Source organism: Pseudomonas sp. BF-R-01, assembly GCF_019946615.1.
Lineage (GTDB): Bacteria > Pseudomonadota > Gammaproteobacteria > Pseudomonadales > Pseudomonadaceae > Aquipseudomonas > Aquipseudomonas migulae.
In genome coordinates, this window is the sequence record NZ_JAGYFX010000028.1 from 1 (window position 1) to 57,671 (window position 57,671).

General features: G+C 59.2%; 49 protein-coding genes (1 of these 49 running past the window's edge). 29 read left to right on the forward strand and 20 right to left on the reverse strand.

What is annotated here, in order from left to right; all coding sequences use genetic code 11:
- The coding region (locus KGB27_RS12870; RefSeq protein ID WP_223554745.1) for a hypothetical protein at nt 1-305 on the forward strand (305 nt) is incomplete at its 5' end.
- 117 nt (nt 306-422) lie between these two features.
- On the opposite strand, the gene KGB27_RS12875 is transcribed toward KGB27_RS12870, so the two are convergent.
- Nucleotides 423-1,391: a LysR family transcriptional regulator gene (locus KGB27_RS12875; protein ID WP_008025343.1), complete on the reverse strand. Its 969-nt coding sequence runs from the start codon at nt 1,389-1,391 to the stop codon at nt 423-425.
- A 274-nt stretch (nt 1,392-1,665) separates the two neighbouring features.
- Here KGB27_RS12875 and KGB27_RS12880 point away from each other — a divergent pair, with 274 nt between their 5' ends.
- The 4 genes from KGB27_RS12880 (at nt 1,666) to KGB27_RS12895 (ending at nt 6,558) form a co-directional block, all read left to right on the forward strand.
- Nucleotides 1,666-3,165, forward strand: a complete 1,500-nt coding sequence (locus KGB27_RS12880) for an efflux transporter outer membrane subunit (RefSeq protein WP_223554747.1) — start codon at nt 1,666-1,668, stop codon at nt 3,163-3,165.
- Nucleotides 3,166-3,298: 133 nt separating this feature from the next.
- Nucleotides 3,299-5,491: an FUSC family protein gene (locus tag KGB27_RS12885; protein WP_223554749.1), complete on the forward strand. Its 2,193-nt coding sequence runs from the start codon at nt 3,299-3,301 to the stop codon at nt 5,489-5,491.
- On the forward strand, nt 5,481-5,681 hold the full coding sequence (locus KGB27_RS12890; protein ID WP_008025348.1) for a DUF1656 domain-containing protein: 201 nt from the start codon (nt 5,481-5,483) through the stop codon (nt 5,679-5,681). The genes KGB27_RS12885 and KGB27_RS12890 overlap by 11 nt, the downstream gene beginning before the upstream one ends.
- Before the next feature lie 25 nt (nt 5,682-5,706).
- Nucleotides 5,707-6,558, forward strand: a complete 852-nt coding sequence (locus KGB27_RS12895; protein WP_223554752.1) for an HlyD family secretion protein — start codon at nt 5,707-5,709, stop codon at nt 6,556-6,558.
- 135 nt (nt 6,559-6,693) lie between these two features.
- On the opposite strand, the gene KGB27_RS12900 is transcribed toward KGB27_RS12895, so the two are convergent.
- The 3 genes from KGB27_RS12900 to KGB27_RS12910 all read right to left on the reverse strand — a co-directional run bounded on the left by KGB27_RS12900 (nt 6,694) and on the right by KGB27_RS12910 (nt 8,536).
- On the reverse strand, nt 6,694-7,092 hold the full coding sequence (locus KGB27_RS12900; RefSeq protein WP_223554754.1) for a DUF4440 domain-containing protein: 399 nt from the start codon (nt 7,090-7,092) through the stop codon (nt 6,694-6,696).
- Between the two features lie 121 nt (nt 7,093-7,213).
- Complete coding sequence (locus KGB27_RS12905) at nt 7,214-8,038, reverse strand: SDR family oxidoreductase (RefSeq protein WP_008044485.1); 825 nt, start codon at nt 8,036-8,038, stop codon at nt 7,214-7,216.
- Between the two features lie 33 nt (nt 8,039-8,071).
- The gene (locus KGB27_RS12910; protein WP_008044486.1) at nt 8,072-8,536 is read right to left on the reverse strand and encodes a hypothetical protein; all 465 of its coding nucleotides are present in this window, start codon (nt 8,534-8,536) and stop codon (nt 8,072-8,074) included.
- A 160-nt stretch (nt 8,537-8,696) separates the two neighbouring features.
- On the opposite strand from KGB27_RS12910, the gene KGB27_RS12915 reads away from it, so the two are divergent.
- A complete protein-coding gene (locus tag KGB27_RS12915) occupies nt 8,697-11,498 on the forward strand; it encodes an RHS repeat domain-containing protein (RefSeq protein ID WP_223554756.1) in 2,802 nt (933 codons plus the stop codon).
- 156 nt (nt 11,499-11,654) lie between these two features.
- A complete protein-coding gene (locus KGB27_RS12920; RefSeq protein WP_223554758.1) occupies nt 11,655-14,333 on the forward strand; it encodes an RHS repeat domain-containing protein in 2,679 nt (892 codons plus the stop codon).
- 81 nt (nt 14,334-14,414) lie between these two features.
- Here the strand turns inward: KGB27_RS12920 and KGB27_RS12925 are convergent, their stop codons facing one another.
- The 13 genes from KGB27_RS12925 to yaaA form a co-directional block, all read right to left on the reverse strand.
- A complete protein-coding gene (locus tag KGB27_RS12925) occupies nt 14,415-15,866 on the reverse strand; it encodes a mannose-1-phosphate guanylyltransferase/mannose-6-phosphate isomerase (RefSeq protein WP_223554760.1) in 1,452 nt (483 codons plus the stop codon).
- A 190-nt stretch (nt 15,867-16,056) separates the two neighbouring features.
- On the reverse strand, nt 16,057-16,713 hold the full coding sequence (locus KGB27_RS12930; RefSeq protein ID WP_008025358.1) for an alginate O-acetyltransferase AlgF: 657 nt from the start codon (nt 16,711-16,713) through the stop codon (nt 16,057-16,059).
- Between the two features lie 14 nt (nt 16,714-16,727).
- Complete coding sequence (locus KGB27_RS12935) at nt 16,728-17,903, reverse strand: alginate O-acetyltransferase (RefSeq protein WP_223436089.1); 1,176 nt, start codon at nt 17,901-17,903, stop codon at nt 16,728-16,730.
- Between the two features lie 11 nt (nt 17,904-17,914).
- Nucleotides 17,915-19,480, reverse strand: a complete 1,566-nt coding sequence (locus KGB27_RS12940) for an MBOAT family O-acyltransferase (RefSeq protein ID WP_008025362.1) — start codon at nt 19,478-19,480, stop codon at nt 17,915-17,917.
- A 204-nt stretch (nt 19,481-19,684) separates the two neighbouring features.
- Nucleotides 19,685-20,806 (reverse strand): mannuronate-specific alginate lyase, encoded by a 1,122-nt coding sequence (locus KGB27_RS12945; protein WP_008025363.1) that lies wholly within the window; start codon nt 20,804-20,806, stop codon nt 19,685-19,687.
- A gap of 7 nt (nt 20,807-20,813) precedes the next feature.
- The gene (locus KGB27_RS12950; RefSeq protein ID WP_192227782.1) at nt 20,814-22,262 is read right to left on the reverse strand and encodes an alginate O-acetyltransferase; all 1,449 of its coding nucleotides are present in this window, start codon (nt 22,260-22,262) and stop codon (nt 20,814-20,816) included.
- 10 nt (nt 22,263-22,272) lie between these two features.
- A complete protein-coding gene (algG, locus tag KGB27_RS12955; protein ID WP_223554763.1) occupies nt 22,273-23,859 on the reverse strand; it encodes a mannuronan 5-epimerase AlgG in 1,587 nt (528 codons plus the stop codon).
- A 26-nt stretch (nt 23,860-23,885) separates the two neighbouring features.
- The gene (locus KGB27_RS12960) at nt 23,886-25,370 is read right to left on the reverse strand and encodes an alginate export family protein (protein ID WP_008044507.1); all 1,485 of its coding nucleotides are present in this window, start codon (nt 25,368-25,370) and stop codon (nt 23,886-23,888) included.
- Nucleotides 25,367-26,866, reverse strand: coding sequence for an alginate biosynthesis TPR repeat lipoprotein AlgK (gene algK, locus KGB27_RS12965; RefSeq protein ID WP_411736701.1), 1,500 nt, complete (start codon nt 26,864-26,866; stop codon nt 25,367-25,369). Before algK ends, KGB27_RS12960 begins: the two co-directional genes overlap by 4 nt.
- Nucleotides 26,867-26,881: 15 nt before the next feature.
- Nucleotides 26,882-28,051 (reverse strand): alginate biosynthesis protein Alg44, encoded by a 1,170-nt coding sequence (locus KGB27_RS12970; RefSeq protein ID WP_223554768.1) that lies wholly within the window; start codon nt 28,049-28,051, stop codon nt 26,882-26,884.
- A gap of 36 nt (nt 28,052-28,087) precedes the next feature.
- Nucleotides 28,088-29,569 carry a mannuronan synthase gene (gene alg8, locus KGB27_RS12975; protein ID WP_392885477.1) on the reverse strand — a complete coding sequence of 494 codons (1,482 nt, stop codon included), beginning with the start codon at nt 29,567-29,569 and terminating at the stop codon, nt 28,088-28,090.
- A gap of 152 nt (nt 29,570-29,721) precedes the next feature.
- Nucleotides 29,722-31,038, reverse strand: coding sequence for a nucleotide sugar dehydrogenase (locus KGB27_RS12980; protein WP_008044520.1), 1,317 nt, complete (start codon nt 31,036-31,038; stop codon nt 29,722-29,724).
- A gap of 823 nt (nt 31,039-31,861) precedes the next feature.
- Nucleotides 31,862-32,641 (reverse strand): peroxide stress protein YaaA, encoded by a 780-nt coding sequence (gene yaaA, locus KGB27_RS12985; protein WP_008025377.1) that lies wholly within the window; start codon nt 32,639-32,641, stop codon nt 31,862-31,864.
- A gap of 256 nt (nt 32,642-32,897) precedes the next feature.
- Between yaaA and KGB27_RS12990 the strand changes: the two genes are divergently transcribed.
- The 12 genes from KGB27_RS12990 to cyoE all read left to right on the forward strand — a co-directional run bounded on the left by KGB27_RS12990 (nt 32,898) and on the right by cyoE (nt 44,662).
- On the forward strand, nt 32,898-34,022 hold the full coding sequence (locus tag KGB27_RS12990; protein WP_223554770.1) for a polysaccharide deacetylase family protein: 1,125 nt from the start codon (nt 32,898-32,900) through the stop codon (nt 34,020-34,022).
- 336 nt (nt 34,023-34,358) lie between these two features.
- On the forward strand, nt 34,359-35,753 hold the full coding sequence (locus tag KGB27_RS12995) for a PhoH family protein (RefSeq protein WP_008025381.1): 1,395 nt from the start codon (nt 34,359-34,361) through the stop codon (nt 35,751-35,753).
- 236 nt (nt 35,754-35,989) lie between these two features.
- Complete coding sequence (gene moaC, locus KGB27_RS13000) at nt 35,990-36,463, forward strand: cyclic pyranopterin monophosphate synthase MoaC (RefSeq protein WP_008044525.1); 474 nt, start codon at nt 35,990-35,992, stop codon at nt 36,461-36,463.
- Nucleotides 36,460-36,702, forward strand: coding sequence for a molybdopterin converting factor subunit 1 (moaD, locus tag KGB27_RS13005; RefSeq protein WP_008025385.1), 243 nt, complete (start codon nt 36,460-36,462; stop codon nt 36,700-36,702). Before moaC ends, moaD begins: the two co-directional genes overlap by 4 nt.
- Nucleotides 36,703-36,705: 3 nt before the next feature.
- Nucleotides 36,706-37,158 carry a molybdopterin synthase catalytic subunit MoaE gene (gene moaE / locus KGB27_RS13010; RefSeq protein WP_008044526.1) on the forward strand — a complete coding sequence of 151 codons (453 nt, stop codon included), beginning with the start codon at nt 36,706-36,708 and terminating at the stop codon, nt 37,156-37,158.
- Nucleotides 37,159-37,468: 310 nt separating this feature from the next.
- On the forward strand, nt 37,469-38,245 hold the full coding sequence (locus KGB27_RS13015) for an ABC transporter substrate-binding protein (protein ID WP_008044528.1): 777 nt from the start codon (nt 37,469-37,471) through the stop codon (nt 38,243-38,245).
- Between the two features lie 235 nt (nt 38,246-38,480).
- Complete coding sequence (locus KGB27_RS13020; protein WP_032828589.1) at nt 38,481-38,990, forward strand: disulfide bond formation protein B; 510 nt, start codon at nt 38,481-38,483, stop codon at nt 38,988-38,990.
- An 828-nt stretch (nt 38,991-39,818) separates the two neighbouring features.
- Nucleotides 39,819-40,763 carry a ubiquinol oxidase subunit II gene (gene cyoA / locus KGB27_RS13025; protein WP_008025394.1) on the forward strand — a complete coding sequence of 315 codons (945 nt, stop codon included), beginning with the start codon at nt 39,819-39,821 and terminating at the stop codon, nt 40,761-40,763.
- A gap of 3 nt (nt 40,764-40,766) precedes the next feature.
- A complete protein-coding gene (gene cyoB, locus KGB27_RS13030; RefSeq protein WP_008025397.1) occupies nt 40,767-42,797 on the forward strand; it encodes a cytochrome o ubiquinol oxidase subunit I in 2,031 nt (676 codons plus the stop codon).
- Nucleotides 42,798-42,800: 3 nt separating this feature from the next.
- A complete protein-coding gene (locus KGB27_RS13035) occupies nt 42,801-43,427 on the forward strand; it encodes a cytochrome o ubiquinol oxidase subunit III (RefSeq protein ID WP_008044529.1) in 627 nt (208 codons plus the stop codon).
- A complete protein-coding gene (gene cyoD / locus KGB27_RS13040; protein ID WP_008025399.1) occupies nt 43,428-43,763 on the forward strand; it encodes a cytochrome o ubiquinol oxidase subunit IV in 336 nt (111 codons plus the stop codon).
- An 11-nt stretch (nt 43,764-43,774) separates the two neighbouring features.
- A complete protein-coding gene (gene cyoE, locus KGB27_RS13045) occupies nt 43,775-44,662 on the forward strand; it encodes a heme o synthase (RefSeq protein ID WP_008025400.1) in 888 nt (295 codons plus the stop codon).
- Nucleotides 44,663-44,940: 278 nt separating this feature from the next.
- Here the strand turns inward: cyoE and KGB27_RS13050 are convergent, their stop codons facing one another.
- Entirely contained in the window at nt 44,941-46,359 is a 1,419-nt protein-coding gene (locus tag KGB27_RS13050; RefSeq protein ID WP_223554773.1) for a PLP-dependent aminotransferase family protein, read from the reverse strand.
- Nucleotides 46,360-46,507: 148 nt separating this feature from the next.
- Here KGB27_RS13050 and KGB27_RS13055 point away from each other — a divergent pair, with 148 nt between their 5' ends.
- The 10 genes from KGB27_RS13055 to KGB27_RS13100 all read left to right on the forward strand — a co-directional run bounded on the left by KGB27_RS13055 (nt 46,508) and on the right by KGB27_RS13100 (nt 55,770).
- On the forward strand, nt 46,508-47,608 hold the full coding sequence (locus KGB27_RS13055; RefSeq protein ID WP_223481403.1) for a hypothetical protein: 1,101 nt from the start codon (nt 46,508-46,510) through the stop codon (nt 47,606-47,608).
- Between the two features lie 42 nt (nt 47,609-47,650).
- Nucleotides 47,651-48,931, forward strand: coding sequence for a biotin carboxylase (locus KGB27_RS13060; RefSeq protein ID WP_207285721.1), 1,281 nt, complete (start codon nt 47,651-47,653; stop codon nt 48,929-48,931).
- Nucleotides 48,932-48,980: 49 nt separating this feature from the next.
- Nucleotides 48,981-49,478: a RidA family protein gene (locus KGB27_RS13065; protein WP_008025407.1), complete on the forward strand. Its 498-nt coding sequence runs from the start codon at nt 48,981-48,983 to the stop codon at nt 49,476-49,478.
- A gap of 82 nt (nt 49,479-49,560) precedes the next feature.
- Nucleotides 49,561-50,028, forward strand: a complete 468-nt coding sequence (locus KGB27_RS13070) for a cupin domain-containing protein (RefSeq protein WP_008045169.1) — start codon at nt 49,561-49,563, stop codon at nt 50,026-50,028.
- A gap of 207 nt (nt 50,029-50,235) precedes the next feature.
- Nucleotides 50,236-50,880: a glutathione transferase gene (gene yfcF / locus KGB27_RS13075; protein ID WP_223554796.1), complete on the forward strand. Its 645-nt coding sequence runs from the start codon at nt 50,236-50,238 to the stop codon at nt 50,878-50,880.
- A gap of 31 nt (nt 50,881-50,911) precedes the next feature.
- Nucleotides 50,912-52,252, forward strand: coding sequence for a KamA family radical SAM protein (locus KGB27_RS13080; RefSeq protein WP_223554774.1), 1,341 nt, complete (start codon nt 50,912-50,914; stop codon nt 52,250-52,252).
- Nucleotides 52,253-52,276: 24 nt separating this feature from the next.
- Nucleotides 52,277-53,149, forward strand: coding sequence for a branched-chain amino acid aminotransferase (locus KGB27_RS13085; protein ID WP_008045173.1), 873 nt, complete (start codon nt 52,277-52,279; stop codon nt 53,147-53,149).
- Between the two features lie 21 nt (nt 53,150-53,170).
- Entirely contained in the window at nt 53,171-53,929 is a 759-nt protein-coding gene (locus tag KGB27_RS13090) for a TauD/TfdA family dioxygenase (protein ID WP_008025417.1), read from the forward strand.
- 67 nt (nt 53,930-53,996) lie between these two features.
- The gene (locus KGB27_RS13095) at nt 53,997-54,956 is read left to right on the forward strand and encodes a diiron oxygenase (protein ID WP_192227794.1); all 960 of its coding nucleotides are present in this window, start codon (nt 53,997-53,999) and stop codon (nt 54,954-54,956) included.
- A gap of 13 nt (nt 54,957-54,969) precedes the next feature.
- Nucleotides 54,970-55,770: an N-acyl homoserine lactonase family protein gene (locus tag KGB27_RS13100; RefSeq protein WP_223554775.1), complete on the forward strand. Its 801-nt coding sequence runs from the start codon at nt 54,970-54,972 to the stop codon at nt 55,768-55,770.
- 110 nt (nt 55,771-55,880) lie between these two features.
- Here KGB27_RS13100 and KGB27_RS13105 read toward each other — a convergent pair whose 3' ends face one another.
- Entirely contained in the window at nt 55,881-57,311 is a 1,431-nt protein-coding gene (locus KGB27_RS13105; protein WP_223554777.1) for a PLP-dependent aminotransferase family protein, read from the reverse strand.
- A gap of 221 nt (nt 57,312-57,532) precedes the next feature.
- Nucleotides 57,533-57,671 carry the end of a hypothetical protein gene (locus KGB27_RS13110; RefSeq protein ID WP_008025424.1) on the reverse strand. The gene runs 566 nt beyond the window's last position, so only the last 139 of its 705 coding nucleotides appear in the window; its start codon lies off the right edge, out of view — the gene reads right to left on this strand; its stop codon occupies nt 57,533-57,535.

A 57,671-nucleotide genomic window follows, 5' to 3' on the forward strand; every position in this document is an offset into this window, starting at 1 on the left:
GGATCAAGGCTTTCAGGGTGAATGAGTTTTGGGGGGAGGTGACTTCCGCATCTGGCGGATTGGGTGAGGGCTTTTTCATGGCAAAGATCCTTAGAGACTGGGAGCTGCCACTTTTCGTTTTCCAGACAAAGGGTGGCAGCTGTACGCAAGCTGGAAAAACCGAGGAGGATCAAACCCGGCAGACCCGAAGGTCTCCCACGTACAGCCGCCATAACTCAACGTACAGCGCTGAAAAAGCGCCGCATTATGTCATGTGCGGTGATCCTCTACTTCGGGTTTTCCAGACCCGGTCGCTGAAATGCTAGCGACACCCAAAGCCTACCCATCTCGCTTCCCACCCGACAACCGACAGAACGCGTCGGAAACATCCTAGGACACCACGCCCTTTGTGGGAGCGAGCAAGCCCGCTCCCACAAGGGGGATCAATTCGCCAATCGCGCGCCACCCAGGCTCCCGCTCAACTCATACGCCGCCAGTTCCGCCTGATGCGCTGCCAATATCTCTGGCAACGACCCGCGCAGATACTCGACCCAGGTTTTGATCTTCGCATCCAGATACTGCCGCGACGGATAGATCGCATACAGATTCAGTTCCTGCGAGCGGTAGTTCGGCATCACCCGCACCAGCGTGCCGTTGCGCAAGCCTTCGATCGCTGCATACACCGGCAATACGCCGACGCCCATGCCGCTGATGATCGCGGTTTTCATCGCATCGGCGGAGTTCACCAGAAACGGCGAGCTGTTGATGGTGACCATTTCCTGGCCTTCCGGGCCGTCGAAATTCCATTTCTCCAGCGGAATCACCGGGCTCACCAGGCGCAGGCACGCGTGGTTCAGCAAGTCGCTGGGCTTGTGTGCGCAGCCGTTGGCTTTCACGTAGGCCGGGGAGGCGCAAACGATGCTGTAGGTGATGCCCAGACGCTGGGAGACGAAGCCCGAGTCCGGCAGTTCGCTGGCTAGGACGATGGACACGTCGTAGCCCTCGTCGAGCAAGTCCGGCACGCGGTTGGCCATGGTCAGGTCGAAGGTCACGTCGGGGTGCGTCTTGCGGTAGCGGGCGATGGCGTCGATCACGAAGTGCTGACCGATGCCGGTCATGGTGTGCACCTTGAGTTGCCCGGCCGGGCGCGCGTGGGCATCGCTGGCCTCGGCTTCGGCCTCTTCGACGTACGCCAGGATCTGCTCGCAGCGCAACAGGTAGCGCTTGCCGGCCTCGGTCAGGGCGATGCGACGAGTGGTGCGGTTGAGCAGGCGGGTTTGCAGGTGGGCTTCCAGGTTGGAGACCGCGCGCGAGACGTTGGCCGTGGTGGTGTCGAGTTGCACGGCGGCGGCGGTGAAGCTGCCGGCCTCGGCCACGTAGCTGAAGGCGCGCATGTTTTGCAAAGTGTCCATGGGGTGCTCTCGGGTGCGATGGCAAATTGTGACACGAAGTTTCAGAGTCTGAGACCCCGACCAAGGGATTATCGCGTTAACGGTAACAAAGATTCACAGGAATCCCAGCTTATCGCCATCAAACCCGCCCCCTAGAATTGCGCCGTTCCTTGTAGGAGCGAAGCTTGCTCGCGAAGAACGATAACGCGGTTTAACAGATGGACCGCGTTATCGTTCTTCGCGAGCAAGCTTCGCTCCTACGGGATCCAGTCCACTTTCTCGGGAAATCGCAGCAGTGCCGCGTCGCATCAGCAGAGCGCTTCAGACGCTCAGTGTTTTGACTTTAACCCTGGCAATCAGCGGCTGCATCGGAACCGCAGGTATTGCCCCGCAGGGCAAGGCACTGGAGGCCAATTCACTGGCCACCGACGACGCCATCCAGAGCGCCGCGCAGGACGCTCACTGGCCCACCGCGCAATGGTGGCAAGCCTACAGCGACCCGCAACTGAACCGCTGGATCGACATCGCCCTGCAAGGCAGCCCGACCATGGCCATGGCGGCGGCGCGGGTGCGTCAGGCCAAATCCATGGCGGGCATCGCCGAGTCTGCCGAGTCGCTGCAGATCAATGGCGGGTCCACCCTCAAGCGCCACAACTGGCCCACCGATCAGTTCTACGGGCCGGGCGAGCTGGCCAATGCGACGACGTGGGACAACAACGCCGCGCTGGGCTTCAGCTACGCCCTCGACCTCTGGGGCCGTGAAAGCAACGCCACCGAGCGCGCCGTCGACATGGCGCACATGAGCGCCGCCGAAGCGCGTCTGGCCCAGCTCGAACTGCAGAACAACATCGTTCGCGCCTACATCGAACTGTCGCTGCATTACGCGCAACGGGACATCGTCGCCGCGACCCTGCAACAGCAGCAGCAAATTCTCGACCTCGCACAGAAGCGCTTGAACGGCGGCATCGGCACCCACTTCGAAGTCAGCCAGGCCGAAACGCCGCTGCCGGAAACCCATCGCCAGCTCGATGCGCTGGACGAAGAAATCGCCCTCAGCCGCAACCAGCTTGCCGCACTCGCAGGCAAAGGCCCGGGCGACGGTGCGCAGTTGCAGCGACCCACGCTGGCATTGGGCACTGCGCTGAAACTGCCATCGTCGCTGCCGGCGCAATTGCTCGGCCAGCGTCCGGACGTGGTCGCCAGCCGCTGGCAAGTGGCGGCTCAGGCGCGGGGCATCGATGTGGCCCACGCGGGTTTCTACCCCAACGTCGATCTGGTCGGCAGCCTCGGCTACATGGCCACCGGCGGCGGTGCGCTGGAGTTTTTGACCGGCAAGAAACTCAACTACAGCGTCGGCCCGGCGATCTCGTTGCCGATCTTCGACGGTGGCCGGTTGCGCGCCGAGTTGGGGGAAGCCTCGGCCGGTTATGACATCGCCGTGGCCAAGTACAACCAGACGCTGGTCAATGCGCTGAAAAACATCTCCGACCAGTTGATCCGCCGCGAGTCCATGGACAAGCAGCAAACCTTCGCCGCCGAATCCGTGGCCACCGCGCAGAAGACTTACGACATCGCGATGATCGCTTATCAACGCGGGCTTACCGATTACCTCAACGTGCTCAATGCCCAGACCTTGTTGTTCAAACAGCAGCAGGTTCAGCAACAGGTTCAGGCTGCGCGGCTGAGTGCTCATGCCGAACTGGTGACGGCGCTCGGTGGCGGGCTCGGTGCGGGTAACGATGTGCCCAAAGACAGCCAGACCGCTGCACCGAAAACCCCGGTTCTTTTGCGTTGAACACAAAACCTGTGGGAGCGAGCCTGCTCGCGATGAGGGAGTGTCAGTCGACATCGATGTTGAATGTCAGACCGCTATCGCGAGCAGGCTCACTCCTACAGGTCTCCGGTCAGACTGAATTAAGCAGGATTTCATGACTCCCTTGCCCGCACCGCTGCGCTGGCTGTATTCCCTTGAATGGCGCCGGGGTTTCTTTGACTGGGCACGCAGCGACGGCGTGACCTGGGTCTACATTTTCAAGGTGCTGTTCGCCGCGTTCCTGACCCTGTGGCTGGCCATGCGTCTGGAATTGCCGCAACCGCGCACGGCGATGATCACCGTGTTCATCGTCATGCAGCCGCAAAGCGGCCAGGTGTTCGCCAAGAGTTTTTATCGCTTCCTTGGCACGCTGACCGGGTCAGCGGTGATGGTCGCGCTGATTGCCTTGTTCGCACAGAACACCGAGTTGTTCCTCGGTTCGCTGGCGATCTGGGTCGGCATCTGCTCGGCCGGTGCGGCGCGTTCTCGCAACTTCCGCGCCTACGGATTTGTGCTGGCCGGGTACACCGCCGCGATGGTCGGCTTGCCGGCCCTGGCGCACCCGGAAGGCGCGTTCATGGCGGCGGTCTGGCGCGTGCTGGAAATCTCGTTGGGGATTCTCTGCGCCACACTGGTCAGCGCTGCGATCCTGCCGCAAACCGCCAGCGCGGCGATGCGCAACGCCTTGTATCAGCGCTTCGGTGTGTTCGCTTTGTTCGTCACCGATGGCTTGCGCGGTCGCAGCAAACGGGACGCTTTTGAAGCCAGTAACGTGCGCTTCATCGCCGAGGCCGTCGGCCTGGAAGGGCTGCGCAGCGTCACCGTGTTCGAAGACCCGCACATGCGTCGGCGCAACGGTCGGCTCAGTCGCTTGAACAGCGAGTTCATGGGCGTCACCACGCGGTTCAATGCCCTGCACCAACTGCTCGAACGCTTGCGCAGCAGTGGCGCCGATCATGTGGTCGCGGCAATCAAACCGGGCTTGCAGGACCTCGCGGAAGTGCTCGACGGTTTCAGTGGTCGCGCGTTGACCAGCCCTGACGCCGCACGTTTGGTGATTGCGCTGAGCGCCTACAAGGAAGCGCTGCCGGCGCGAGTCCGCAGCCTGCGCGCGACGTTTCAGGAGAGCGAGCCAAGCGACGCCGAGCAACTCGATTTTCATACCGCGTATGAGTTGCTTTATCGCTTCGTCGACGACCTGCACGGTTATGCACAGACCCACGCGTCCCTGGCTGACCACAGCCATGAACGGGAGCAGTGGGACGAGCCTTTCACCCCGCAAACCAACTGGATGGCGTCCGCCGCTTCGGGGATTCGCGCGGCGTTTATTCTGGTGGTGCTGGGCAGTTACTGGGTGGCCACCGCGTGGCCGAGCGGGGCGATGATGACCCTGATTGCCGCCGCCACCGTGGGCCTTTCGGCGGCGACGCCGAACCCGAAACGCATGGCGTTCCAGATGGCCTGCGGCACATTCCTGGGGGCGCTGATCGGCTTCGTCGAGATGTTTTTCATCTTCCCGTGGATCGATGGTTTTCCGTTGCTGTGCGTGATGCTCGCGCCGGTGATCGTGCTCGGTTCGTTCCTGACCTCGCGCCCGCAATACGCCGGTGTCGGCCTCGGTTTGCTGATCTTTTTCAGCACCGGTTCGGTGCCGGACAACCTCACCATCTACAACCCTTACACCTTCATCAACGACTACATCGCCATGGTGCTCGGCATGCTGGTGTGCGCCGCCGCCGGCGCAATCATCCTGCCGCCGAACAGTCGCTGGTTATGGCGCCGGTTGGAGCAGGATCTGCGCGGGCAAGTGGTGTATGCGATCAGCGGCAAACTGAAGGGCCTGGCGTCGAGTTTCGAAAGCCGCACGCGGGACTTGCTGCATCAGGCTTATGGCCTCGCCGCCGGTCAGCCGCAGGTGCAACGGGACTTGCTGCGCTGGATGTTTGTGGTGCTGGAAGTCGGTCACGCGATCATCGAGTTGCGTAAGGAACAGGCGATTCTGCCGGTGCACCCGGCGTACGCCGAATCGCAGCCGTGGCGCCAGGCCATCCGCGTGATGGGCCGTTCGCTGGTGCGGCTGTTTCTGCAACCGGGCCAGAGCAATCTGCAGCGCTGCCTGATCGCGGTCGATCATGCGATCAGCCGCGTGCAAGCCACCGACGAGCCCTTCGCGCCGCACTTCGACACCTCGGCGTTGCGCCGGGTGAAGAGCTACCTGCATTTCATCCGCACCTCATTACTCGACCCGCAATCACCGCTTGCCGCCTACGCAATGACCTCGCCCCAAGGACTTGAACATGCCTCGTGAAATCGCCTTCCACGGCGTGTACATGCCAACCATGACGCTGATGTTTTTCATCGCCGCGGTGCTGGCCTGGGCGCTGGACAGGTTCCTGTCCGGGTTCGATCTGTACCGTTTTTTCTGGCACCCGGCGTTGCTGCGCCTGAGTTTGTTTACCTGTCTGTTTGGTGCTTTGGCGCTGACTGTCTACCACTGACTCTCTATCTCTGAAGAAGGCTCTGATGAAAAAGCTTTTCAGCCTGCTCGCCACTCTGCTGGTGCTGGCCCTCGCGCTGTGGATCGGCCGGACCCTGTGGGTGCATTACATGAACACGCCGTGGACCCGCGACGGCCGGGTGCGCGCCGACATCATCAACGTCGCCGCCGACGTCACCGGTGAAGTGGTGGAAGTGCCGGTGCGCGACAACCAACAGGTGAAGAAGGGCGATCTGCTGATGCGCATCGACCCCGAGCACTACCGCATCGCGGTCAAACAGGCGCAGGCACTGGTGGCTTCACGCAAGTCGACGTGGGAGATGCGCAAGGTCAACGCCCATCGCCGCGCCGACATGGATGCCCTGGTGATCTCCAAAGAAAACCGCGACGACGCCAGCAACATCGCAGACTCGGCCCTTGCTGATTACCAACACGCGCAAGCGCAACTGGAAGCCGCCGAACTGAACCTCAAACGCACCGAAGTGCGCGCGGCGGTGGACGGTTACGTGACCAACCTCAACGTGCATCCCGGCGACTACGCACGCATCGGCGAAGCGAAAATGGCCGTGGTCGATATGAACTCGTTCTGGGTCTACGGCTTCTTCGAAGAAACCAAACTGCCGCACGTGCGGGTGGGCGATAAGGCCGACATGCAACTGATGAGCGGCGAAGTGCTCAAGGGGCATGTGGAGAGTATTTCTCGCGGGATCTACGACCGCGATAACCCGCAAAGCCGCGAGCTGATTGCGGACGTGAACCCGACGTTCAACTGGGTGCGCCTGGCACAGCGGGTGCCGGTGCGGATTCACATTGATGAAGTGCCGGATGGGGTGTTGTTGGCGGCGGGGATTACGTGCACGGTGGTGGTTAACCAATAGTTAGACCGAGTCGCGCCCATCGCCGGCAAGCCGGTCTCGCTCCCACAGTAGATTGGCGGTGTTGCACGAATCAGCGTTCGGACGCGGTCAATGTGGGAGCGAGACCGGCTTGCCGGCGATGGGGGCGACTAGGTCTCAGGCTTTGCAAAACGTCTCATGCAAATGCCGCCAAACCACCTTTCCACCGGCCTGCTTCTCAAACACCACCGTCGAACGCCGGTCCGTCTGCTGGCCGGTCGCATCGGTCTGCTGCTCGCGATAACTCACGGTCGCGCCGTTGTCGGACAGCGCAATGCCACGCAACTCGCTGAGCTCAATCCTGAACCCGAGCTTCTTCCCGCCCGCCATCCGGAACAACTCGCCAAGCGCGTCGAAATCCAGCACTCGGCCCAACGGCGAGACCATGGAAAACTGCGGTGAAAAACGGGCGAGCAATTGTTCAAGTTCGGTGACGTTTCGTTCTTCGGCCAGCCATTGCTCGATGGCGACATGGGCCTGGATCACTTCGTCAAAGTATTCGGTGTAGTCGGTCATGTTACTTCCTGAAGATTTTGCAGAGTCTGATCTGACGCTTTCGCGGGCAAGCCTCGCTCCTACAGGGCTCGCGCAAAACCTGTAGGAGCGAGGCTTGCCCGCGAAGAACGATAACTCGGTCTCAAAGCTGCCCACTCAACCCGAACCGCTTCATCAACCCCGACTCCAGCAACCCTTTGGGCAGCAACCCCGCCAACAGCGGCAACGCCCGGCTGCCATTGCCCAAACGAATCAGGCGCGGCGGTTTGTCCTGCTGCACTGCCTTGAGCAAACCGGCGGCAAACTCACTGGCCGGCGTCGGGTTGTCCTGGGACGCCTTGGCCCGCGCACGAATGCCCTCACGCAGCGGAAACCACGGTGACTGTTCGCTGATCAACTGCTCCGCCTCTGCCCCGGCATTCTTGGCAAAACTGGACGCGATGGCGCCCGGTTGCACCTCCATCACCCGCACACCAAACGGCGCCAGTTCCATGCGCAACGCATCGCTTAAGGCATGCACTGCGGCTTTCGAGGCGCAGTAAGCACCGGCAAATGGCGTGACCAGAACCCCGGAAACGCTGCCGATATTCACCACTATCCCTTTGGCCCGGCGCAGCACCGGGAAGAGTGCGCGCGTCACACCGACAATCGCAAACACATTGGTTTCGAACTGCCGCTGCATGGCCGGCACACCGCCGTCCAGCAGCGGCCCCATGGCGCCATAACCGGCGTTGTTGATCAGCACATCGAGGCCGCCATGTTGCTGGTTGATCTGCCCGGCCAACGCTTCAAGTGCCACGCCATCGTTGACGTCCAGTTGCACGGCGGTGAAACCGGCCGCCGTCAACGCGGCAACGTCTTCAGCCTTGCGGGCGCTGGCCCAGACTTTATAACCGGCACCTTTAAAGGCATCCGCCAGAGCGCGGCCAATGCCGCTGGAACAACCGGTAATCAACGCAACGGGCATGGCGCGGTCCTTGTGCAAAGGGAAGAGTGGGGGTCAGTCGGAGAAACTACCCTGCAAACGCTCGGCGCGAAACTCCAGGGTTTGCGGGCGATAACCGGGACGCAGCGGCGGCATGGGCAGGCAATCTTCCCAGTTCGCCCCGGCTTGCAGTTCGCCTGGGCCGCGATAACGCGGTGCAGCGTATTGATTGTCGGCGAGGTTGACCGTATCGCCCGGCGCGTAGGCTGCGACGCGCCAGCGCAGTTCGGTCAGCGGCACGTCGTTGCCGTTGTTCATCTTCAATAGCAAAGGGCGATCCGCCGGGCAGTGCTCCGGCGCGTAAGTGATGCGCAACTCAAGGCGCGCCAATTGCTTGACCTCGCGATTGTCCAGCCAGACCACCCAGGTGGCCACCAGCCCCAGTCCGATGGCGGCCGCCACCGAAACGGGCAGGGCCTTGGACGGGTAGCGCAGCAACAGGATCAGCCAGGTGATGACCAACAGGACGCCGATGAACATGTCGCACAACCTCGCAGGAGAGAGGCTCATCCTACCTAAGGGCGGGTGTGCTTGGCGATGGGCGTGGTGAGGGCGACCGTTTGTCGAGCCTGTAATTTGTGACAGTAGCCATGCATGGGTTTTCAGCATTAGCTGGTGCAAATCGACATGAAGACGCCTGATGCAGCCTCAGCTGGCTTTCCTGCACCGCGACACCCCAAGCATGACGGTCGTTGAACCGCGGGGGCTGGCCGTGCGTTCGGTGGATTATTACCGCGCCGCGCAGGGGGAAGTCGCCGAAGCTCGGGTCAATCGTACGGTTCATGACCCGGCGGGGCGGGCGATTGCGCAGCGGGATCCGCGGTTGTTCCTGGAGGCTTCGGCACCGGCGAACCTCAGCAGCATCCTGTCACTGTCCGACACTGCGTTGAGTACCGTCAGTGTCGACGCCGGCTTGAGCGTGAATCTTTTCGGCGAGGCAGATCAACCGGTTCAGTCCTGGGATGGTCGGGGGTCGCAACGCTGGATGCACTATGACAATCAACTGCGCCTGACCGCGCTGTTCGAGCAAACCGCGAGGGGCGAAGCGGTTTGCGCAGAGCGTCTGACTTATGCAGCCAATGATCCGGCGTCTGCCGATCACAACCAGTGCGGCCGACTGATCCGTCATGACGACCGGGCAGGCACGCTGCTGTTCCCGACGTTCGGATTGACCGGTGGACTGCTTGAGCAGACCCGGCACTTTCTGCGTACGTTGGAAATCCCCGATTGGCCCGAACACGTGGACGAGCGCGATACCTGGCTGGAACCGGGATCTGGCGCGACCACTCGCTCACGCTTCAACCCACTGGGCGAGGCTGTTGAACAGACCGACGCCCAAGGCAACCGTCAGCTTTTCAGCCACACCGTCGCCGGCCAGTTGCGCGAGGTGCAACTGCAACTGCGCAGCGACACCACGCCAAAAACGCTGGTCAGCGCCATCCAGTACAACGCCCATGGCCAGACCGAACGGGAAGTGGCGGGCAACGGCGTGATCACCACGCTCGAATACGCCCCGGAAGACGCTCGCCTGATTCGCTTGCACGCCAGGCGCGGCAACGAAGTCCTGCAAGATTCCCATTATGAGTACGACCCGACGGGCAACGTGCTGCGCATCGAAGACGACGCCGTACCGACTAGCTACTTCGCCAACCAGCGTATCGACCCGGTCAACGGATATGCCTACGACAGCCTCAATCAGTTGATTCGTGCGACGGGCTGGGAGGCCGGCGGCGCGAACAGAGGCCCACAGTTTTCGGCCTTCGACGATCCCGCGCCACGGGGCAATTACTGTCAGAGCTATCACTACGATCGGGGCGGCAACCTGTTGGAACTTATCCACGAGGGGCCGCAAAAGCATGGGCATCGTCTGGTCGCCGCGCCCTTTAGCAACCGTTGCCTGCCAGTGGTCGAGGGCGTGGAACCCGGCGAAGAGGATTTTCGCAGGGGCTTCGACGCCAACGGCAACCTGCTGACGTTGCAACCGGGACAAACCTTGAGTTGGGACCTGCATAACCAGTTGTGCGAAGTGCGGCCGGTAGAACGAAACGGTGCCCCAGACGACAGTGAGGGTTACAGCTACGGATCCGACGGCATGCGCGTGCGCAAAGTCCGCTCGACGCAAACCAATGCTCGAACGGTTTTGGCTGAAGTGCGTTATTTACCAGGCCTGGAAATCCGCACCCACAGCGGCACCGGCGAAGTGCTGCATGTGATCAACGTCCAGGCCGGGCGCAGCAGCGTGCGGGTGTTGCACTGGGAAACAGTGCCGCCGAAGGACAGCGCCAATGATCAATACCGGTTCTGCCTGAATGATCATTTGGGGTCTTGCACCCTGGAACTCGACAGCGACGGCGAAGTGATCAGCCAGGAGCGTTATCACCCGTTCGGGACTACCGCCTGGTTTGCCGGGAGGGGGGAGGTAGAGGCGAGTCGTAAAACGGTTCGGTATTCGGGGAAAGAGAGGGATGCGACGGGGCTTTATTACTATGGGTTGCGGTATTACGTGGCTTGGTTGCAGCGGTGGTTGAGTCCGGATCCGGCGGGAATTATCGATGGGCTTAATCAATTTTGTTTTGTCGGAAACAATCCGTTGAACTTCATTGATCATTCCGGACTAACCCGACGTCGCGCGGACCAGGCTTATTTGGCAATGCAGCAAGGCGAGTTTTGGGGGGCGTGGCTGGACAAGGTGGAGGGACGAGGCCGTGAGTTGGGGGGATTGGAAATGATGCAGAAAATCAGTGCGGATAATTTGATAGAAGCTAGAAACATTCCCTTGGAGCCTAGCGAGAGGGCATTCCTTAATAATTTTGTGGAAGCAGGTAAGGATAGCTACATAGTTCACTTTACGGGAAACGAAATCCCTCAGGATAAGAAAGGGGATGTTGTATTAAGGTCGCGTAAAAGCTTGCAGAAAAAAGGAATTAAATTTAATCAGGGCAACAGCAAGCCGAGTGATATTGATGATGTGGGTGGTGTCGATTTTGTATATTTTTCACTTGATGTTGCTCCTGATGCAAAGGTTAAAAGTAGATTTGGAGGGCATCGATATCAAATGAAGCTGGTTGACGCAAATAAATCACACTACGTTCAGTATGCTCATGTGCAGTTGAACGACATTCATGATTATGAATCACGTCAGACAAATCATTATCCGGACTATTTTTCTGAAACTGACGTTGAAATACTTAAAAAACAAGAGGTGGCCAAAGATCCTACCGAATTGATGTCTAGTCCGGAACATGCCATCGAGTTGCTGGGGCGTAGAATCATTCGCGACGTGAGACTGCTAAGTCCTGCGGCTCAGGAGAAAATCATGTCTTTAAGGGAGGGGCGTGAATTGGGTGAAGTTCTTAATGTATTTTATAGGCCGCAATTTGCTGTTCCCAAAAAAATGGTAATGAATAAAACAGATTTCGATCACAAATATATTGGTGAGTAAGCTGGGGTTTAGGTGAAATTACGCAAGTGGGGAGGCGAATCTGTCGTAATGCAAATCGACTTTTTATCGCGCCGACAGTCGCGGCTGTAACTTTTGACAGTAGCCAAGTATGGGTTTTAGGCATTAGCTGATCGTCATTCTTCGAGATGAATTGTCATGGATGCTCAAGTAACGGCCATGCACCGCCATACCCCAAAGCTGATTGCCATCGATCCGCGTGGTCTGGCCTTACGTTCGGTGGATTATTACCGTGCCGCGGAGGAGGCGGTCGCCGAAGCTCAGGTCAATCGCACGGTTCATGACCCCGCTGGGCGGGCGATTGCGCAGTGGGATTCGCGGTTGTTCCAGATGGCTTCGGCACCGGCCAATCTGGTTACGATTCATGGCCTCTCCGGCACGGCCTTGTGCACCCTGAGTGTCGATGCCGGGCTGCGCGTGAGTTTGTTCGGCGAGGCGGGCCAACCGGTTCAATCCTGGGACAGCCGGGGTTCGCAACGTTGGATGCACTACGACAATCAACTGCGATTGACGGCGCTGTTCGAGCAGGCGTTGGAGGGCGAAGCGATTTGCGCAGAGCGTCTGACTTATGCCGCGAACGATCCCGTTTCCGCCGACCACAACCAGTGCAGCCAACTGATCAGCCACACAGACCTTGCCGGTGTTCTGCTGTTCAACGACTACGGATTGACCGCTGCGCTTCTCGAGCAAGAGCGACGTCTCGCCGACATCGCACAGTCGTTTTCAACGCACTCACGCTTCAACCCAGCGGGTGACCTGCTATCCCGAACCGATGCCCAAGGCAATGAACAACGCTTCAGCCAGACTGTGGACGGACAGTTGCGCGCCGTGGATTTGCGCCTGAGCAACACGACTCAACACCTGCCAATGGTCAGCGCCATCACCTACAACGCTCACGGCCAGGTCGAAAGGGAAGTCGCCGGCAATGGCGTGATCACCACCCTTGAATACGCCGCCGAGGACGGGCGTCTACAACGGCTGTTATCCCGGCTCGGCCAGAACGAGCCGTTGCAGGATCTGCGTTACAGCTACGACCCGGTCGGCAATGTGCGAAGCATCGAAGACGCCGCGCTGCCGATCCGCTACTTCGCCAATCAGCGTATCGAACCGGTCAGCCATTTTTGGTACGACACGCTTTACCGATTGATCGCAGCCACAGGCTGGGAGGCCGGCTCGGTCAAAAACGGCCCGTCGTCGGCAATGACGGCGGATCCCGCCATGCCCGGCAACTACCGCCAGACCTACCGTTATGACGCCGGCAACAACCTGCTTGAACTGACCCACGTCGGTCCGCAAAACCACGGCCATCGTCTGGTCGCCGATGCTCACAGCAACCGCTGCCTGCCGGTGCGCGAGGGTATCGAGCCGACTGAACAAGACTTCCGTGACAGTTTCGACGCCAATGGCAACCTGCTGAAGCTGCAACCGGGGCAAACGTTGCGCTGGGACGCGCGCAATCAATTGTGCGAAGTCCGCCCGGTGGCGCGTGATACCGAAAACGACAGCGAGCATTACATTTACGGAGCCGACGGCCTGCGCGTGCGCAAAGTCCGCTCGCTGCAAACCAATGCCCAAACGAACATCATCGAAACCCTGTATTTGCCCGGCCTGGAAATCCGCACCCACAGCGGCACCGGTGAAGTGCTGCACGTCATCAACGTGGCGACCGGGCGCGGCAGCGTGCGGGTGTTGCACTGGGAGGCGGGAAGACCGACCGAGATCAGCAACGACCAGCAACGCTACTGCCTGACGGATCATCTGGGCTCAAGCACGCTGGAGCTGGATCAGCACGCCAACGTCATCACTCAGGAAAGGTATTACCCGTTTGGCGGCATGGCATGGTGGAACGGCGAGGCGGTGCAGGTGAGCTACAAAACGGTGCGATATTCGGGTAAGGAACGGGACGCGACGGGGCTTTATTACTATGGGTTCAGGTATTACGTGCCGTGGTTGCAGCGTTGGCTGAATCCAGATCCTGCGGGCACGATTGATGGATTGAATTTCTATGCCATGGTTCGAAACAATCCAATGGTGTTGCGAGACTACAACGGTTTGGCAGGTGACGAATTATTCAACGCATCGTTCCATGAGCTTGACCTTTCAACCCAAGGCTGGAAACAGCACTTGCTTGACACTCGACTGTTGTCTCTCCAGTTGCAGCGCCATGACAAGACGAAGCGAACCTACGAAGAAACCAAAGAATATCGCGTTTTCGAAGTGGGTGATCCGGAGTACGCCTTGACTGGGCAGGAAATTGTTGAGGCATTGGAGGGCTACCGCAAGACGTACCTGGACCTGGCGAATCGTGCATCCACTGCTGGAAAGTCGGAGTTGGGCCTGTCGATGATAGAACTTTCAAATCAAGCAGGGCGGATGCGTGATTTCGCTAAGGGCATTGATGGATCAGATGCTTCGGCAGCAGCGAACAAGCCTCGCTTTTTTGCATTGATGAAAGCAAAGCCGGAAAACGGAAAGCGAGAAATCCTGGCCATTCAGAAAATATCGATGAGTCAGCGCACTGCTAGTGAAGACAGGGCGTTTGTCAGTGGCGTTATTCTGAACCCTTTGATTCGACCCGAGGTGAGGCGCGGTTTCAAAGATCTGCCTGGAAGAGAATCTATACCTGTGCTGGAGGGGGTGCGAACCTTCGTTACGGTTCGGAGTTTGAACGAGGTGGGCAAAAGCACGAACATGAAATATGTGCTGTTTGGCTCATCGAATACTAGAGACTTGGACGTGGCGAAAAGACTCAAGGCAAAATTGAAGTCCGAGCCTACCCACCTGCCACTTTCGAGGTTGAACCCGCAACGTCGATGATTTCCATAAAAAAGCCCCCACCCAAACCACTGCGGATAGGGAACGCAGTGATCTGGATGGGGGCTTCTTTTTACCGATGACTTACTGCGCGATGGTTTTCACCGAAACCCCACGCTCAATCGGCGTAGACCGACCATAGATATCTTCAAACCGCTCGATATCGTCCTCACCCAGATAGCTGCCCGATTGCACTTCGATAATCTCAAGTGGAATCTTGCCCGGGTTGCGCAAACGGTGAACCGAAGCGATCGGAATGTAGGTCGACTGGTTCTCGCACAGCAGGAACACGTTCTCGTCGCAGGTCACTTCAGCGGTGCCGCTGACCACGATCCAGTGTTCGGCGCGGTGGTGGTGCATTTGCAGTGACAGGCACGCGCCCGGTTTGACCGAGATGTGCTTGACCTGGAAGCGCCCGCCCATGTCGACCGAGTCGTAGGAGCCCCACGGACGATAGACTTCGCAGTGGTTCTGGGTTTCGCTGCGGCCCTGTTCGTTGAGGGTGTTGACCATCTGTTTCACGCCTTGGACCTTGTCCTTGTGGGCGATCATCATGGCGTCCTTGGTTTCGACGACCACGATGTTTTCCAGGCCGATCACCGACACCAGTTTGCCGTTGCCGTGGATCATGCAGTTCTTGCTGTCCTGAATGACCACATCGCCTTTGGTGACGTTGCCGTTGGCGTCTTTCTCGTTCACTTCCCACAGCGACGACCAGCAACCGACATCGCTCCAGCCCGCAGTCAGCGGTACGACGCAGGCGCGCTGGGTTTTTTCCATGACCGAGTAATCGATGGAATTGTCCGGGCAGCAGGCGAAGGTGGCTTCGTCGATGGTGACGGTGTCGGCGTCCTGTTGGCTGCGTTCCAGGGTCAGCAGGCAGGTGTCGTAGATGTCCGGATCGTGCTTTTTCAGCTCTTCGAGGAAGCGGCTGGCGCGGAACAGGAACATGCCGCTGTTCCAGAAGTAACCGCCGGACTGGACGAACTCGGTGGCGCGTTTCACGTCCGGTTTTTCAACGAAGTGCGAGACGCGGCTGACGCCTTCCGGCAGCAGCGAGTCGTTGGTCGACTTGATGTAGCCGTAGCCGGTTTCCGGTTTGGTGGCCGGGACGCCGAACAGCACCATTTCGCCGTTTTCGGCGGCGACGGTGGCCAGGGCCAGGGCGCGTTGCAGGGCTTTCTGGTCTTCCAGTACGTGGTCGGCCGGCAGCACCAGCATCAGTTCGTCACGACCTTCGTTGACCAGCATCATCGCGGTCAGGGCCACGGCCGGCGCGGTGTTGCGGCCGAACGGTTCCATCAGGATGCGCTGGGTTTCCAGCTTACGGTTGCTCAGTTGCTCGTTGACGATGAAGCGGTGGTCTTTGTTGCAGACCACGATCGGGGTGTCCATGCCTTCGAACACCAGGCGTTCCAGGGTTTGCTGGAACAGCGTGTGTTCGCCGGTCAGGGCGAGGAATTGTTTAGGAAACTGCTTACGGGAAAGCGGCCAAAGACGTGAGCCACTACCACCTGACAAGATCACCGGAATCATGTTGTTACTCCTTGAAAATCGTATGGGTCAGAGCTACTGCGTTCTGTCGTTTCACTCTTGTTTTTGTTTCGTGTCCCGATTGACATCTCGGTCCCTTGTAGGAGCATGGCTTGCCAGCGAAGGCGGTCTCGAGGGCCTCTTCGCCGGCAAGCCGTGCTCCTACAGGGCACGGGTCAACCGGGTAAATTTGTTAGCGCGTCGAAACCGGGCGTTTTACCCAGACTGGCGACAGGCTGCTGCCGTTGCCGGTGACGTACAGCACCGCCGCTTCACCGCGTTCCAGGGCAACCGGTTTCACGTCGCCCACTTTTGTGGCGCCATCGTATAGCGCCAGGCTGACTTTGACCGGGTTGATTTCACGCTCGCCACGGCCCTTGGCGGCCACGGACGGGACCACTTCGGTCTTGCCGTCGGCGGTTTTCAGGGTCAGGGCCTTGTCGCTCAGGTTCTGTACGCGAACCAGGGATTTCTGCTTGTTCTTGAACGGCGGCTCTTCGATCAGTTGCGGCGCGCCGCTGGCGTTGTTGACCAGGGTGTAATAGTGATCGCCGGCCAGTTTCACCGGCAGGGTCTGGCTGCCGACCTTGGCGCTGTAGTCGCCGCCCGGCATGAAGCTGAAGTCTGTGCTGGACAGCGGTGCGACGTCGCTCAGGCTGGTGCTGCCGACGGTGGCGCTGACTTCAGCGTTACCGGCGTTATAGACCCGTACGAAGCTCGAACCTTTAGGCGCGGTCGGACCGTAGAGGGCCGAGTCACCGGCGGCGAAGGCGTTCATGGACAGCACGCTGAAGGTTGCGGCCAGAGCAAAGGTCTTGGCGAGACGGCGAGGAGTAGTAGTGAAAGTCATGGTGTACCTCTCTTTCAGTTTTGCGCCCGGTCGGGCGTCTCGGATTTAGTGTTTACGGCTACGTTTTGTTGGCGAGCGCCGGCTTCTTTGAGCGCTGCGACCCACTGCGGGTCGGCGTCGCCGATTTCGTTGTTCACAGGCAGATAACGTTCAGGAAACTCCCAGATCAGCACCTGTGGCGGGCTGTTCTTGAAGGCATCGCTTTTCAGGTAGCTGAGCATCGGCAGAATCGGGCCGTGGCCGTCTTCGGCGTAATTGACCACGTCGCTGTTCAGCGCTTCTTTCAGCGCGCCGACGAAGTTCCAGTTCGGGTTGGCGCTGTAGCTGGTGCCGATCAGGGCCACCGGCACTTCGGTGTTGGCGAACAGCGCGTCATCACCGCCAGCCTGATCGTCGGCCACCACGGTGTTGCGCTTCTGCAGCGGCTCGGTCGCCGGCATCAGGTTTTCGAACAGTGGGTCGAGCGGCAGGAACAAACGCAGGTCACCCTTGTGGGTCACTTTCTCTGCCGGCTCGGTGACGAAGCGTTGAGGCTCGCCGCTGAGCGGGGTTTTCTCGGCAATGGTTTTGGCCAGGGTCTGGGCGGCGATTTGCGCGCCTTCCGGGGTCCAGTGGGTGTCGGTGCGCAGGAACACTTGCTGACCGTCGAGCTTGGCCTTCAGCAGGGGGCCATACAGGTCGGGTGCGAGGATCTTGTTGGCCGCCAGACGAGCGTGGAAGTCCTCATAAAGATTGGCGTGAATACTCGAAGGCTTAACTTCGCCCAGGTGTTCCGGATACAGGCGAGTCTTGGCCGGCACGATCGCCATCACCAGTTTCACGCCTTTCTCTTTCAGTTCCTGGCGCACGCCTTCGACCAGCGCGTAGTTGCCTTGCAGGTTCAACTCTTCGTTGACGATCGGGTTGAATTCTTCATCGCTGTACAACCACTGATCGCGACCGAGCACGACGCCCGGACGACCTTCGTTGAACAGTTTGAAATCCAGCGCAGCCCAGAGGTTGGTGCCCAGGCGCTTGATCGGGAACTCTTCGTCGTAGTGCGTTTCGACAGCCTTGGCCCAGCGGCCATTGAGCACCGTCGCATCGGCGTTGGTGCTGAAGCCGAAGAAGCTGCGCGTCGACCACAGGCCCAGGACCAGCAAGGTCACCATAAACAGGCTGATATAGAAGATGCGTAATGAGCGGGTCATGGTCAGATCCCTCAGAACTGGAAGTAAAGGAACGGCGAGAAGCTTTGCGCCGAGAGTTTGAAAATCGAGGCAATGAACAGCACCAGTACCAGCGTGCGCATCACGTAACGCGACCAGTCCGCCGTCCAGTAAGCCGGTTGCACGGTGGCTTCAACGCCAACGGTGTAACCCGGTTGGTGGATGCTGGCCGGGTTGTCGCCCGGTACGGCTTTGATCATTCCTGGTGTCGCACCGGCAGGGCCATCCGCCTCGACGTTGACCGCAGGTTTGGTCTTGACCGGTGGCTGGTTGCTGTAGAAGTCACGGATGCCGAAGAACGCCAGGGTTGCGTACGCCACCACCAGAGTCGCCACTTGCAGACCGGTGAGGTTGGCCTCGTTGAGTTCCGACAGCGACCACTCGCCGAAGCTGAACATCGCGCCGTACATGCGGCCGGCGACGTGCAGGTTTTCGGCGCGGAAGATCACCCAGCCCATCACTACCAGCAGGAAGGTCAGCGCCCAGCGGATCGGGTTGATGCTGCGCGGCGAAGTGTTCAGGCCCAGGGCTTTTTCAATTGCCAGCCACATGCCGTGCCACGCACCCCACACGATGTAGGTGATGTTCGCGCCGTGCCACAGACCACCGAGCAGCATGGTCAGGAACAGGTTGCGATAGGTCATCAGCGTGCCTTTGCGGTTACCGCCCAGCGTGATGTACAGGTAGTCACGCAGCCAGGTGGACAGGCTGATGTGCCAGCGACGCCAGAACTCGGTGATCGACTGGCTGATGTACGGCTGCTTGAAGTTTTCCATGAAGCGGAAACCCATCATCAAGCCCAGGCCGATGGCCATGTCGCTGTAACCGGAGAAGTCGAAATACAACTGCGCGGTGTACGCCAGCGCGCCGAGCCAGGCATCGCCCGTGGTCGGGTTCTGCAAGGCGAAGCAATGGTCGGCCACCACCGCGAGGGTGTCGGCGATGAAGACCTTCTTGATGAAACCCTGCATGAACCGCGTGCAGCCCTCGGAGAACTTGTCGAGGGTATGGGTGCGGTTGTTGAACTGGTCGGCGAGGTCGCGGAAACGCAATACCGGGCCGGCAATCAGGTGCGGGAAGATCGCCACGAACGCCGCAAAGTCGATCAGGTTGCGTGTTGCCGGGGTGTCACCACGGTAGACGTCGATGATGTAGCTGATGGACTCGAAGATGTAGAACGAGATCCCGATCGGCAACAGCACGTGGGTCAGGATGAACGGCGACAGACCCACCGACGTCATCATCGCGTTGATGCTGTCGACACCGAAGTTGGCGTACTTGAAGTAGCCGAGAATGCACAGGTCGACGGCCACGCCGAGCAGCAGCCAGCGCTGGGCCGGTTTGGTCCGAACGCCTGCGGCGCCGACTTTGAGGCCGATCCAGTAGTTCCACAGCGTGACGGCGGCGAACAACGCCAGGAAGTCCACGCGCCACCAGGCATAGAACACATAGCTGGCGATCAGCAGCAGCAGGTTGCGATAGCGTATTCCGCTCAAGTAGTACATGCCGAGAAAGATCGGCAGGAACAAAAACAGGAACACGTTGGATGAAAATACCATCCCGGTCTCTCCATGTTTAACCAACAGTCAAGGGCCGCAGCCCCCCCAAACCCCCCCACGAAAAAACGGGGGAGATGTATTGCATTCAAACCACCGCGATCCTTGTAGGAGCGAGGCTTGCCCGCGAAGGCCGTTACGCGGTGGAACTGATGAACCGTGTCATCGTTCTTCGCGGGCAAGCCTCGCTCCTACAAGGGTTATGCGTTAAGAACCTTTGCCTTTTTCGTTCGCCGGGTCGTAGACCTTGGTCAGGTCACCCCCGAGGCGGAAGGTCTTGAACGGCTGCATCTCGTGCTTTTTCTCAAGCACATCCGGCGAGCAGGTGTAGAGCGTGCAGAACGGTTCGAGCCAGGCGAATTTCGAGTCGACCTTGAGGTCGGTCATGTCCTGTTCCTTGCCGTTCTTGTTCTCGAAGATGTCGGGGTCTTTAACCCCGGCGAGCACTCGATCACCCAAACGTTTCAACGCGCCGTTGTTTTCCTGACGCAGATCCACACCGTTGACCTGAGCGAAACTGGCGATCATCGCCAGCGGTGGCAGGGCGTAGTTGTGATAGGCGAGGGCGCGTTGCTGGCGCTTGAGTTCGTTGGGCAAGAAGCCTTGGGCGTCGACCTGATTGGCGCCGACCTTGTATTCCTTCACGGCCCAGTCGAACAGGTCGCGGCGGTTGGTGGCGACGGACGTTGCCATCACCGACCAGGCGGCCCAGTACGAGTGGTTGTTGGTTTGTTCCAGCGGCAGGTTGTCCCAATCGCTGACCACCTGATCGGCCATTTTGCTGAACCAGGCTTCAATCAACTGCGACTCTTGCTGGTGGTTCGCCAACGGATGCGAGTCGGAGAATTTCAGGCGGATGTACGAAGACGCCATGCTGCCCAACGCCCATTTGCGCATCGATTTGCCGGTGTGGTTGAAGTCTTTGGACATCAACGCATCGGCCTTGGCCCAGGCGGTCAACCAGTTCAGCGTGCATTCGAGCTGTTCCGGGCGACCGTCACGCATGAACTGCATCACGCGCTTGCTGGTGCCGCGCTCGATCTTGGTGATGTCGGCGGTGGTGTCGCGGAAGGCTTTTTCCGATACCTCGTTCAGGGTCGAACGGGCCTTGTCGGAACCTTCGTATTTGCTGCGAAATTGCAGCGCGCCGGTGTACGGCGTCGGCATCGCGTCACAGCCTTCTTTGCTGTCGCCGGTTTTGACTTTTTCAATCGGCGCGAAGTAACCCTGTGGCGGACGCAGCGGCGCGGCGGCCTGGGTGGCGCCGGCGAACATGGCCAGCGTCAGCAGGGAGGGCGCGAGTAGTTTTTTCAAAGTTCGGGTTTGCATGATTGCCTCATTGCCCGACCGAAGCAGTACGCTGCTCGGCACTCGGGAACACGTTGCGTTTGCAGATTTTCGCTTCGACTTTCTGCTGCGCGGCACCTGCTTCAGGACCCTGGATTTCGACGGCCAGCAGATTCTGCGAGGCCCAGTCTTCGTCCGTGCGCAACTCAAAGGCGAAACGCCCGTCGGTGTCGGAGGTTTCCGGTTTTTCGATCTTGATGTCCTCGTGGCGACCGTTCATGTACCAGAGGGTGGCTTGCAGGGTTTTCACCGACGGATCGGCGAAACGGATGTCGACCTGGTGACTGCTGTTTTGCAGGTTCAGGTTCTTGCTGTTGACCATCAATTCGTTCTTGCCCGGTTTCAACGTGGTGCTGCCGGACATCTGTGCATCCTTGCCTTCGCAACCGTTGTCCAGCAGCGCCATCATCTGGCGGTAGATGGTTTCCTGGTCGAGGCGATAGAGCGGCGAGAACTCCCAGATCAGAATCTTCGGTGGCTTGGTCTGGAACTCTTCGCTGCCCAGGTACTGCAGCATCGAACCTTCCAGGCCACCGCCGGGGAACGCCACGTTGAGGATGTCGGCGCCGATGGCCTCTTCGAGGAAACCGGCGAAGTTGTAGTTCTTGCCACTGTGGCTGGTGCCGACCAGGGTGATTTCCGGGTTGCCGGAATCACTGAACAGATCGCCATCCGCTGCTTCGCCTTTTGGCTCGGTAGTGAATTGATCCATGTACTGGATCGCGTAGCTGGTGCCACAGAGTTGACCGGCCATGTTGTGTAACGTTCCGGTCTTGCCCATGCGACCCGACTTGTGGCTCTCGAATTCACGCTTGGGAATGCCGGCAAACTCAGGCAGTTGCTTGATTTTCTCGCCGACGATTTTTGCCGTGCGCTGGGCGCCATACGGAGTCCAGTGCTGATCGCCACGGAAGTAGAAGTCGTGGGCGGGCAGGGTATCGGGCAGCGATTCGTTGGTCAGCGGCGACAGGTCCGGCACCACGTAACCCATGGCGGCAAAGCGGCCGAGCATGGTCTTGTAGTTTCTCAGCGCCTTGTCGAAATCGAACCTGGCCTTGTCTTCCGGGTTGAGCTTGTTGCGGTTCACCAGGCCACGAGTGGGTTGGTAAACAATCACCAGCTCCACGCCTTTGCTCTTGAACGCATCGTGCAGTTCTTTCATGCGTTTGTAGCCGGCGGGGGTGGTGTCGAATTCGGTGCGCAAGTCTTCTTGCGTACGGAACAACCAGTCACCCTGAGCCTGCACCAGCGTGGTGAAGTTCTGCTGATAACGCGTGGTGTAGTTCTTCGCGTCGTGGGCTTCGGGGCACAGGTTGCAGCACGGTTCGGCGCTGAAGGTCGGCGCTTTGGCTTCATCTGCACGAACGCCGCCGCTGGCCGCGAGAATGCCGGCGGTCAGGGCCGACAGGCTGAGTAATTTGATCAAGTGTGGGTGCATAAAATTATCCTCAGTCCCGCATTTCGGTCTGGCGTTCGACAGGGTCGATCAGCACGGCTTTCTGCTGGCGTACCAGCAGGTCGAGAATTTCATCCTGACGCTCGCCGAGAATCCCGCTGAAGCTGATGCCGCTGGATTTGGTCGGGGCAAGCATGGACACGCGATACAGCTCGACGCTCAGCGGCGAGTCGATGGACAGCGGGCCACTGCCGTTGCCGGCCAGTTCACCGCCGACAACGATCAGCGACACCTGGGCATCGAACGGGTCGAGCTTGATGTCCCGGTCGGTGTCGCTCAGGTCCTTGATGTGGCCGTAGACGCCGGTCAGGCCGTTGGCCATGGACAGGTTTTCGTACAGGCGAATGTTCACGCTGTTACGAATGCGGATGCCGTGGCGACGGTTGCTGATCACCTTGTTCGCCCACAGCAGGTTGTCGGCACTCTCGTAGAGGGTGATGCCGTCGGTGTGGTTCTTGTAGATCTCGTTGTAGGCGATGATGTTGTTGACGCTGTTCCGGTCGATCACCAGGCCCGACAACTTGTTGTCGTAGCTGCGGTTGTTGAAGATGAAGCTGTCGTTGACCTCACGGGAAATGATGATCCCGTGCTTCTTCTTGGTCCCGTAAACGGTGTTGTCGGCGATGATCAGACCGTGCGAACGGTCATGCGGGTCGATGCCGTAGACGATGTTGTCTTTGTAGGTGTTGCCCTTGACCACGAAGTCGCGGGTTTCGTAGCAGTAGAAGCCGTACCACATGTCCGAGAACTCGGAGCCGACGATCCAGCCGGTCGGTTCAGGACGCTTGAGCACCTTGGCCATGTTCGGCGTGTACTGGGAAATACTCACGCCATACGACTTACTGTTGGCGTAGCCGAAACTGGCCATCTTGCTGTTGGCGATGTAGGTCTGGGTGCCGCCCCAGGCCAGCAGGAACGGACGGAATTCCTTCGGCGACTTGAACGTCGCCGGGCCGTTGTCCTTCTCGCGCCAGCCAGTGATTTTGGTGTCGCGCACAAACAGCTGGCCGTCGTTGACCAGGAATGAACCGGCCTCTTGGGACAGGCGCAATTCCTGGGTCTGCTTGTCGATTTCGAGGATGCCTTTCTCACCGACCACAATCGGCAACTTCGCCAGGAACACGCCCGGCGAGGTTTCGCTGAAGTACTGCTTGGGCAGCTTCTTCGCCAGGTCCTTGAGGTTCATGTAGCCGTCGTCGATGAAGATCGCCTGCGGGATACCGTGCTGACGCACCACCCATTCGGCCATCTTGTTGTCGCCGCCGATGAAGTCCTTCAGCGCGTTCTCTTGCATCATCCGACGCACACTGATTTTGCCGGCCTTGGTGCGCACGATTTTCGCGGCGATGGCGTCGGCGGTGTAGCCGGCGGTGTCTGGCAGTGTCGGCTTTTCCAGTTCCAGCGGCGCGGTCGGGGCGCTGCTGACGGTGTAGGTCTTGGCCTGCTGCAGTTCCTTGGCCATGGTTACCGGCTTCAACGGGTTAGGAGCCGCCGGTTCCACGTTGGCGAAGCAAGCCGAGCTTGCCAGCAGCATCGCGCCGGCCAGCAAGGTCAACGAGCCTCTCTTCGGACTGTTCATGTCAGGAACTCCCTTAGCGGTTCGCATCAGAAGCGCCAGATCACGTCGATGAACGCGCGGTGCATGTACGAGTCGACTTCTTTGCCATAGGCATCGCCCGGCTTGAACACACCGCCACGCAAGCGCACCAGGGCCGACGGTTCGTCGATCGACTGGCTCAGCGCGGCAGGCAACAGGCCTTGCTTGAAGTACTTGGTGACCACAAGGTCCATTTCCTGGCCGAGGTCTTTGTTGCCATCTTCCAGCGGCAGGGACGTGCTGGAGAGAATCGCGCCGGTTGGATCGGTGTCGTTCTCGACGGCGTTGATGCCGTTGCTGCCGACCGGCTTGTTGCCGTCAACGCGCCAGAACTTGTGGTAGATCACGCTGGCGTCGTATTCGTCGTTGAGCATCCACGAACCGAACAACGTAGCGGTCTGCATGTTGTTCATTTCGCCACGGAACGCTTCGCCGAAACGGTGAACCCGCGAGCGAGTACCGGTGTAGTTCGAGCGGTTGCTTTCCAGGCCGTTCTGTTCGTAATCGGCACTGGCGCGGGCATAGGCTGCACCCACTTGCCATTGCGGATCGAGGCGCAGGCGCACGCCGATATCGGTGGCCCAGCCGTTGAGGTCTTCACCGCGCTTGGCTTCCGTCGGGCGCGAGCCATCGGCGTTGAGCTGATTCACCGTGTCGGTGTCGCCGCTCATGCCGGTGACGCTGCCCCAGTAATTGACGGTGTTGGTGTTGCGGTAGTTGTAGGCGTCGCTGTCAGCGGTGAGGCCGAGCCAGCTGATGTCGCCGTTCTGTTTCTTGTCCAGCGAGTCGCCGGGCACACCCGGTTCCGGGTAATCGAGCTTGCCGTCATCGTGGGTGTGATGACCGCGAATGCCGACCCAGTTGCCCGGTGTCCACTGATACGCCGCGTCGGCGTAGAGGTGCAAGCGATCCTTGTCTTTCGGCGCCAACTCTTTGAGGTCGGTGCGGTATTCGCTGAAACGTTCGGCGACGCCGACGTTGGCGCGCAACAGTGTGGTGTCGAAGGTCCAGTTCAGGGCTTCGATGTTGGTGTCGCGCCATTGGCCGTCGTCGTTGCGCAGGCGTTGACGACCGAGCTTCAACTGCTCGCCCGGATATGGCGTCAGGCCGCTGTAGCCAACCCAGAATTCGCGCATCGCCAGGTAGTTTTTCTTGGTCTTGCGATCACCGTTGTCGGTGGTCTGGGTGCCGTCGCTGTCGGACTGCTGCAAGGTGTCGGTTTCGATGATGTCGGTGGACGTCACGGCCTGACCCATGGCGTAGGCGCTCCACGCGCCGCTTTCGCCGTAGACCCAGGGACGCAGGTCGAGACCGACGCCATTGACGTCGCCGCCGCTGGCAGTGCCGAGGTCACGGTCGTCTTCGGACTGGCCGGTGATTTTTACGTCCAGACCGAAATTCTTGGTTTCGGTGATTGCCGCCAGGGTCGGGCAAGACCAGATCAGCGCAAACGTCAGGCCGATACCGGCCTTCATGAATGGATTCAACTTCATAGGGATTCCTCGCCGTCTTCTTCTTGCAGGGCATGCAGTTCCAGCGTGTTCTGGCTCAAGGCACCACGAACGGCCTGTTCTTGTTTCAACAGGCGTTGGGCCTCGGCCAGCTGGGCAGGCGGCAGTTGGGCTTCGAGAGTTTGCGCAAGCTCGGTGGCCTGCGGAGTGTTCTGGGCCTTGGCCAATTGGCTGAAGACATAAGCGTTAAGCGGGTCGGGCTTGGTGCCCTTGCCTTGGGAAAACAGCTGGGCGATGGCGAAGTCGGCGCTGTTCTGGCCGTTGCGCGCAGCGGTCAGCAAGTGGTCCAGTGCCTTCTGCGAATAGACCTTGCCCAGGTAACCGCGACGGTAGATCTGGCCGAGGTAGTAATCGGCGGCGACTTCCTTGCCGACGGCTTTCTGGAAATGTGCTTCGGCGACTTTCGCGTCGGCCGGCACCCATTTGCCTTCGTAGTAGAGCTTGCCGAGCAACAGTTCGGCGCGCGGCTGGTCAGCGGCGCGGCCGTTGTCCAGGTACTTCATCATCATGTCGACGTCGCCGAGTTCCGGGAAGTCGTAGAGCAATTGCGCCAGGCTGACCCACGAAGCGGGGTAGGCGGGGGCGATGTCTTCGAGCAGTGCCTGAGCTGTTTTTTCGTCGGTCTTGCCCAGGCTTGCATCACCGAGCACACGAGCGACGCTGTCCACGCGCTGAGCGGAAACGGTGCCACGGGTATGTGCCGCTTGCATCTGCTTGATCAGCTCGGCTTGCTGTTCCGGTTTGCCTTGTTTCTGGTAAACCGTGGCCAGCTCGACGTAGCAGATGTCGGTGGTGTTCAACGCCGCTTTGCAGATCGTTGCGACTTCGTCCAGGTGCTGGTCGTAAGTGCCTTGGGTGCGATAGAGCAGCACCTGGGCCAGGCCGGCTTCCGGTTTGCCTTCGGCGCGCCATTGGCTGATCTGCTGTTGCGCGTTGACGTTGGGGAAACTGTGCGGGTATTGCAGGTACAGCATCGCCAGCGGGATCAGCGTGTTGCCTTCGCCATTGGCCGAAGCCTTTTTCAGCAGGGCTTCAGCTTCGTGCTGTTCGGCTTCGGTGGAGCCGGGTTTGGCCACCAGCAAGCGACCCAGGCGAGCCTGCGCTCGCGGCGAAACGTCGGCCGCCGCGCGGTAAGTCGCCTCGGCCTGCTTGACCTGCGCCGGGTCGCGGCTGTCGACCTGGATATCGGCGAGGCCTACTTGGGCCTCGCTGTAGCCCAGCTCGGCCAGTTGCTTGTAGTTCTGCTGAGCCAGCGCGGTGTCGCCGCGCTTGAGCGCTTCATTGGCCAGACGCTGGTCGGGCAGACCGGCGCAACCGGCCAGGCTGACGGCCAATGCCAAGGCACACACTGTTCCAATGTGGGAGCCAGCCTGCTGGCGATTCAGGCTGCGCGGTGCATCAGTTGAACCGCGTTGATCCCATCGCGAGCAGGCTCGCTCCCACAGGGTCTGCGGTGTGTTCAAGGTAGGAGTCGTCACAGGCATGTCCTCGACTTAAAGACCGGAAGCCATGGCTTTATCGATCAGCCAGTTCAGGTTCGGGCCACGGTCACTGTTCACTTCAACCGGGCGACCGGCGAACTTGCTGTCCAGCGGTTCGTCCGGCTGGATCAGCACGCGGATGTCGGACGACAGGTCGGCGCTTTTCAGGCTGGTGCTGCTGACGATCTTGCCGGTGCGGGTTTTGTCTTCGCCGGCAATCTGGAAGTTGACGTTGGTGCCTGGGCGCACGTCGCTGAACTGGCGATAGGAGAAGCGCGCTTCAACGTTGGCTTCGCTGTTACGCGGCACCAGTTGGAAGATCACGTCGCCCTTGCTGGCGTACTGACCGTCGGCGACCAGTTGCTGGGCCACGGTGCAATCGCATGGCGAGGTCAGGGTGCCGGTCATTTGCTTGCCGAACAGTTCTTCAACCTTGGCCGGTTGCAGTTGATTGTCGTCAAGGTGGCCCTTGAGCACGTCGAGCATGCTGGTGCTGAACGTTGCCAGCGGAGCGCCTTTTGCGGCAACGCCGTCGGCCTTGATCAGGCTTTGCACGGTGCCGTCACGCGGCATGGTGATGCTCATACCCGGCACGCTGACCAGACCTGCCTGCGCGTGGCTGACGAAGTACATGCCGTACACCGATTTGAAAATGAAACCGAACGCCGCCAGACCGACGAGGAAAATCCCCAGGCTGAAGGTCACGGCGCGCAGGCGACCGAACGCGGTCATGCCGTGGCCGCCATCCTTGACCTTGCGCGCTTTGGTGAAGTTGTCGCGCTGCAGGGTCGCCAGCACTTCACCCATGCTGACGATGTCGCCGGCCAGGTGCGAAGTGATCAGGTGGCGCAGGGTCGAGATGTCTTGCGGTTCCAGGTTCTGGAACTGGCAACCGGCACGGCCGGTCTGGCGGTCGAAGGAGCGCACTTGCATCTCTACGTCCATGGCCAGGCCGAGGTTATCGATGACGAACTGCAGGCGAGCCTTGTGCACATCGCCGACCTTCAGCGGCAGCTGACCGGCGTTGAACGCCAGGCCGCCGGCGGAGAGGTCGAGGATCCGGGCTTCAACCGGCGTGCGGTCCGGACCGAAGAAACGCAGCTTGGCCGGAATTTTCACTCGGGCGTGTTGGCGCTGGGCTTCGGATTCATGCACTACATTGGCGTTGACGGCGGTATTCATAGGGGCGATTTCCTGGTTAATTCAATAAGGGGGCGGTCAGACCATCATCAGCAGCACGGCGACAAAAATGCTGCCGGCGGAGAAGGTCATGGTCCGAGACGACCAGGTGTTGAACCAACGTTGAAAGCTGGCGAGATCACGGGTCAGGGAAGTGGGCTGGCGAGTCCAGGACTGTTGGTCGAGGCGGAAGAACACGTAGATTTTCACCAGCGCGCCGACGATCTGGTTGTAATAGAGAATCGCCGGGTAAGCCGGGCCGATCCGGTGACCGGAGCAGGACAGCAGCAGGGTCAGGATCAGGCGGGTGATGCCGATCCACAGCAGGTAAACGAGGATGAACGCGGTGCCGTACTTGAACGACGCGATGAGCGCGACGGTCAGGCCCAGCAAGGACGTCCACATCGATACACGCTGATCGAACAGCACCACCGAGGTGAACAGGCCGAGGCGCTTCATCCCCAGGCCCAGGGCGCGGGAGTTCTGGCGCAGGTTGTTGCCGTACCAGCGGAACATCAGTTTGCGGCTGGCCTTGATGAAGCTTTTTTCCGGCGGGTGTTCCACGGTGTGGATCGCCGCGTCGGGCACGTAGAACGTGTCGTAGCCCAGGCGCATCAGGCTGAACCAGCTCGACTTGTCGTCACCGGTGAGGAACTTGAAGCGGCCCAGGCGCCAATGTTGCAGCGAGTCGCTTTCCACATCGGCGATGAAGTCCGGGTTGGTCACGACCGTTGCGCGGAACACCGACATGCGGCCGGTCATGGTCAGCACGCGCTTGGACAAGGCCATCGAGCACATGTTGATGTGACGCTGGGCGAAGCGCAGTTTGTGCCACTCGCTCATGATGTAGCCGCCGCGTACTTCGCAGAACTCGTTGGTGGTCAGGCCGCCGACATTGCCGAACAGCTGGAACCACGGCACGGTCTTGAGCACGACGCCTTCGGCGAGCACGGTGTCGCCATCGATCACAGCCACCACGGCGCGGTCGTCCGGCAGGTGACGGGAGATGGCGCGGAAACCGTAGGCCAGGCCATCACGCTTGCCGGTGCCGGGAATGCGCACGAAGTCGAGCTTGACGCGCTCGGGTGGATTCATCTTGGTCCACAGGCTTTTCACCAGCTTCTCATCGGACATTTCCACGATGGAGCAGACCATGGTGGTCGGCAGGCCGCAGTCGATCGCTTCACGGATCACCGAGGCGTAGACCTGTGCGGTGGTCAGCGCGTCGATACGGAAACTGGTGACCATCAAAAACACATGGGACGGGTCTGCCGCTTTACCCAGCTTGCGCACTTTGCGCCGCAGGTGCGGGTAGACCACGTACAGAAACAGCATGCCGCGCAGAAAGTGCGTGGCACCCATCGAGTAGCGCCAGATACCGACGATACCGATCAGGAAAATGAAGTCCTTCGACTCGGAGTCGAACGTGGACACAGGCAACGCCATGGCGATGCCCATCAAAATACTTAAGTAAAACAGCCAACCGGCGGCCTGAAGTAGGCCGTGCTTTAGCCTGTGCATAATCTGCATCCGTCTCGATCTCGGGCGAGGCCCGAATGGGTTAAGGCAGGCGTAAAAACTGTAGGAGCGAGGCTTGCCCGCGAAGGCTGCCTGCCTGACACACCGGGGCGCCTGGTTCGCCGGCAAGCCTGGCTCCTACAGAGCGCGGCGTGTTACCAGCAGATGCCTTCGGTGCGGCCACTCACGCTGGTGGCTTTCGACATGAAGCCGACCAGGTCGATCACTTGCTTGCCGTGCGGAGCGTTCTGCGCCAGGGCGCGGAATTTCTCGTCACGGTTGCCGAGGATGATCACGTCGGAGTTGTTGATCACTTCGTCGAAGTCGGAGTTGAGCAAGGACGAGACGTGAGGAATCTTCGACTCGATGTAGTCCTTGTTCGCACCGTGAACGCGGGCGTATTCGACGTTGGCGTCGTAGATGCTCAGGTCGTAGCCTTTGCCGATCAGCATTTCTGCCAGATCAACCAGCGGGCTTTCGCGCAGGTCGTCGGTGCCGGCCTTGAAGCTCAGGCCCAGCAGGGCGACTTTGCGTTTGTCGTGGCTGGAAACGATGTCGAAGGCGTTCTGCACCTGGGATTCGTTGCTGCGCATCAGCGAGTTCAGCAGCGGCGATTCCACGTCCAGGGCGCCGGCGCGGTAGGTCAGGGCGCGCACGTCTTTGGGCAGGCACGAACCGCCGAAGGCGAAACCAGGGCGCATGTAGTACTGGGACAGGTTCAGTGTCTTGTCCTGGCAGACCACTTCCATCACTTCACGACCATCGACGCCGCACGCCTTGGCGATGTTGCCGATTTCGTTGGCGAAGGTCACCTTGGTGGCGTGCCACACGTTGCAGGTGTACTTGATCATCTCGGCAACGGCGATGTCCTTGCGGATGATCGGCGCGTCGAGTTCTTCGTACAGCGATTGCAGAACGTCGCCGGACGCCTTGTCGAATTCGCCGATGACGGTCATCGGTGGCAGGTCGTAGTCGGCGATCGCGGTGCTTTCGCGCAGGAACTCAGGGTTCACCGCCACACCGAAATCAACACCGGCTTTCTTGCCGGAGCAGTCTTCGAGAATCGGGATGACAACGTTTGCGACAGTGCCCGGCAAAACGGTGCTGCGAACCACGATGGTGTGGCGGGTGGTCTTGTCACGCAGGACAAAACCGATCTCGCGGCACACGGCTTCGATGTAGTTCAGTTCCAGGTCGCCGTTCTTCTTGCTCGGCGTGCCGACGCAGATCATCGACAGGTCGGTGTCGCGAATCGCTTCCGCGAAGTTGGTCGTACCGCGCAGTCGACCGGTCTCGATACCCTTGGCCAGCAGTTCGCCCAAGCCCGGTTCAACAATCGGTGATTTACCGGCGTTGATCATATCGATCTTGTCTTTGGCGACATCGACGCCAACGACGTCATGGCCCCGTGCAGACAGGCAACCGGCACATACTGCACCGACGTAACCCAAACCAAATATGCTGATGCGCATCGCATTTACCTCTCGTTAACAAGACTGTGTTCAACAAGCCATTACATGGCCGGAATTAAGTGTGTTCAGCAGTTGTAGTGCGCTCGGAAGTGCGGCAGTCAGGCGCCACAATGCCGTGTACAGGCATGCTAAGTTCCGAGTGTCTAAATAAGTGCACTCAAGGTGTGCGTAACCAGGCCTTATTATTATGACTTGCCCTGTTATGCAGCCGAGTCCTCTGGTCGAGGTCCTTCGTGCAAAGGTCTTGCGCGCTCAATGCCAGGCCGAAAGCCCGTAAATCAAGCGGTTTGGTGCTCAGGTGAGCACGTTTATAGGGGCGCTGCCTTGGCCGTGTAGGGGATAGTAGTGATGCGTTATCTCCTTTCCTTCAGATATTGCCCAAATCAGGGATTATGTAGCCGAAGTTATTGTGACAACTTCGCTACGTGAATCTCTTCTCTGCGTAAGTTATCTCGTACATGTTCAGAGATAATGGTTACCGGTGGTATGAGCTACGCATTTGGACATAGTTCCAGTCCACCCATCGCGAATTCTGAAATTTCTTGAAATATTGAAAAAGATGGCACTGCTTTCATATTGATAGCAACGGCTGTTTCACCCTTGATACATAGGGTCGTCGTTGGATTAGATAGTTTTATGCCACTACTGATAATTTTTTTTAGTGCCACTACTGAAAAAAATCACGAAAGTCGAGTGAAACTAAAGTTAGGATTTTGATTGCTTGAAAAATGGCGCCAAATAACTGGCGGAAAAGGTGGGGGATTGTTTGGAGATTTGAAGGCGGTGCACGACGCTTTTGCGGTCGTGCACCGACCGGGTGCATTTACTCGGGGGCGTGATCGCGCAGGAACACCAGGTTGTCCGGTTTAGACTGCTCGGCACTGTACCGATAGCCCTGAACGTCAAACTGCTTGAGTGCGGCGGGGTCGTTGATGCGTTCTTCGATGACGAAGCGGCTCATCATGCCCCGGGCCTTTTTCGCGTAGAAGCTGATGATCTTGTACTGACCGTTTTTCAGGTCCTTGAACTCGGTATTTATGATGCGGGCATTCAGGGCGCTGCGTTTGACCGCCGAGAAATACTCGTTGGACGCCAGGTTCAGCAGCACATCATCGCCCTGATCGGCCAGGGCTTCGTTCAACCATTCGCTGATGCGCGTGCCCCAGAAGGCATACAGGTCCTTGCCACGGGCGTTGGGCAATTTGGTGCCCATTTCCAGACGGTACGGCTGCATCAGGTCCAGTGGACGCAACAGGCCATACAGGCCGGACAGCATGCGCAGATGCTGCTGGGCGTAATCGAAATCGGCTTCGCTGAAGGTTTGCGCGTTGAGACCGGTATAAACGTCACCCTTGAACGCCAGCAGGGCCTGTTTGGCGTTTTCAGGCGTGAACGCCGGGGTCCAGCTGCCGAAACGCGCGGCGTTGAGCCCGCCGATCTTATCGGAGACATGCATCAGCTCGCTGATCTGCGCCGGCGTCAGGTCGCGCAATTGCAGGATCAGCTCCTGGGAATGGTCGAGGTATTGCGGCTGGGTGAAGCGCTGGGTGGCCGGCGGTGTTTCGTAATCGAGGGTCTTGGCGGGGGAAATCACCATCAGCATGAAGTCGTCTCCTTTAATCGTGGGGCGATTCTAGGGGGTTGTCCGTGTTGACTCCAGCTATCAAGTCCATAGGTGATCGACGGCTTTGCGCAATCCCCTGTAGGAGCGAGGCTTGCCCGCGAAGGCGGTGTGTCAGTCGGCATCATCGGTAACTGATACACCGCTTTCGCGGGCAAGCCTCGCTCCTACAGGAGATCGTGGCGCTAATGCCGGATCAGCTATAGTGCCGCGCGGGTTTTGTTCTGGAGACATCCCATTGCGTATCGTTTTTCTTTTTTCGGCGTGGCTGTTGAGTTTCGGTGCCCTGGCGGCGCCGGGCGATGTGGCGACGCTCGATCGCAGCACCTGGCCTGAACAGCTCAGCAACCCGACGCTGTTCGATGTCGCCTCGCGGGCAGAGATACTGATGTTCGCGCGCGTGCTGCTGGCCAGCGAGTCGCTGGATGACGCAAGCCTGGCCCAGCGCCTGGGCCTGCGCACGATCAATCCGGATTCGGTCAACCATCTGCGCCAGCGCATGTGGCAACGACTGCTGACCAACTACAACTTCGCTCAACAGAGCTGCGATCAGGACGCTTCCTGGTGTTATCTGGTGGAGGACATGGCCACCTTGCGTGAGCAAGCCGCCAAGTTTCAGGTCAGCGCCGACAGCTACTACATCAAATGGTCCGAGCCGAGCCGGCTGTTCCATGCGCAGTACCTCGACGAGCAATTGCGCAAGGCTGCGCTGTTTCCGCAAACCAGCAGCGAAATCGATCGTTTTGGCGACTACGAGCGCAACGGCGAGCAAATGCATGACCGACTGTTCCTGTTGACCTTCGACAGCGCCGCCAATGCCGCGCCGGACAACACGGCATGGGTCACCGAGTACCTGCGCAAGGCCAACATGACGGGCACGTTTTTCGTCCTTGGCAAGGACATTCAGGCGCGTCTGAGCGATCGTTCCGTCGCCAACCTGCAGGCCACTTACTCGGCGCAGTGCATCGGCGTGCAAGGCTGGGAGTTTCGCTCCCACAGCTATTGGCAGGACTGGCAGGACTCGGTGCGGCGCAGCGCCGAACTGGTCAAAAGCAAATTGCCGGAGAACTACGTGCCGCTGTTTCGTCCGCCCGATGGTCAGCGCCGTTCAGACGCGCAAGGCTTCTTCAGGTCCCAGGGCCTGCAAGTGGCGCTGTGGGACATCGATGCCCAGGACGGCGCCGGCAAACTCAAGGCCAGTCAGAGCGCGCAGCGCGTGCTGACCCTGATGCTGTTGTGGCGGCATGGGGTGATCAATTTCAACATTAAGCAGGACGGCGTGAAAACGGCGATGCCCTGGCTTGTCACGCAAACGGCGCTCAGCGGGATCGGTTGGGAAGATTGTCAGGATGCGTTTCGCTGAAAGCGGGAAAGCCCATAAACATTGGGGGAAGGGCGATTTTGGAGGGAAATTCAGTGCAGGCGGACTTCCGACTTTAACGGCACATTGCCTGCAGGCCAAGGGCTATTCGTCACTCTGAAAAATAAACTTCAAAAAAGCGTCAAAGTGCTTTTTTCTGTCACATGTTTTGGAGTATTACGAAGACAGACCGCCGAAACCTGCAACACAGGTGGCGTCTCCCAAGACCCAGCTATGGATGCAGTTCACTTGAGTCCCCGCAGGTGAATTCGGCAGTCACTTCGAGGCGCAGCACCGCCAAGGTATTGCGTCGAATGGCTCCCACAAAGGTGACCGAGTATGGATGATCACGGACGTAGTTCTTCCTCCAACCAGCCAATCCTTTATGTACTCGATACCAACGTATTGATTCACGATCCAAACGCCCTGCTGAACTTCGAAGAACACCACGTCGCGATTCCGATGACCGTGCTTGAAGAGCTGGACAAGCTCAAGAGCGGGCATCACAGCGTGGCTGCGGAATGCCGTCAGGCGATTCGCCTGATCGACAAGACCCTGGGCGAAGCCAGCCCTGAAGACGTTGAGCTGGGGGTGCCGATCCAGCGTGGCAAAAGTGGGCCCAAGGGTTTGCTGTCAATTCTGATGAGCAAACGTGCCGAACCGAACATCATTCTTCCCGAGCACCTGAACGACAACATCATCATCAACCAGTTGATCGACCTGCACGCGCGCGCGCCAAAGCTGCCCGTGGTGTTGGTCACCAAAGACATCAACATGCGCCTCAAGGCCCGTGCCTGCGGGATCGCGGCCGAGGACTACAGCACTGACCAACTGGTTGACGACGTTTCGCTGTTGCCCAACGGTTATCACAACATGGACGGGTCCTTCTGGGATCGCGTGAGTAATGTCGAAACCCGCCAGGACCACGGCCGCACCTGGCACCAGGTGAAGCTGACCGACAACCTGCCGGCCGTTCACATCAACGAGTTCATCATTGACGAGCAGGGCTTTGTCGGCTGGATCAAGGAGATCGACGAAGACAAGCTGCTGATTCTCGACCTGCATCAGGAACCCCTGTTGCACCAGGAAGCCTGGGGCCTGAAACCGCGTGACATCTATCAGAGTCTGGCGCTGTACGCCTTGCTCGATCCGGATATTCACCTGGTCAACCTGTCGGGTGCGGCCGGTTCCGGCAAAACCATCCTGGCACTGGCGGCGGCAATCGAGCAGACCATGGTCAGCAAGCGCTATCGCCGGATCATCGCGACGCGCAGCGTTCAGGGCCTGGACCAGGAGATCGGTTTCCTGCCCGGCACCGAAGCGGAAAAAATGGAGCCGTGGCTGGGCGCCATCACCGACAACCTCGAAGCCTTGCACATGGATGACGAAAACACCCATGGCAGCGTCGATTACATCCTCAGCAAAGTGCCGTTGCAGTTCAAATCCCTCAACTACATCCGGGGTCGCAGCTTCCAGCAGAGCCTGATTTTGATCGACGAATGCCAGAACCTCACGCCGCACCAGATGAAAACCATCATCACCCGTGCCGGCGCCGGTTCCAAAGTGGTGTGCCTGGGTAACCTGGCGCAGATCGACACCCCTTACCTGTCCGCGACCAGCTCCGGGCTGACCTACCTGACTGAACGTTTCAAGGATTTCCCCAACGGTGTGCACATCACCCTGCAAGGGGTGCCTCGTTCGATTCTGGCCGAATACGCCGAATCGCATCTGTAACCTTCACCAAAAAACCGGGCGGCCCAAAAGCCGCCCGGTTTTTCATGCCCCACACACACCCCCCTGTAGGAGCGAGCCTGCTCGCGATGGTGTGTCAGTCGACACCGCGGTGACTGACACACCATCGCCGGCAAGCCGGTCTCGCTCCTACAAGGGAATTGGGTGACCTGATAATCAAACGTGCGGAAGATTGACCCACAGGTTTACAATCGAGGCTCTTGATCAGGAGTAACCCTGTGCTGACTCATCTCGATTCCCAAGGTCGCGCCAACATGGTCGACGTCACTGAAAAAGACGTAACGTTCCGTGAAGCCACCGCTCAAGCGCGGGTGCGCATGCTGCCCGAAACCCTGCAAATGATCGTCAGCGGCGGTCACCCCAAGGGTGATGTGTTCGCCGTAGCGCGCATCGCCGGCATTCAGGCTGCGAAAAAAACCAGCGATCTGATTCCTCTGTGCCATCCGTTGCTGCTCACCGGCGTCAAGGTCGAACTGAGTGCCGAAGGCGACGACACCGTGCGCATCGTCGCGAGCTGCAAGTTGTCCGGGCAGACCGGTGTCGAAATGGAAGCGCTGACCGCAGCCAGTGTCGCGGCGCTGACGATTTATGACATGTGCAAGGCCGTGGATCGTGGCATGACCATCGAGAGCGTGCGGTTGCTGGAGAAGCTCGGGGGCAAGAGCGGTCATTACCAGGCGGATCAGTCATGAACCTCACCGTGAAGTTTTTCGCTCGTTATAGAGAAGCACTGGGCGTTGACTCAGTGAAAGTTGAAGGTGATTTCGCCACCGTCGATGACGTTCGCGCGCTGCTGGCCAAGCGTGACGGCGCCGATGTGTTGAGCGAGCAGAACCTGATGTGCGCCCGCAACGAAGACCTCTGCCAACTCGACGAGCCGGTAAGTGATGGCGATGAAGTGGCGTTCTTTCCGACCGTGACCGGGGGCTGAACCATGGCGATTCGCGTGCAGTCCACGGCGTTCGATCCGGGGGCGGAAGTCAACGCCATGCACGCCGCCAATGTCGGCGTCGGTGCGGTGGTGAGTTTTGTCGGTTACGTGCGCGACTTCAATGACGGGCTCGACGTGGCCGGGATGTTCCTGGAGCACTATCCGGGCATGACCGAAAAGGCCCTCGGCAAGATCGCCATCGAGGCCGAACAACGCTGGCCGTTGCTCAAGCTGGAAGTGCTGCACCGCATCGGCGCCCTTGAGCCGGGTGAGCCGATCGTCTTCGTCGGCGCCGCCAGCGCCCACCGCCAGGCCGCGTTCGATGCCTGCGCTTTTGTCATGGACTACCTGAAAACCCGCGCACCGTTCTGGAAGAAAGAGAACACCCGTGAAGGCGCGCGTTGGGTGGAAGGGCGTGACAGTGATCATGCAGCGGCGGATCGCTGGAAGCAGTAACCCCTGCGGCGCCTTTGAGTACGCCTTCGCGGGCAAGCCTCGCTCCTACAGGGTTTTGTGTCATACGCATATTATGTGAACGACACAAAACCCTGTAGGAGCGAGGCTTGCCCGCGAAGAGGCCATCTGCATCACCCAATACCTTCCTGACTCACCGCCCGACCACCGGCCGGCACATCCGCGTTCCCCCCAATTGACGGCTAATACATAAAAGTCCAGTATGGAATTATAAGTACAAAAAAAGGCGTGCCCCTGTTTCTGCTCTTTCTTCTGTCTTGCCAAACCAACAACAACCCGCGAGAGAACGAACATGAAGAAATTCCCCCTCATCACCGGTCTGGCCCTGAGCCTGTTGGCGTGCAGCACTCTGTTTGCCGCCGAGAAAACCCTGCGCATCGGCATCGAGGCGGCTTACCCACCGTTCGCGTCGAAAACCGACAAAGGTGAAATCGTCGGTTTCGACTACGACATCGGCAATGCCCTCTGCGCGCAGATGCAGGTCAAGTGCGTCTGGGTCGAAGGTGAGTTCGATGGTCTGATTCCTTCCCTGAAAGTGAAGAAAATCGACATGGCGCTGTCGTCCATGACCATCAACGAAGACCGCAAGAAGTCGGTGGACTTCACCCACAAGTACTACTTCACCTCATCGCGCCTGGTAATGAAGGAAGGCGCGGTGGTGGATGATCAGTACGCCAGCCTCAAAGGCAAGACTGTCGGCGTGCAACGTGCGACCACCACGGACCGTTATGCCACCGAGGTGTTTGAACCCAAGGGCATCACTGTCAAGCGTTACGGCAATAACGAAGAGATCTACATGGACCTGGCGGCTGGTCGCCTCGACGCCATTTTCGCCGACACCATCCCGCTGAATGACTTCCTGTCGATGCCACGCGGCAAGGGATACGCCTTCGTCGGGCCAGAGCTCAAGGATCCGAAATACGTAGGCGAGGGCGCCGGGATTGCCGTGCGCAAGGGCAACACCGAATTGGTCAGCCAACTGAACACGGCCATCGACGGTATTCGCGCCAGCGGCGAGTACCAGAAGATTTCCGAGAAGTACTTCAAGTCTGATATCTACGGCGACTGAGCAGCCGCATCGCCAGCAGGCTGGCTCCCACTTTGGTATGCATTCAACTGTGGGAGCCAGCCAGCTGGCGATGCGGTCGTGGGATCATGCAAATCTCTGGAAACTGATCGAATTTAATCCCTTCTTAACCACCTTATCGTTTATTCCCCGACATCTGTTCCACACGCCCCGGGCTCTCCAAGGTCCGGGCCAGCGTGTAGACTTCCGGTCAATCGATATCTAGAAGGGAAACGCAATGAGCGAGGAAACGATGCGGTTGGGCCGTGAGCGGCGCTACCTGGTGTTGCTGGGCATCATCTGTCTGGCGCTGATTGGCGGCGCGCTGTACATGCAGATCGTGCTGGGCGAGGCGCCGTGCCCGCTGTGCATCCTGCAACGTTATGCCTTGTTGCTGATCGCGATCTTCGCGTTCATCGGCGCGGCAATGCGCACCCGCCGCAGCATCACGGTGTTTGAAACCCTGGTGGTGATCTGCGCCCTGGCAGGCGTCGGCGTAGCCGGGCATCACGTCTATACCCAGTTCTATCCGGCGGTCAGCTGCGGCATTGATGTGTTGCAACCGATTGTCGATGGTCTGCCGCTGGCGAAGATCTTCCCGCTGGGGTTCCAGGTCGACGGTTTCTGCTCCACGCCGTACCCGCCGATCCTCGGTCTGTCGCTCGCACAGTGGGCTTTGATCGCCTTTGTCCTGGTGGTGGTGCTGGTGCCATTGCTCACTTCGCGCAACCGCAAGGCACTGCGCTGAGGTCATTCGCGGTATCGCTGTGCAACACATGAAAACGCCCCGGCCCTCGTTGAGAGAGCCGGGGCGTTTTGCCATTCAGGGCTCGGGTAAAAAGACCTTGATGCGCGACAAGAACGGGTGCGGCGCATGTGCGACATGTTGTCACAGCGCGAGTGTCGCAAGGCGTTTCAGCGTGTCGGATTGGTATGCGTAGACGCAATGAAAATGGTCTTCTGATTTCGCAACAGGCTTTAGCGCTCTCAACCTGGAACAGGCAGTTTTAACAGGCCTTGGCAAATTGCCAGAGCCCTTGTCACATGGGGGCTAAGGCAGGGTAGAGGGCAGAGGCAGAGCTTTCGATACTGTCTGAACTGCGCGTGGTAGCCCTACTTATTTTGGTGTTTTTGTTGAGAATGAATTTCGATAAGATGCCGCACTTTTGCGAAAACCGTTAATGATTGTTGCTGGAATGGATAAAAATTATTTCGGGATGAGACATGGTTTATGAATCGTTACATATCTACAATCGCCCGCACTGAATTCCCGGCACTGCTCACCCTGCTTCAGGTGCTTGAGCAGCAATAGGACGTCGAGGGGCCGGATGGCTTCATACGACTCCTCTGGTGTCGGTGCCTTCCAACTATCCGCACCAAATGGAATTGGTCTGTAACAAGGCCTTTGACCACGAATTCGAATAAGAACTCACCGCTTGCCCAGGAATTGTCGAGCAGCGTCTGACGCGCGACGGGCGGCCCTTATTCAATCCAAGAAAATGCCAACCCTTGGCAGGGTGAAGTGTTGGCGATCAAAACCCAACTGCATTGCGCAAGCTGCTTTAGAGGTCGTGAGATGAGTAAAAACAGGTACCCCAGACTACTAGGCTTATTGCCGCTGATCGGCACGTTGTTGCTGTCAGGCTGCAACATGACCTTGCTCGATCCCAAGGGCCAGGTTGGCCTGGACGAGCGAAACCTGATCATCACCGCAACGCTGCTGATGCTGTTGGTCGTGGTTCCGGTCATCGTCATGACCTTCCTGTTCGCCTGGAAATACCGCGCGTCCAACACCGACGCCGTGTACACGCCGAAGTGGTCGCACTCCACCAAGATCGAAATCGCGGTGTGGGCTGTTCCAGTGCTGATCATCATTGCCCTGGGTTATGTCACTTACAAGTCGACCCACGCACTGGACCCTTACAAGCCGCTGGTCTCCGACGTCAAGCCAATCACCATTGAAGTGGTCGCGCTGGACTGGAAGTGGATGTTCATCTATCCGGAGCAAGGCATCGCCACCGTCAACAAGATCGTGTTCCCGGCGCACACGCCGATCAACTTCAAGGTGACTTCGGACTCCGTGATGAACTCGTTCTTCATCCCGGCGTTGGGCGGCCAGATCTACGCGATGGCCGGCATGCAGACCAAACTGCACCTGATCGCCAACCAGAACGCTGAAATGGACGGTATCTCCGCCAACTACAGCGGCGCGGGTTTCACCGGCATGAAGTTCAAAGCTATCGCCACTTCCCAGGAAGATTTCGACGCCTGGGTCAGCGAAGTCAAAAAGGCACCTAAACAGCTTGAAAAAGCTGAATACGAAGCCCTTTCCAAGCCAAGCCAGAACAACCCAGTCGAGCTCTACTCCTCGGTCACGCCGAACCTGTTCCAGATCATCGTCGACAAGTACGAAGGCATGAAACCAGGCAAGCCGATGCACCACGAGAAGAAAGAGCACGAAGTGGCCGCCATGGAAGGGATGGACATGAGTTCGCATTCAGCTGCCGGGGCAGAGGAGTAAACGATGTTTGGTAAATTAAGTTGGGAAGCGGTCCCGTTCCACGAGCCGATCGTGATGGTGACCATCGCCATGATCGCGCTCGGTGGTCTGGCGCTGTTCGCTGCAATCACCTACTTCAAGAAGTGGACTTACTTGTGGACCGAGTGGCTGACGTCGGTCGACCACAAGAAAATCGGCGTGATGTACATCATCGTCGCCATGGTCATGCTGCTGCGCGGTTTTGCCGACGCCATCATGATGCGTACCCAGCTGGCCATGGCCACCGAGGGTTCGCCTGGCTACCTGCCACCTGAACACTATGACCAGATCTTCACCGCTCACGGTGTGATCATGATCATCTTCATGGCGATGCCATTCTTCACCGGCCTGATGAACCTTGCAGTGCCGCTGCAGATCGGCGCGCGTGACGTTGCCTACCCGTTCCTGAACTCCCTGAGCTTCTGGTTGCTGGTATCCGGCGTAGTGCTGATCAACCTGTCCCTGGGCGTCGGCGAATTCGCCAAGACCGGCTGGGTTGCCTATCCACCGCTGTCGGGCCTGCAATACAGCCCTGGCGTGGGGATGGATTACTACATCTGGGCGCTACAGCTATCGGGTCTGGGTACGACGCTAACCGGGGTTAACTTCCTGGCGACCGTGCTGAAAATGCGTACCCCTGGCATGAAGCTGATGGACATGCCGATCTTCACCTGGACCTGCACCTGGGCCAACGTCCTGATCGTGGCCTCGTTCCCGATCCTGACCGCTACCCTGGCACTGCTGACGCTTGACCGTTACATGGATTTCCACATTTTCACCAATGAACTTGGTGGCAATCCAATGATGTACGTCAACCTGTTCTGGGCCTGGGGTCACCCCGAGGTTTACATCCTGATTCTGCCGGCGTTCGGGATCTTCTCCGAAGTCATTTCGACCTTCTCCGGCAAGCGTCTGTTCGGCCACCACTCGATGATCTACGCCTCGGGCGCGATCTCGATCCTGGGCTTCATGGTCTGGCTGCACCACTTCTTCACCATGGGTTCGGGTGCCAGCGTCAACGCCTTCTTCGGTCTGGCGACGATGCTGATTTCGATCCCGACGGGGGTGAAGCTATTCAACTGGCTGTTCACCATCTACCAGGGCCGTCTGCGTTTCACCAGCCAGGTTCTGTGGACCCTGGGCTTCATGGTGACCTTCGCCATCGGCGGCATGACCGGCGTACTGCTGGCCATCCCTGGTGCCGACTTCGTTCTGCACAACAGCCTGTTCGTGATCGCTCACTTCCACAACGTGATCATCGGCGGCGCGGTATTCGGCTACATCGCAGGCTTCGGCTTCTACTTCCCTAAAGCGTTCGGCTTCAAGCTGCACGAAGGTTGGGGCAAGGCAGCGTTCTGGTTCTGGATCACCGGCTTCTTCGTCGCGTTCATGCCGCTCTATGTACTGGGCTTCATGGGCATGACCCGTCGTCTGAACGCCACCACCAACCCTGAGTGGGTGCCGTACCTGTACGTCGCCATGTTCGGTGCGGTGATGATTGCCGTCGGCATCGCTTGCCAGCTGATTCAGCTGTACGTCAGCGTGCGTGATCGCAACAAGCCAGAAAACATGTGCGAACACGGCGACCCGTGGAATGCACACACTCTGGAATGGTCGACCTCGTCGCCACCACCGTTCTACAACTTCGCGGTCCTGCCAAAAGCGGAAACCATCGATCCGTTCACCGAAGCCAAGGAAAACGGTACTGCGTACAAGGCTCCGGCCAAGTACGAACCGATCCACATGCCAAACAACACCGCGACCGGTGTGGTCATGGGGGCTCTGTTGACCGTGTTCGGTTTCGCGATGATCTGGCACATCTGGTGGTTGGCTGCATTCGGCCTGATCGGCACCGTGGTGTACTTCGTGATCCACGCTGCACGTGATGATCAAGGCTATATGGTGCCGGTCGACGTGATCGAGCGCATCGAAGCCGAGCAGCACAAGCGTCTGGTAGCGGCCGGGAAAGTTCCAGCCACCGCCACCCGTGTTGAAACCTCGTTGGAACAGGCTTAAACCATGTCGAACTTAGTGACCAATGCTGGACACACCCATGTCGATGGACATGGGCACGATGACCATCACCACGACTCGGGCGAGATGACCGTATTCGGTTTCTGGCTCTACCTGATGACCGACTGCATCCTGTTTGCATCGATCTTCGCGGCGTACGCGGTACTGGTTAACAACGTAGCGGGTGGCCCGTCGGGCCACGACATCTTCGAACTGCCTTACGTACTGGGCGAAACCGCTCTGCTGCTGTTCAGTTCGATCACCTACGGCTTCGCCATGCTGGCGTTGTTCAAGGGCAAGAAGAACCAGGTCCTGGGCTGGCTGGCCATGACCTTCCTGTTCGGCGCCGGCTTCATCGGCATGGAAATCAACGAGTTCCACGTGTTGATCTCCGAGGGCTTCGGTCCTAGCCGCAGCGGCTTCCTGTCCGGGTTCTTCACCCTGGTCGGCACCCACGGTCTGCACGTGACCAGCGGTCTGATCTGGATGGCGATCATGATGTACCAGGTGCAGAAAAACGGCCTGACGGCGACCAACAAGACCCGTCTGAGCTGCCTGAGCCTGTTCTGGCACTTCCTGGACGTGGTGTGGATCTGCGTATTCACCGTTGTTTATCTGATGGGGACTATGTAAATGGCTAACGCTCATTCCCACGATAGCCACGACGCCGGCCACGGCAGCGTCAAGTCCTACGCTATCGGTTTCATCCTGTCGGTCATCCTGACCGTCATTCCTTTCGGCCTGGTGATGTACCCATCGCTGCCGAAAGCCTTGACCCTGTGGATCGTACTGGCCTTCGCAGTGATCCAGGTGCTGGTGCACCTGGTGTACTTCCTCCACCTGGACCGTTCGGCCGCGCAGCGTAACAACGTGATTGCGTTTGTGTTCGCCGCGATCGTGATCGTCCTGCTGGTTGGCCTGTCGCTGTGGATCATGTTCAGCATCCACACCAACATGATGGCGCACTGAGGTAAATCCGGATGTCCTTGAAGCACTTTATCCAAATCACCAAACCGGGGATCATTTTCGGTAACGTGCTTTCAGTGGCAGGCGGATTTTTCCTGGCCTCGAAAGGGCATGTCGATCTGGCCATCTTCCTGGCCGCCATGATCGGCACGTCCCTGGTGGTGGCATCCGGTTGCGTGTTCAACAACTGCATCGACCGCGACATCGACATCAAGATGGAACGCACCAAGAACCGGGCGCTGGTGCAGGGCTTTGTCTCCCTGAAACTGGCCCTGGCCTTCGCGACCGTCCTGGGTGTTGCCGGCGTTGCGTTGCTGTACAAGGTGGCCAATCCGTTGGCTGCGCTGTTCGCCGTGATCGGTTTCGTCATCTACGTCGGCTTCTACAGCCTGTACCTCAAGCGCAAGTCGGTTCACGGCACGCTGGTGGGCAGTCTGTCGGGCGCGATGCCGCCGGTGATCGGCTATGTCGCGGTGAGCAACACCTTCGACATGGCTGCACTGACGCTGCTGGTGATGTTCAGCCTGTGGCAGATGCCGCATTCCTATGCCATCGCGATCTTCCGCTTCAACGATTACCTGGCCGCATCGATTCCGGTGTTGCCCGTGAAGCGCGGGATTCAAGTGGCCAAGAAGCACATCCTGATCTACATCCTGGCCTTCCTCGTGGCGACCTTGATGCTGACCTTCAGCGGTTACGCCGGCATGAGCTACCTCGCCGTCGCCGCGGCCATGGGCATGTACTGGTTGTACATGGCCTGGACCGGCTACAAGGCAGTGGATGACACGGTCTGGGCACGCAAGCTGTTCGTGTTCTCGATCTTCACCATTACCGCGTTGAGCGTGATGATGTCCCTGGACTTCAAAGTGCCGACCGAGCTGTTGCTGACGTACGCGCCTTAAGCGTTGGATGCTGTAAAGAAAAACCCCGCCCTTTGAGAGAAGGGGCGGGGTTTTTTATTGCCAGTATTCTGGTGGACCGAGTTGCCTGCATCGCGAGCAAGCTTGCTCCTACAATTGATCGGCGTTGCTCCACATCTTGAGCACGACACAGACCCCTGTAGGAGCAAGCTTGCTCGCGATGGCGGTGTGTCAGACGACATCAAGGCTGGATGTGCCGACCTCTTCGCGGGCAAGTCGAATCGCCGCACCGCTCGCTCCTACAGGACGGTGGTGGTTAGTTATTTACTTGGGGTCTCGAGCAACCGAAAGAACCGCTCCCGCACCTGAATGTTGTCGCTGTGCGCCACGTTGAAACGCAGGAAGTGACTGGCATCCGGCGCTTTGCTGAGCAAGGTGCCGGGCGCCAGCACCAGGTCGATGTCCAGGCCTTTCCTCGCCAGTGTTTCGGCATGATGCCCTTCGGGCAATCGTGTCCAGATAAACAACCCTTCATGGGGCAGCGATGACACCGAGCAACCGGCTTCCATCAGCCAACTGCTCACCCGACTGCTCGCTTCGTAAAGCCGATCCACCGTGCGCCGGGTGTGTTTGGCGTAGCTGCCGTCGCTGAGCATCGTGCAGATAATCTGCTCCGCCAGTTCCGACGTCATGCCACCGCAGGCCATTTTCAGGGTGACCATCCGTGCCGCCAGTTGCGGCGAAAGTACGGCATAGCTGACCCGACTGTTCGCCGTCAGGGTCTTGGAGAAACCGGAGACGTAACTGACATTGTCCAGCCCGCCCGCTGCCAGGCGCGGGGTCGTTCGTTGCTGCATGTCGCAATACAAATCGTCTTCGAGGATGTGAAAACCGTAACGGTGGCTCAGCTCCAGCAAGCGATAGACCTGCGCCGGGGAGAACGAGTGTCCGGTCGGATTGTGCAGGGTGTTATTGGTCATGTAGAGCACGGGCCGGTGGACAATCAGCAATTGCTCGAAGGCGTCCAGGTCCATGCCGTCCGCGCCACGGGGGATGGTGATGACCCGGGCGCCATGCAGGGCCAGGTTGGTGTGCATGGTGAAGTAACACGGATCGTCGAGCAGCACCGTGTCGCCGGGTTTGACCAGCAGGCGCATCAGCATGTCGATGGCCTGCACGGTGTTGGCCGTGGTGATGATCTGGTCCACCGGCACTTCGATGCCCAGGGTCGCCAGTTTGACCCGCAACGCTTCGCGCAGCGGCAGGTAACCGGCGGCGACGCCGTATTCGCCCATGCGCAGGGACGTTGCGCGCAGGGTGCCGCGCACGGCTTTGAGCAGTTCGTCCGCCGGTAGCCACGATGAAGGCAGAAAACCGGCACCGGGGCGCAGCGAGCCGTTGTCCTGCAGCACCGCGCGGCGGACCACGCTGAGGGTGTCTTGAGGTTGCAGGTCCGGGCCGGCATCGGTCTTGAGCGTGGCGCTGGAGCGGTGCACGTAATGCCCCGACCCCTGGCGTGAAACCACCAGACCCTTGGCGCGCAAGCGGTCCAGCGCATCCACCACGGTGGACTTGCCCACGTTCATCAACTCGGAAAGTTCGCGAATCGGCGGCAGCCGCGAGCCGTGAGGCAGCCCGCCCTGGCTGATCGCTACCGACAATTGATCGACAATCTGCTGGACCAGCGGCACACCCGGCTGGAACTCGATGGCGGCGATCACTGCACGCTGAACCTGCATTTTACTGGTCTCTCCGGCAGTAAAGTTCGTTTGATTCTATACGAACTTGCTCTGATGAAAACAAGCGACTCTCTCTACCATCACCTTACAGACTTTCCTGATTGTTCGCGCTGAACGCCTGAACAATCGCTGGTTCCAGAGGTGTTGCATGAGTGTTCAAACAACGGTCGCCGTCGCTAAACCGGTGATCAATATTCGCCTGTTCACGATCCGGATCATCACCGCCGTGTCGCTGTTTGCCGTGCTGGGCAAGGCCAACGTCTGGCTCGACACCGCCACCAACAGCATCCTCGCCCTCGGTTATCGGGCGCTGCTGTTGCTGCTGCCGCTGACGTTATTGGTGCTGGGCCGTCGCTCCCTGAGCGTCACGTTGATGTGCGCCGCCCTCGGGTTGGTGTTGCTGGCGGTCACCAGCAACCAGGGCATGGTGATGTTCGCCGCCGCGCTGTTCGCCTACGGCATCGCGATTGCCGGTTACCTGATCAAGAGCGAAGCCGCCCAGACCAAGGAGGGCGCGGCCTACAACCGCGTCGCCATGAACATGGGCAGTCTGGTGGCGGGGCTGATCCTGCTCTCGCCGCTGCTGACCCCGACCCTGTTTTTCCTCGGCGCGGCGGGTTTCGTCCTGCTGTGCCTGCCCATCGCCATGGGCGCGACTTTTACCTCCCAACCGGTGGTGGCCAGCCCGGTCACTCATGACGGCAGCGGCTGGCGCAACAAACTGCCATGGGTGATCGCCGGCATCATCATGGGCATCAAGCTGTTTGGCGTGTTCTCGATCCTGCCCCAGGCAATCCTGCTCGAAACCGGCGAACTGCCGGCCTGGTATGGCCTGATGCTGATCCTCAACAGTGCCGTGGTGGTCTTCGCCCAGGTGCCGGTGATGAAACTGATCGAGCGCACCGGGCGCTTTAAAGTGGTCGCTGTCATCGGGATCATCATCGGCGGCTTCGCGGTGCTCTCGTCGCCGGGCGCATTCCACGTCGAAACCCTCGTGGGCGCGTTGATCTGGGTCGCGCTGCTGTCCATCGCCGAGTGTGCGTTCAGCTACCTCGATTACTTCTCCGTCAAACAAAACAACATGTTCGTCAAGGAAGTGTCCTTGGGCGTCGGTGCCGGCCTGACGGTGCTGATCATGCGGGTCATGCCGCCACCCTATAGCGCCCTGGTACTGGCTGCCATCGGCGCGGGAGGCATCCTCGCCTGGTACTGGCTCAACCGTAGATCCAACGCGTCGCTGCACGACTGAGTCACTGCGTTTGCGTTTTTTACTCCACAGGTCGGAGGCTTCATGAATACGACGTCATGCGTAGTGGTGGTCGGGTACAACGGCAATCGGGTTCACGACATCCAGAAACTGCGCGAGCTCTGCAAAACGCTCTACAACGCCCGGTTGATCCTGCTGGTCGAGAAGATTCAGCCCGATGACGACCAGGTGGCCGATCACGTCTGCAGCACGTCCCTGGCGCCGGAAGACGTCACCGAATCCCTGGAACTGGTGGCGGGTTGCTTGAGTGCCGATCACTGGAAACTGATCGGCGTGCTGCCGTTTTCCGACCGTGGCGTACTGCTCGGCGCGGCGCTGGCGAGTCATTACGGCTTGCCCGGCATTACCCCGGCCGAAGCGCGTGCGGGGTTGGATAAACAAATCTTTCGCAAGCTGGAAGCGGCGGCCGAGCAGTCGCCGGAAGATTATCGTCCGGTGTTTTCCGTGCGCATCGAAAGCCTCGCCGAGCTGCGTCAGCGGGTCGTCGAACTGGGCGGCAAAGCCTTCATCAAACCTGCCTGCGAAGGGGCAAGCAGGGGCTGCCGGGTCATCCATCATCCGTCCGAGTGCGACGAGGCGTGGCAGGCACTCAAGCCGTATCGCGAGGGCGGCATCGTCCTCGAAGAGTTGATCCAGAACGCCCGGGAATACAGCTGGGATTACGTTGCGGGCAGCACGTGGGTCACGGAGAAAACCACCACCGAAGGCGCCTATCGCGCGGAAATTCAGCAAGTGGTGCCGGCACCGCTGGCGGCAGATGTGCAAGCCAGACTGGCGGCTGCCGGTCGACACATGTCCGGGTTGGTCTCGCAGGCTAACGGCGCGTACCACAACGAGGTGTTCCTGCGCAGCGACGGCCTGACGTCGGCGGTGGAAACCAACATGCGCCCCGGCGGCATGCACATCTGGGACCTGGCCCGCCTGGCGTTCGTCGATTTCGATCCGTGGGAGCGCTGGGTCAGGTGGGCGGTGGAAGGCAAGACCGACCCGCGCGATCCCGTCGCTCGGGGCTATTGCGGCATCCGTCTAGTCCGGGCGCCGGCCGGCGGCCTGCTGCGCTACGTGCCGGACATCGAGTCCCTGGCCCGGGACCTGAACATCGAGCTGGTAGAAGCCGTTTACACCAAACGCCTCAGTGATTCGGTCACCGCACTGGTGAAGGACAACACTTCGTTTATCGGCCACATCGTGTTGTTCAGCGAAGACTACGCACAGCTCAGCGACAACCTGCTGCGCCTGGCTGACGCGATCGAATCACGTGTCGAGGTCACTAGCCTGGCGGCCCCGGCGAGAGCCGCGGGTTAAGTCTCCCGGACCTGCGTTTTGGTATTTTTGAGTTGAGAGGATTGTTTCAATGATCGAGCAAAAAATGACCTGTGATGAGCGCTTTATAGCCCTGGCGAAAGAGCTGGACTATGACATCTACGGCGAAAACACCGCGGGTGGTCATTACGCGCCGCTGATTCGGCATCACGATGAGCTCTATCTCAGCGGCCTGGTGCCGCGCATGACCGGCGAAATCCGCTACCCCGGCAGAGTGGGGCTGGAGCTCAGCCTGGCCGATGCACAAGCGGCCGCCAGTATCAGCGCCATGCGCGGGCTGGCCTTGATCGTTGATGCCATCGGCTCGCTGGACAAAATAAAGTCGCTGATACGTATCACGGTTTACGTGAAGTCCACGGCGGACTTTGTTGACCTCAGCGAAGTTGCCAACGGTGCATCGGATGTCTTCAGCCATGTGCTGGGCGATGCGGGCAAACATACTCGAACCACTGTCGGCGTTTATCAGTTACCGAAAAATGCCGCTGTAGAAGTTGACATGATTGTGGCGCTTCGGCCTTCGGTTTTGTGAGTGTTAGTGCAGTGACTTTACAGTGATCAATTGTTCGCCTAGTGTCTGGTCACTTAAGTCGCTCATAACTCGGTGTTTACGGATGAATAACATTCAAGGTGGTTTTTTTTCATATAAGGACTTTCGCCAGAGTTTAACCCGTCCACCGGTGAGTGCACGGGTGTGGAAGGGCGATGAACTTACCGATATGCGCCAGAGCCTTGCGGCCAGCGAGGTCGATATTGTCGCGCTGGCTCACCATGACAGCAGCGAAGGTTGCAAGTTGACGCCAGGGATGGCGGTGTCGATGCAATGGTTGAACCCCGGCACCGAACTGAACGGTCATGCTCATTCGTGGTGGCACCTGTTCATCATTCAGTCCGGCAGCGGCACCTTGACCCTGGGCGATGCCGATGCAGTGAACATCAGCCCCGGCGACGTGTTGCTGGTACCGGCCTGGACCCGGCACGGCTTCGTCAACACCAGCGCCACGGAGCCGCTGGCCATGCTGAACATGAGCAACATGCCCCAGATGGCGTTGCTCTCCAATGCTGCAGACGCCACGGTCTGACACGCTCCATCTTCACCGTCGTTGCCCACAGGGAGTCCGCATTCGCAGGCTCCCTTTTTCATTTCTGCTACCTAGGCAGGCCATGGCTGTTTTGACTTTCTGTATCCGTAGAAACAGATAATTTCTGTATCTGTTCAGCACCTGGCCAACTAACTACGATCGATTCCAATGCAACGGATTATTGTGGTTAGTGCAAGGGAGCGTTCTATGGATAGTACGAAGCTGAAACTGTATGTTGGCGCAGATTTTGTCAGTGCTTTTGCAATGTCGGCATTTGTCGCGCTGAAAGAAAAGCAACTTTCATTTGAACTTGTTAAGGTTGATTTAAAGGCGCGTGATAACTACCTGGCGAGTTATCGTGATGTATCGCTGACGTGCAAGATTCCCACGCTGGTTCATGACGGTTTTGCACTGTCTGAATCTTCGGCCATTGCCGAATACCTGGAAGAAATAGCGCCGGGGCATAAAAAACTGTTCCCGCTCGACATCAAACAGCGCGCTCGCGCCCGTCAGCTCCAGGCCTGGCTGCGCAGTGATTTGTTGGTGATTCGCAAAGAGCGCCCGGCGGACCTCATCTACTTCGGCAAGAAAGAAACCCCGTTGTCGGACGACGCCCAGGCCGCTGTCGCTAGGCTGTTCTTCGTCGCGGATCGGTTGCTGGAGGAGGGCGCCGATCACCTGTTCGGTGACTGGAGCATTGCCGACACCGACCTGGCAATCATGCTCAATCGACTGCTCGCCAATGGCGACCGCGTTCCTCAGCGGCTCGCGGCCTATGTGCGTCGGCAGTGGGATCGCGACAGCGTTCGGGCATGGATGGACATAGAGCGCGCAGCGCCGGCCATCCAGTAACTAACGCCAGGCAATCACCAGGAGCGCTGCCATGCAGGGACCGTCGGAGCTGGAAAGATACAAACCCTACAACTCACGCACCATTCGCGACACGCCGTACTGGCAGAAACTGACGCCAGCGTTGCAGGAAGCCATGACCGTGGTGGCCAGGGTCATGCCGTTTCGCACCAATGAATATGTGCTGGGCACGTTGATCGACTGGAACAACATTCCGGACGATCCGATTTTTCGCATGACCTTTCCCCACAAGGACATGCTGCTACCGGACGAATACGCGTCGCTCAAGCAACTGATCGAACGCGATGACGCCGTCGCCATCAAGCGACGGATCGAGGCGATCTGGTTGCGCATGAATCCGCATCCGGCCGGTCAGCTGACGCACAACGGCGCGACCCTCGACGGAAAAGTCCTGCCGGGCATTCAGCACAAGTACCGCGAGACCGTGCTGTTTTTCCCCGGTGCCGGTCAGACGTGTCACGCTTACTGCACGTTCTGTTTCCGCTGGGCGCAGTTCATCGGCGAAGAAGAGCTCAAGTTCAACGCGCGTGAGTCCCAGGAGCTGGTGAATTACTTGCGGGTGCACACTGAAGTGACGGATGTGCTGATCACCGGTGGCGATCCGATGATCATGAACACCCGTTCTCTGGCCGGTTACATCGAGCCGCTGCTGGCGCTGCCGCACCTCAAAAGCATCCGCATCGGCACCAAGTCCGTGGCGTATTGGCCGCAGCGGTTTGTCAGCGACAAGGATGCACCGGAACTGTTGGATCTGTTCAGGCGCATCGTTGCTGCCGGGAAAAACCTGTCGGTCATGGGGCACTACAACCACCCGGTCGAGATTCGCCAGGACATTGCCCGGCAGGCTGTCGAACGCATTCGTTCCACCGGCGCGACGTTGCGCATGCAGGCGCCGGTGATCCGCCACATCAACGAGAACCCCGGCGATTGGGCCGAACTATGGACTGAAGGCGTGCGGCTGGGAGCGGTGCCTTATTACATGTTCGTCGAACGCGATACCGGGCCCAGCCACTACTTTGCGATGCCGCTGGCGCGGGCGTTCGAGATCTTCCAGGCGGCTTACCGCACGGTGTCCGGGCTGGCGCGCACCGTGCGTGGGCCGTCCATGAGCACCTTCTACGGCAAGGTATTGATCAACGGCATCGAGACCGTGGCCGGGGAGAAAGTCTTCGTGCTGCAGTTTCTCCAGGCTCGGGACCCGCAATGGGTATTGCGCACGTTCTATGCGCGCTTTGATCCGAACGCGACCTGGTTCGACGAGTTGCGGCCAGCGTTTGGCGAACGTGCGTTCTTCTTTCAGCCGGAGCCTGTGGCAGCGCCCGAATTGATACCGGTCCTGCTCGAAACGGCGTAGGACGATTCATCAGGAGATAAGGATATGAGCAGTATTCCGTTTGATCAGCGAGAAGGTTTTATCTGGCTCGACGGCGAGTTCGTCGAGTGGTCCCAGGCGCGACTGCATGTGCTGAGTCACGGCTTGCATTACGCGAGTACGGTGTATGAAGGGGAGCGGGTCTACAACGGGAAGATCTTCAAGCTGCGCGAACACAGCGAGCGGCTGTATCGCTCGGCACAGTTGATGGATTTCGCGATTCCCTATGAGCTGGCCGAACTGGAAGCGGCCAGTCATGAACTGCTGCAACGCAACAACGTCGTGGACGGTTATCTGCGGCCGGTGGCGTGGCGCGGCAGTGAAATGATCTCGACCTCGGCTCGTTTCAACCGCGTGCACGTGGCGATCGCCTGCTGGCAATGGCCGAGTTACTTCGACCCGGCGGGGCACATGGGCGGCATTCGCTTGAAGACCGCGCAGTGGCGGCGTCCGCCACCCAGCAGCAGCCCGTTCGAAGCCAAGGCGTCCGGGCATTACCAGATCGCCACGCTCAGCAAGCACGATGCGGAAAACAACGGTTTTCACGACGCGTTGATGCTCGACTGGCGCGGTCACGTCGCCGAAGCCACCAGCGCCAACGTGTTCTTCGTCAAGGACCGAACGCTGCATACGCCGCTACCCGATTGCTTCCTCAATGGCATCACCCGCCAGACCGTTATCGAATTGGCCGGGGCGCTGGATTACCAAGTGGTCGAGCGCACCATTCTTCCTACGGAGCTTGGCGATTTCGATGAGTGTTTTCTGACGGGCACCGCCGCCGAAATCACCCCCGTGCAGAGCATCGACGAGCAGCGCTACCGACCGGGCAACGCCTGCCGCGAATTCATTGCCGCTTACACCTCAACCGTTAACGCCTGATAAACCGCCAGGAACTTCACCATGTCAGATCAAGGGATTGTTGCGTCTACACCTTACGTTTCACTGGGCCACCGCCATGACGAATTGTCGTCCCGCGGCTGGACGGTACTGACCCCGGCCGAATTTGCCTACGATGTCGTCGGCACATTGCAGGCGTTCGGTCAGATCATTCCGCAATTCAACGGGCAGACGGCCTTCGCCATTACCCGCAAACCGGGGTACGAAGCGTTGCCGTACTCCCAGAGCATGAACGGCATCGGCCCGCACACCGAAGCGCCGGTCTACGGCCCACCGCCGCGTTATCTGGCGCTGCATTGTCATCATCAGGCCACGTGCGGTGGCGGACATACCGGGTTGGTCGATGGGATCGAGTTTCTGGCATTCCTCGAACGCACGGAGCCCGAGCTGCGCGAATGGATCGACGACACACCCGTGGAGTTCGTGGCCACCGCTAAACCGGGTGAAGTGGCGCAAACGCGGGTCAAGGAATACATCCTGACGCCTACAGAGGACGGGGACATTTTCCGCTTCAGCTACAACCAGTTTCACTACGGCGATGTGAACCCTTCCGAGGAGGATCTGCAGCAATCGAAGGTGACGAACAGCTCATCGCCACTGGCCAGGTTCGCGATGCTCGGCGAGGAATACTTCATCCAGCACAACACGCCGGTGCTGATTCCCGACGGCTGCATGCTGATTTGGGACAATTGGCGAATGATCCACGCCCGCAGTCGATACACTGACCCGGCGCGAAACCTGACTCGCTACTGGCTGGCCTGATTCATCCGTCGCCCACAATTCCATCGGCGTACCCCTCGGCGGGTACGCGTCTTACAGGTATCGCGTCATGCAAACAGCAATCGAGATCGCCAAGGTCGATCATCAACTGGTCGTGCGGCTCAATCAGGCCTGGACCAAAAGGGCCACGGTGTGCGCACCGGACAAGACCTCGGTCAGCGAAACGTTCGACCCGGCGCGCCCGGATTACCCGGAGTGCATGGTGCCGTTTTTCCATCACCCGAAATTCCAGGCCCTGAGCGACGAGCTCAAAAGCACCGTGGTGACCTGGGGCTGGATCGGCTACAACCTGCGCACGGTCACGGCCGAAGAGCATGTGGTGAACCCTGCGTTGAGCGTCATCGCCAATCAGTACCTGGGCAAAAACGACTGGCATTTTCGCGAAGCGATGCAGCAGACGTTGATCGACGAGCACTACCACACGCTCATGCACCTGCGGGCCATTGAGCGGACCAAAGAGGATCGAGCGCTTGATCAGGATCTGGACCTGCCGCCGTCGGTGACTTATCTGCGTCTTGCCGCGCTGCGTGAGGAATTGCCTGAGCAGTGGCAGCGCGATCTGGCGGCGATCACTTTCGCGGTAGTGGCCGAGATCAGCGTCAACGCTTACCTCGATCTGCTGGCCGACGATCAAACCATTCAGCCGCAAAATCGCCGCGTCGCCGAACTGCATAACCGCGACGAATATGCCCACAGCAAGATTCTCGCGGAAGTGGCGAAGGTCATGTACGCCAACATGCAGCCGCCTCAACGGGCATTTTTCGCACAGACGTTGTCGGTGGCGCTGAGTGCCTTTGTCGCTCAGGACTACTCGATGTGGGAGGCGATTCTGACGCAACTCGGCGTCGAGGACGCGGCACTGATCATTGCCGACACCCGGGAGAGCAACAAGAACGCCACGATCATGCGCGACTACAGCGGCCTGCATCGTCTGGCGCAGGATCTGGGGATTAGCGACGAGATCGATTTCGACTTCCGTCCGACCCTCAAAACCGCTGCAGTGGCCTGATCGGGAGGTGAATATGTCCGTTCCTGTGTACGAAGTGTTCGCCATCCGAGTCGGCGCCAATGCCCAGCGCACTGCCCGGGAGAACTTTCTTTACGACGCCTGCTGCGGTGATCCGAATGCGTCGATGCCGCTGGATTACTACTTCTGGGTCATTCGTAATGAGCAGCAGGTGATTGTGGTCGACACGTGCTTTCAACCCGCGACAGCGGATCGGCGCAACCGTCAGATGTATCGCCTGCCGGAAGATTCCCTACGTCAACTGGACATCGATCCGGCGCAGGTCGAGAACCTGATCCTCACCCATTTGCACTGGGACCACGCCGGCAACCTGGGGTTGTTTCCGAAAGCCACGGTGCATTTGCAGGAAGCGGAACTGCGCTTCTGCACCGGACCGAAAATGGCCCATCGCACGGTGAACAAAACCTACGAGGTCGAGGATGTGATGTCGGCGTTGCCACCGCTGTTCGAAGGCCGGCTGCGCTTGCATACCGGCACGGTCGAGGTGATTCCCGGCGTGACGCTGCACCCGGTGGGCGGGCATACGCCGGGCAGCCAGGTGGTGCGGGTGAAGACCGCACGCGGGTGGATTGTTCTGGCGTCGGATGCGGCGCATTTGTGGGCGAACATTCGTCAGCGCAGTCCGTTTCCGATCATTGATGATCTGGCTCAGACGCTGGAAGCGTTTATCGAAATCGACCGTTTGGCCGATGGTGAGGACCACGTCATTCCCGGCCATGACCCGCTGATCGCCGAGCGCTTCCCGCATTGGAACGATGATCCGCACATCATCTGCCTGCACGCCAATCCCTTGTAGGAGCGAGGCTTGCCCGCGAAGAACGATAACGCGGTTCTCCTGAATGACCGCATTATCGTTCTTCGCGGGCAAGTCGGAACGCCGCACCGCTCGCTCCTACAGGAAATACGTCAGCTCTGGTTTTTGAGGAGTTGGCCGAGGGTCGCCAGCGCTTCATCAATCTTCGGCGAATACGGCGCCCCACAACCGATCCGCACAAAGTGACTGAAGCGCTGGGCGTTGGAAAAGATATCCCCAGGCAAAATCTGGATGCCCACCTTCAACGCCGCATGAAAAAACGCCATGGACGCCTGCTCAGCCGGCAGTTCCACCCACAACAACGTACCGCCCCGTGGATGGGTGATGCGGGTGCCCGGTGGAAAATAGCGAGTGATCGCCGCACTCATCTGCTGGCGCTGCTGTGTCAGCGTTTTCCTCAAGCGGCGCAGGTAACGTTCGTAGGACGGCGTCTTCATGAACGCACTGACCGCCAGTTGCGACAACGCCTCACAACCTCGGGACTGCGTGTGCTTGAGCATTTCCACGCGGTCGTGCCACTGCCCGGCGCTGATCCAGCCCAGGCGTATGCCCGGCGCCAGCGTTTTGTTCAGCGACGCGCAGTAGATGACGTTGTCGGTGCGGTCCCAGTGTTTGAGCGTGGATAACGGCTGCTCGGTGTCCACCAGGTCGCCGTAGGTATCGTCTTCGATCAGCACGGTGCCGTGCTCGGCACACAATTGCACCAGCCGCGCCTTGTGGGTGTCGGGCATGATACTGCCGAGCGGATTCTGCAGATTGGGAATGACGATCAGCGCCCGAATCCGGTCGGGGCCTTGCAACAGCTGTTCGAGCGCAAACAGATTGATGCCCGAATGGGCCGTTGCCGGGACTTCGAGCACTCGCAAGTTCAAACTTTCGAGAATTTGCAGCAGGCCGTAAAAGGTCGGGGATTCCACGGCCACGGTGTCGCCGGGGTGGGTCACCGCACGCAAGGCCAGGTTGATCGCTTCGGTCGCGCCGTTGGTGATCACCATTTTCTCGGCGCTCAGGTTGGCCTTTGCCGTCAGCGCTCGTCGGGCAAGGATGTTGCGCAACTCGATGTTGCCGCAGGTCGGGCCTGTCGCACCCAGCAGTTTCTGATCCTGACGCAATGCCTTGCTCATATGGTCTTGCAGAATCTTCAACGGATAGAGTTCCGGCGCGCAGTAGGCACTGGCGAAATTGACCTTGACCGTCGCGCGTTGGCTGGCCTTGAGCACCGATGACACTTGCTCGTGAATGCCGAGATAGACCTCGGTATCAAGGGGCGCAGGCGTTGTGGTCACGACCGGTTTGGGCAAGGTGTCCGGCTGGCGAATGTAGTTGCCGGAACGCGGACGGGCTTCCAGGACGCCATAGTCCTCAAGCTCCCGGCACACCTGCACCGCGGTCGACAGGCTGACGGCGTGTTTTTCCATCATCAGCCGAATGGAGGGGAAGCGTTCCCCGGTTTTCAAGGTGCCGCTGCGGATCGCGTCGAGGTAGTGGTTGGCTAACTGACGGTACAAGGGGGTCGGGTGCATGATGACCTCAGCAATCGCACCACTGAGGTCTTGGGCTGGAAAGAAAGTTGACGTTCCCCGCAGGCGGACCCGTGGTGCTCAAGGGTTAAGGGAAGTTTTTTTCTGGCGTCGATACACAGAGAGTAATCGCGCTTTTGCCGGAATCGCGGGCAATAAAAAGCCCCGCTCTAGGGCGGGGCTTTTAGGTCAGTGGCGCTTGAGGCGCTGCTGAGCGGGAAGTGTTACTGCGCGGCGATGCTGTAGCCATCGAACGCGGTTTGCTGCTGAAGCGCGGTGATGATGTTTTTGCGGTTAACGGCGTGTTCGGTTCCGCTACTGTCCAGGAACGATTCGCTTTCCAGCTCTGCTTCATCGCCTTCG

Excerpts from the sequence above, each read along its gene's own strand:
- KGB27_RS12920 (WP_223554758.1), top strand. The coding sequence starts at position 11,655 with ATGGATGCTCAAGTAACGGCCATGCACCGCCATACCCCAAAGCTGATT.
- KGB27_RS13070 (WP_008045169.1), top strand. The coding sequence starts at position 49,561 with ATGAATAACATTCAAGGTGGTTTTTTTTCATATAAGGACTTTCGCCAG.
- KGB27_RS12970 (WP_223554768.1), bottom strand. The coding sequence starts at position 28,051 with ATGAATACCGCCGTCAACGCCAATGTAGTGCATGAATCCGAAGCCCAG.
- KGB27_RS13050 (WP_223554773.1), bottom strand. The coding sequence starts at position 46,359 with ATGCAGGTTCAGCGTGCAGTGATCGCCGCCATCGAGTTCCAGCCGGGT.
- KGB27_RS13020 (WP_032828589.1), top strand. The coding sequence starts at position 38,481 with ATGAGCGAGGAAACGATGCGGTTGGGCCGTGAGCGGCGCTACCTGGTG.
- KGB27_RS13080 (WP_223554774.1), top strand. The coding sequence starts at position 50,912 with ATGCAGGGACCGTCGGAGCTGGAAAGATACAAACCCTACAACTCACGC.
- KGB27_RS13090 (WP_008025417.1), top strand. The coding sequence starts at position 53,171 with ATGTCAGATCAAGGGATTGTTGCGTCTACACCTTACGTTTCACTGGGC.
- KGB27_RS12885 (WP_223554749.1), top strand. The coding sequence starts at position 3,299 with ATGACTCCCTTGCCCGCACCGCTGCGCTGGCTGTATTCCCTTGAATGG.
- yaaA (WP_008025377.1), bottom strand. The coding sequence starts at position 32,641 with ATGCTGATGGTGATTTCCCCCGCCAAGACCCTCGATTACGAAACACCG.
- cyoA (WP_008025394.1), top strand. The coding sequence starts at position 39,819 with ATGAGTAAAAACAGGTACCCCAGACTACTAGGCTTATTGCCGCTGATC.
- KGB27_RS12940 (WP_008025362.1), bottom strand. The coding sequence starts at position 19,480 with ATGGTATTTTCATCCAACGTGTTCCTGTTTTTGTTCCTGCCGATCTTT.
- yfcF (WP_223554796.1), top strand. The coding sequence starts at position 50,236 with ATGGATAGTACGAAGCTGAAACTGTATGTTGGCGCAGATTTTGTCAGT.
- KGB27_RS12945 (WP_008025363.1), bottom strand. The coding sequence starts at position 20,806 with ATGCAAACCCGAACTTTGAAAAAACTACTCGCGCCCTCCCTGCTGACG.
- KGB27_RS13035 (WP_008044529.1), top strand. The coding sequence starts at position 42,801 with ATGTCGAACTTAGTGACCAATGCTGGACACACCCATGTCGATGGACAT.
- alg8 (WP_392885477.1), bottom strand. The coding sequence starts at position 29,569 with ATGCACAGGCTAAAGCACGGCCTACTTCAGGCCGCCGGTTGGCTGTTT.
- KGB27_RS13100 (WP_223554775.1), top strand. The coding sequence starts at position 54,970 with ATGTCCGTTCCTGTGTACGAAGTGTTCGCCATCCGAGTCGGCGCCAAT.
- KGB27_RS12930 (WP_008025358.1), bottom strand. The coding sequence starts at position 16,713 with ATGACTTTCACTACTACTCCTCGCCGTCTCGCCAAGACCTTTGCTCTG.
- KGB27_RS13085 (WP_008045173.1), top strand. The coding sequence starts at position 52,277 with ATGAGCAGTATTCCGTTTGATCAGCGAGAAGGTTTTATCTGGCTCGAC.
- KGB27_RS13105 (WP_223554777.1), bottom strand. The coding sequence starts at position 57,311 with ATGCACCCGACCCCCTTGTACCGTCAGTTAGCCAACCACTACCTCGAC.
- cyoB (WP_008025397.1), top strand. The coding sequence starts at position 40,767 with ATGTTTGGTAAATTAAGTTGGGAAGCGGTCCCGTTCCACGAGCCGATC.
- KGB27_RS12890 (WP_008025348.1), top strand. The coding sequence starts at position 5,481 with ATGCCTCGTGAAATCGCCTTCCACGGCGTGTACATGCCAACCATGACG.
- moaE (WP_008044526.1), top strand. The coding sequence starts at position 36,706 with ATGGCGATTCGCGTGCAGTCCACGGCGTTCGATCCGGGGGCGGAAGTC.
- KGB27_RS12875 (WP_008025343.1), bottom strand. The coding sequence starts at position 1,391 with ATGGACACTTTGCAAAACATGCGCGCCTTCAGCTACGTGGCCGAGGCC.
- KGB27_RS12925 (WP_223554760.1), bottom strand. The coding sequence starts at position 15,866 with ATGATTCCGGTGATCTTGTCAGGTGGTAGTGGCTCACGTCTTTGGCCG.
- KGB27_RS12950 (WP_192227782.1), bottom strand. The coding sequence starts at position 22,262 with ATGCACCCACACTTGATCAAATTACTCAGCCTGTCGGCCCTGACCGCC.
- KGB27_RS13095 (WP_192227794.1), top strand. The coding sequence starts at position 53,997 with ATGCAAACAGCAATCGAGATCGCCAAGGTCGATCATCAACTGGTCGTG.
- KGB27_RS12980 (WP_008044520.1), bottom strand. The coding sequence starts at position 31,038 with ATGCGCATCAGCATATTTGGTTTGGGTTACGTCGGTGCAGTATGTGCC.
- algG (WP_223554763.1), bottom strand. The coding sequence starts at position 23,859 with ATGAACAGTCCGAAGAGAGGCTCGTTGACCTTGCTGGCCGGCGCGATG.
- cyoE (WP_008025400.1), top strand. The coding sequence starts at position 43,775 with ATGTCCTTGAAGCACTTTATCCAAATCACCAAACCGGGGATCATTTTC.
- KGB27_RS12960 (WP_008044507.1), bottom strand. The coding sequence starts at position 25,370 with ATGAAGTTGAATCCATTCATGAAGGCCGGTATCGGCCTGACGTTTGCG.
- KGB27_RS13065 (WP_008025407.1), top strand. The coding sequence starts at position 48,981 with ATGATCGAGCAAAAAATGACCTGTGATGAGCGCTTTATAGCCCTGGCG.
- KGB27_RS12995 (WP_008025381.1), top strand. The coding sequence starts at position 34,359 with ATGGATGATCACGGACGTAGTTCTTCCTCCAACCAGCCAATCCTTTAT.
- KGB27_RS12915 (WP_223554756.1), top strand. The coding sequence starts at position 8,697 with ATGCAGCCTCAGCTGGCTTTCCTGCACCGCGACACCCCAAGCATGACG.
- KGB27_RS12895 (WP_223554752.1), top strand. The coding sequence starts at position 5,707 with ATGAAAAAGCTTTTCAGCCTGCTCGCCACTCTGCTGGTGCTGGCCCTC.
- KGB27_RS12935 (WP_223436089.1), bottom strand. The coding sequence starts at position 17,903 with ATGACCCGCTCATTACGCATCTTCTATATCAGCCTGTTTATGGTGACC.
- KGB27_RS12910 (WP_008044486.1), bottom strand. The coding sequence starts at position 8,536 with ATGTTCATCGGCGTCCTGTTGGTCATCACCTGGCTGATCCTGTTGCTG.
- cyoD (WP_008025399.1), top strand. The coding sequence starts at position 43,428 with ATGGCTAACGCTCATTCCCACGATAGCCACGACGCCGGCCACGGCAGC.
- KGB27_RS12905 (WP_008044485.1), bottom strand. The coding sequence starts at position 8,038 with ATGCCCGTTGCGTTGATTACCGGTTGTTCCAGCGGCATTGGCCGCGCT.
- KGB27_RS13015 (WP_008044528.1), top strand. The coding sequence starts at position 37,469 with ATGAAGAAATTCCCCCTCATCACCGGTCTGGCCCTGAGCCTGTTGGCG.
- KGB27_RS13060 (WP_207285721.1), top strand. The coding sequence starts at position 47,651 with ATGAATACGACGTCATGCGTAGTGGTGGTCGGGTACAACGGCAATCGG.
- moaD (WP_008025385.1), top strand. The coding sequence starts at position 36,460 with ATGAACCTCACCGTGAAGTTTTTCGCTCGTTATAGAGAAGCACTGGGC.
- KGB27_RS13055 (WP_223481403.1), top strand. The coding sequence starts at position 46,508 with ATGAGTGTTCAAACAACGGTCGCCGTCGCTAAACCGGTGATCAATATT.
- KGB27_RS12900 (WP_223554754.1), bottom strand. The coding sequence starts at position 7,092 with ATGACCGACTACACCGAATACTTTGACGAAGTGATCCAGGCCCATGTC.